The sequence below is a fragment of the Massilia sp. LC238 genome (assembly GCF_000735635.1).
In the GTDB taxonomy this organism is placed as follows: Bacteria; Pseudomonadota; Gammaproteobacteria; order Burkholderiales; family Burkholderiaceae_D; genus Telluria; species Telluria varians.
This window is the reverse complement of record NZ_JNNN01000045.1, coordinates 1-57,671: the sequence shown is the minus strand read 5'-3', so window position 1 is coordinate 57,671 and position 57,671 is coordinate 1. Positions and strand designations below refer to the sequence as shown.

The 57,671-nt window shown below is 65.5% G+C and carries 43 protein-coding genes (1 of these 43 running past the window's edge); 24 read left to right on the top strand and 19 right to left on the bottom strand.

Annotation, left to right across the window (positions count from 1 at the left end; all coding sequences use genetic code 11):
- Nucleotides 1-121: the start of an octaprenyl diphosphate synthase gene (gene ispB, locus FG94_RS12475; RefSeq protein ID WP_036211972.1), read on the bottom strand. 866 nt of this gene lie to the left of the window's left edge; the window shows 121 of its 987 coding nt (coding positions 1-121); it begins with the start codon at nt 119-121; the stop codon falls past the left edge of the window.
- A 280-nt stretch (nt 122-401) separates the two neighbouring features.
- On the opposite strand from ispB, the gene rplU reads away from it, so the two are divergent.
- From rplU to FG94_RS12445, 6 genes are all read left to right on the top strand, one after another.
- Nucleotides 402-713, top strand: coding sequence for a 50S ribosomal protein L21 (gene rplU / locus FG94_RS12470; RefSeq protein ID WP_027865917.1), 312 nt, complete (start codon nt 402-404; stop codon nt 711-713).
- 42 nt (nt 714-755) lie between these two features.
- Entirely contained in the window at nt 756-1,028 is a 273-nt protein-coding gene (gene rpmA, locus FG94_RS12465) for a 50S ribosomal protein L27 (RefSeq protein ID WP_005668438.1), read from the top strand.
- A gap of 106 nt (nt 1,029-1,134) precedes the next feature.
- Nucleotides 1,135-2,247, top strand: coding sequence for an Obg family GTPase CgtA (cgtA, locus tag FG94_RS12460; protein ID WP_036211969.1), 1,113 nt, complete (start codon nt 1,135-1,137; stop codon nt 2,245-2,247).
- A gap of 11 nt (nt 2,248-2,258) precedes the next feature.
- Nucleotides 2,259-2,657, top strand: coding sequence for a hypothetical protein (locus tag FG94_RS12455; protein WP_036211965.1), 399 nt, complete (start codon nt 2,259-2,261; stop codon nt 2,655-2,657).
- The gene (gene proB / locus FG94_RS12450) at nt 2,654-3,784 is read left to right on the top strand and encodes a glutamate 5-kinase (RefSeq protein WP_036211963.1); all 1,131 of its coding nucleotides are present in this window, start codon (nt 2,654-2,656) and stop codon (nt 3,782-3,784) included. Before FG94_RS12455 ends, proB begins: the two co-directional genes overlap by 4 nt.
- Nucleotides 3,785-3,941: 157 nt before the next feature.
- On the top strand, nt 3,942-5,522 hold the full coding sequence (locus FG94_RS12445) for a methyl-accepting chemotaxis protein (RefSeq protein WP_051996585.1): 1,581 nt from the start codon (nt 3,942-3,944) through the stop codon (nt 5,520-5,522).
- A 41-nt stretch (nt 5,523-5,563) separates the two neighbouring features.
- On the opposite strand, the gene nth is transcribed toward FG94_RS12445, so the two are convergent.
- Entirely contained in the window at nt 5,564-6,256 is a 693-nt protein-coding gene (gene nth / locus FG94_RS12440) for an endonuclease III (protein WP_036211960.1), read from the bottom strand.
- A 9-nt stretch (nt 6,257-6,265) separates the two neighbouring features.
- Nucleotides 6,266-6,958 (bottom strand): electron transport complex subunit RsxB, encoded by a 693-nt coding sequence (gene rsxB, locus FG94_RS12435; RefSeq protein WP_036211957.1) that lies wholly within the window; start codon nt 6,956-6,958, stop codon nt 6,266-6,268.
- 129 nt (nt 6,959-7,087) lie between these two features.
- On the opposite strand from rsxB, the gene FG94_RS12430 reads away from it, so the two are divergent.
- Nucleotides 7,088-7,420, top strand: a complete 333-nt coding sequence (locus tag FG94_RS12430) for an RcnB family protein (RefSeq protein WP_036211954.1) — start codon at nt 7,088-7,090, stop codon at nt 7,418-7,420.
- A 197-nt stretch (nt 7,421-7,617) separates the two neighbouring features.
- Here the strand turns inward: FG94_RS12430 and FG94_RS12425 are convergent, their stop codons facing one another.
- From FG94_RS12425 to FG94_RS12405, 5 genes are all read right to left on the bottom strand, one after another.
- A complete protein-coding gene (locus tag FG94_RS12425; protein WP_036211951.1) occupies nt 7,618-8,853 on the bottom strand; it encodes a polyhydroxyalkanoate depolymerase in 1,236 nt (411 codons plus the stop codon).
- Between the two features lie 290 nt (nt 8,854-9,143).
- Complete coding sequence (locus FG94_RS12420) at nt 9,144-10,241, bottom strand: NAD(P)/FAD-dependent oxidoreductase (RefSeq protein WP_036211948.1); 1,098 nt, start codon at nt 10,239-10,241, stop codon at nt 9,144-9,146.
- Nucleotides 10,242-10,362: 121 nt separating this feature from the next.
- Nucleotides 10,363-10,686: a ferredoxin FdxA gene (gene fdxA, locus FG94_RS12415; RefSeq protein WP_027865906.1), complete on the bottom strand. Its 324-nt coding sequence runs from the start codon at nt 10,684-10,686 to the stop codon at nt 10,363-10,365.
- 183 nt (nt 10,687-10,869) lie between these two features.
- Nucleotides 10,870-11,145 carry a protealysin inhibitor emfourin gene (locus FG94_RS12410; RefSeq protein WP_036211944.1) on the bottom strand — a complete coding sequence of 92 codons (276 nt, stop codon included), beginning with the start codon at nt 11,143-11,145 and terminating at the stop codon, nt 10,870-10,872.
- A complete protein-coding gene (locus FG94_RS12405) occupies nt 11,142-12,647 on the bottom strand; it encodes a hypothetical protein (RefSeq protein ID WP_152570959.1) in 1,506 nt (501 codons plus the stop codon). The genes FG94_RS12410 and FG94_RS12405 overlap by 4 nt, the downstream gene beginning before the upstream one ends.
- Nucleotides 12,648-12,830: 183 nt before the next feature.
- Between FG94_RS12405 and FG94_RS12400 the strand changes: the two genes are divergently transcribed.
- Nucleotides 12,831-13,112, top strand: coding sequence for a polyhydroxyalkanoic acid system family protein (locus tag FG94_RS12400; RefSeq protein ID WP_027865904.1), 282 nt, complete (start codon nt 12,831-12,833; stop codon nt 13,110-13,112).
- Between the two features lie 47 nt (nt 13,113-13,159).
- On the opposite strand, the gene FG94_RS12395 is transcribed toward FG94_RS12400, so the two are convergent.
- Nucleotides 13,160-13,414, bottom strand: coding sequence for an acyl-CoA-binding protein (locus tag FG94_RS12395; RefSeq protein ID WP_036211942.1), 255 nt, complete (start codon nt 13,412-13,414; stop codon nt 13,160-13,162).
- Between the two features lie 252 nt (nt 13,415-13,666).
- Entirely contained in the window at nt 13,667-14,023 is a 357-nt protein-coding gene (locus FG94_RS12390) for an FKBP-type peptidyl-prolyl cis-trans isomerase (protein WP_027865902.1), read from the bottom strand.
- A 181-nt stretch (nt 14,024-14,204) separates the two neighbouring features.
- Between FG94_RS12390 and FG94_RS12385 the strand changes: the two genes are divergently transcribed.
- The 5 genes from FG94_RS12385 (at nt 14,205) to FG94_RS12365 (ending at nt 22,781) form a co-directional block, all read left to right on the top strand.
- Complete coding sequence (locus tag FG94_RS12385) at nt 14,205-15,014, top strand: EI24 domain-containing protein (RefSeq protein WP_036211940.1); 810 nt, start codon at nt 14,205-14,207, stop codon at nt 15,012-15,014.
- Nucleotides 15,015-15,030: 16 nt separating this feature from the next.
- Complete coding sequence (locus tag FG94_RS12380; RefSeq protein WP_036211939.1) at nt 15,031-15,816, top strand: molybdopterin-binding protein; 786 nt, start codon at nt 15,031-15,033, stop codon at nt 15,814-15,816.
- Between the two features lie 338 nt (nt 15,817-16,154).
- Entirely contained in the window at nt 16,155-19,346 is a 3,192-nt protein-coding gene (locus tag FG94_RS12375; RefSeq protein WP_200879973.1) for a transglycosylase domain-containing protein, read from the top strand.
- A gap of 53 nt (nt 19,347-19,399) precedes the next feature.
- On the top strand, nt 19,400-20,758 hold the full coding sequence (locus tag FG94_RS12370; RefSeq protein WP_036211936.1) for a TAXI family TRAP transporter solute-binding subunit: 1,359 nt from the start codon (nt 19,400-19,402) through the stop codon (nt 20,756-20,758).
- 67 nt (nt 20,759-20,825) lie between these two features.
- Nucleotides 20,826-22,781: a CocE/NonD family hydrolase gene (locus FG94_RS12365; protein ID WP_036211933.1), complete on the top strand. Its 1,956-nt coding sequence runs from the start codon at nt 20,826-20,828 to the stop codon at nt 22,779-22,781.
- A gap of 123 nt (nt 22,782-22,904) precedes the next feature.
- On the opposite strand, the gene FG94_RS12360 is transcribed toward FG94_RS12365, so the two are convergent.
- On the bottom strand, nt 22,905-23,363 hold the full coding sequence (locus FG94_RS12360; RefSeq protein WP_036211930.1) for a rhodanese-like domain-containing protein: 459 nt from the start codon (nt 23,361-23,363) through the stop codon (nt 22,905-22,907).
- 285 nt (nt 23,364-23,648) lie between these two features.
- On the opposite strand from FG94_RS12360, the gene glnA reads away from it, so the two are divergent.
- The 5 genes from glnA to corA all read left to right on the top strand — a co-directional run bounded on the left by glnA (nt 23,649) and on the right by corA (nt 29,399).
- On the top strand, nt 23,649-25,064 hold the full coding sequence (gene glnA / locus FG94_RS12355) for a type I glutamate--ammonia ligase (RefSeq protein WP_036211927.1): 1,416 nt from the start codon (nt 23,649-23,651) through the stop codon (nt 25,062-25,064).
- A 158-nt stretch (nt 25,065-25,222) separates the two neighbouring features.
- Nucleotides 25,223-25,741 (top strand): DUF4124 domain-containing protein, encoded by a 519-nt coding sequence (locus tag FG94_RS12350; protein ID WP_229445932.1) that lies wholly within the window; start codon nt 25,223-25,225, stop codon nt 25,739-25,741.
- Nucleotides 25,738-26,811, top strand: coding sequence for a nitrogen regulation protein NR(II) (gene glnL, locus FG94_RS12345; protein ID WP_036211921.1), 1,074 nt, complete (start codon nt 25,738-25,740; stop codon nt 26,809-26,811). The genes FG94_RS12350 and glnL overlap by 4 nt, the downstream gene beginning before the upstream one ends.
- Before the next feature lie 84 nt (nt 26,812-26,895).
- Nucleotides 26,896-28,377, top strand: a complete 1,482-nt coding sequence (ntrC, locus tag FG94_RS12340; protein ID WP_036211919.1) for a nitrogen regulation protein NR(I) — start codon at nt 26,896-26,898, stop codon at nt 28,375-28,377.
- A 53-nt stretch (nt 28,378-28,430) separates the two neighbouring features.
- Complete coding sequence (corA, locus tag FG94_RS12335) at nt 28,431-29,399, top strand: magnesium/cobalt transporter CorA (RefSeq protein WP_036211916.1); 969 nt, start codon at nt 28,431-28,433, stop codon at nt 29,397-29,399.
- On the opposite strand, the gene FG94_RS12330 is transcribed toward corA, so the two are convergent.
- Together FG94_RS12330 and FG94_RS12325 are read right to left on the bottom strand one after the other, a co-directional pair.
- Nucleotides 29,396-30,199 carry an EamA family transporter gene (locus tag FG94_RS12330; protein WP_051996603.1) on the bottom strand — a complete coding sequence of 268 codons (804 nt, stop codon included), beginning with the start codon at nt 30,197-30,199 and terminating at the stop codon, nt 29,396-29,398. The genes corA and FG94_RS12330 overlap by 4 nt on opposite strands.
- A 65-nt stretch (nt 30,200-30,264) precedes the next feature.
- A complete protein-coding gene (locus tag FG94_RS12325) occupies nt 30,265-31,881 on the bottom strand; it encodes an NAD(P)/FAD-dependent oxidoreductase (RefSeq protein WP_036211913.1) in 1,617 nt (538 codons plus the stop codon).
- A gap of 999 nt (nt 31,882-32,880) precedes the next feature.
- Between FG94_RS12325 and FG94_RS12320 the strand changes: the two genes are divergently transcribed.
- Entirely contained in the window at nt 32,881-35,874 is a 2,994-nt protein-coding gene (locus FG94_RS12320) for a TonB-dependent receptor (RefSeq protein WP_036211910.1), read from the top strand.
- A 103-nt stretch (nt 35,875-35,977) separates the two neighbouring features.
- Here the strand turns inward: FG94_RS12320 and FG94_RS12315 are convergent, their stop codons facing one another.
- Nucleotides 35,978-36,703: a 16S rRNA (uracil(1498)-N(3))-methyltransferase gene (locus FG94_RS12315; RefSeq protein WP_036211907.1), complete on the bottom strand. Its 726-nt coding sequence runs from the start codon at nt 36,701-36,703 to the stop codon at nt 35,978-35,980.
- A 120-nt stretch (nt 36,704-36,823) separates the two neighbouring features.
- Here FG94_RS12315 and tkt point away from each other — a divergent pair, with 120 nt between their 5' ends.
- Both tkt and gap read left to right on the top strand, forming a co-directional pair.
- Nucleotides 36,824-38,821, top strand: a complete 1,998-nt coding sequence (tkt, locus tag FG94_RS12310; protein WP_036211904.1) for a transketolase — start codon at nt 36,824-36,826, stop codon at nt 38,819-38,821.
- Nucleotides 38,822-38,914: 93 nt separating this feature from the next.
- Nucleotides 38,915-39,925 carry a type I glyceraldehyde-3-phosphate dehydrogenase gene (gene gap / locus FG94_RS12305; RefSeq protein ID WP_027866900.1) on the top strand — a complete coding sequence of 337 codons (1,011 nt, stop codon included), beginning with the start codon at nt 38,915-38,917 and terminating at the stop codon, nt 39,923-39,925.
- Nucleotides 39,926-40,071: 146 nt separating this feature from the next.
- On the opposite strand, the gene map is transcribed toward gap, so the two are convergent.
- From map to glnE, 4 genes are all read right to left on the bottom strand, one after another.
- The gene (map, locus tag FG94_RS12300; RefSeq protein WP_036211901.1) at nt 40,072-40,836 is read right to left on the bottom strand and encodes a type I methionyl aminopeptidase; all 765 of its coding nucleotides are present in this window, start codon (nt 40,834-40,836) and stop codon (nt 40,072-40,074) included.
- A 121-nt stretch (nt 40,837-40,957) separates the two neighbouring features.
- Nucleotides 40,958-43,873 (bottom strand): TonB-dependent receptor domain-containing protein, encoded by a 2,916-nt coding sequence (locus FG94_RS12295; RefSeq protein ID WP_051996583.1) that lies wholly within the window; start codon nt 43,871-43,873, stop codon nt 40,958-40,960.
- Nucleotides 43,874-44,195: 322 nt separating this feature from the next.
- Nucleotides 44,196-47,093, bottom strand: a complete 2,898-nt coding sequence (locus FG94_RS12290; protein WP_036211895.1) for a TonB-dependent receptor domain-containing protein — start codon at nt 47,091-47,093, stop codon at nt 44,196-44,198.
- Between the two features lie 310 nt (nt 47,094-47,403).
- Nucleotides 47,404-49,947: a bifunctional [glutamate--ammonia ligase]-adenylyl-L-tyrosine phosphorylase/[glutamate--ammonia-ligase] adenylyltransferase gene (glnE, locus tag FG94_RS12285; protein ID WP_229445935.1), complete on the bottom strand. Its 2,544-nt coding sequence runs from the start codon at nt 49,945-49,947 to the stop codon at nt 47,404-47,406.
- Nucleotides 49,948-50,290: 343 nt separating this feature from the next.
- On the opposite strand from glnE, the gene FG94_RS12280 reads away from it, so the two are divergent.
- The 3 genes from FG94_RS12280 to tldD all read left to right on the top strand — a co-directional run bounded on the left by FG94_RS12280 (nt 50,291) and on the right by tldD (nt 56,876).
- Complete coding sequence (locus tag FG94_RS12280; RefSeq protein WP_036211892.1) at nt 50,291-54,502, top strand: YhdP family protein; 4,212 nt, start codon at nt 50,291-50,293, stop codon at nt 54,500-54,502.
- A 7-nt stretch (nt 54,503-54,509) separates the two neighbouring features.
- Nucleotides 54,510-55,307: a carbon-nitrogen hydrolase family protein gene (locus tag FG94_RS12275; protein WP_036211889.1), complete on the top strand. Its 798-nt coding sequence runs from the start codon at nt 54,510-54,512 to the stop codon at nt 55,305-55,307.
- 108 nt (nt 55,308-55,415) lie between these two features.
- Entirely contained in the window at nt 55,416-56,876 is a 1,461-nt protein-coding gene (gene tldD, locus FG94_RS12270) for a metalloprotease TldD (protein WP_036211885.1), read from the top strand.
- A 76-nt stretch (nt 56,877-56,952) separates the two neighbouring features.
- Here the strand turns inward: tldD and FG94_RS12265 are convergent, their stop codons facing one another.
- Nucleotides 56,953-57,573, bottom strand: coding sequence for a TonB-dependent receptor domain-containing protein (locus FG94_RS12265; RefSeq protein ID WP_036211883.1), 621 nt, complete (start codon nt 57,571-57,573; stop codon nt 56,953-56,955).
- Nucleotides 57,574-57,671: the final 98 nt, after the last annotated feature.

Sequence of the window (57,671 nt, the reverse complement as noted above, 5' to 3'; positions counted from 1 at the left end):
TCTGGTTCACCAGGCTCACTTCCGACTGCAGTCGCTGTCGGATCACCGCGTTCACGGCCTCCATGTCGGTGGCGATCGATTGGGCGATGGTGTTCTGGGCGTGTTGGGTAGCAGCTGACAAGGCGAACCTGCAATAAACGGTGAGTATTTGGTTAAGTGCCGAGATTATACGTCATGCAAGGGAAGGGCGTCCCACGGATGGCTTATCACTCTCAAGCACGAGCGAAAGTCCGGCTGAAACTTGGCATTGTGCTACGACAGCAACACCATCCGGAGCGAATCGTCAAGGCCTTTTGACGCGCTGCAGCGATTTATGTATAATCCCCTGTTCCCCGGCTTCCGAACAGTCCAGCGTCTCGACGCCGGTGGGATTCTTTTAAACATTTGATGAGGTTTCAATCATGTACGCGGTCATAAAAACCGGTGGCAAGCAATACAAAGTTGTCGCTGGCGAAAAACTCAAAGTAGAACAGATACCTGCTGACATTGGTTCCGAACTCACCATCGATCAAGTTCTCGCGCTCGGCGCGGGCGACAGCATCAAGTTTGGTGCTCCGCTGGTCGAAGGTGCCTCGGTCCTGGTGAAAGTTGTTTCCCACGGTCGCCACGACAAGGTCCGCATCTTCAAGATGCGCCGTCGTAAGCACTACCAGAAGCGTCAGGGCCATCGCCAGAACTTCACCGAAATCCAGGTGGTGTCGATCAACGGCTAATCCCGTTCGATCCACCAAGTTCATTCATCAAGGAGCAAATAAATGGCACACAAAAAAGGTGGCGGTACTACCCGCAACGGCCGTGACTCAGAAAGCAAACGCCTTGGCGTGAAAGTCTACGGCGGCCAGGCGATCAACGCCGGCGGCATCATCATCCGTCAACGCGGCACCCCGGTGCGCGCTGGCGCCAACGTCGGCACCGGCAAGGATCACACCCTGTTCGCGCTGGTCGACGGTACCGTCAAGTTCGTCAAGCAAGGCGTGGGCTCGAAGCAGTTCGTGACCGTCGTTGCCAACGAAGCAGTTGCTGCTTAAGTAGTTACTCGCGCCGCTCGACGCGGCGCTTCTTTGCAAGGCGCAAGCCTTCCATCGAAAGGCTCTGCCCACGGTAGGGCCTTTTTAGTTTTTATCGGTCATCATCATGAAGTTTATCGACGAAGCAAGAATTGAAGTCATCGCCGGCGACGGCGGCAACGGGTGCGCCTCGTTCCGCCGCGAGAAGTTCCGCCCATTCGGCGGCCCGGACGGCGGCGACGGCGGCAAGGGCGGCTCGATCTACGTGGTGGCCGACCGTAACATCAACACCCTGGTGGACTTCCGCTATTCGAAGACCCATCACGCCCGCAACGGCGAACCGGGCCGCGGCTCGGACTGCTACGGCAAGGGCGCCGAAGACGTCTACATGCGCATGCCGGTCGGCACCCTGATCGTGGACGACGTCAACGGCGAGATCGTTGCCGACCTGACCGAGCACGGCCAGACCGAACTGCTGGCCAAGGGCGGCGAGGGCGGCTGGGGCAACATCCACTTCAAGACCTCGACCAACCGCGCCCCGCGCCAGAAGACCGAAGGCAAGGCCGGCGAGCGCCGCACCGTGCGCCTGGAGCTGAAGGTGCTGGCCGACGTGGGCCTGCTGGGCATGCCGAACGCCGGCAAGTCTACTTTTATTACCGCCGTGTCGAACGCCAAGCCGAAGATCGCCGACTACCCGTTCACCACCCTGCACCCGAACCTGGGCGTGGTACGCGTGTCGCACGAGAAGAGCTTCGTCATCGCCGACATCCCCGGCCTGATCGAAGGCGCGGCCGAAGGCGCGGGCCTGGGCCACCAGTTCCTGCGCCACCTGGCGCGTACCGGCCTGCTGCTGCACATCGTCGACCTGTCGGGCTTCGACGAGAAAGTCGATCCGGTCAAGGAAGCCAAGGCCCTGGTCAAGGAGCTGGAAAAGTACGACGAAGAGCTGCTGAACAAGCCGCGCTGGCTGGTTCTGAACAAGCTCGACGTGGTCGATGAAGCCGAGCGCAAGAAGCGCGTCAAGGACTTCGTCAAGCGCATGGCCTGGAAAGGGCCGGTGTTCGAGATCTCGGCACTGAATCGCGAAGGCTGCCAGGAACTGGTCAATGCGATCTACCTGCACCTGGAAGAAAAGCGCACCAGCGATCAACGCGCCGAAGAAACCACCATGACCGAGGAAGCGCGCGGCATCAACTCGATCGACCCGGACGATCCGCGTTTCAAGATTCTCGAGGATTAAGAGACGCTAAGTTGGCCGCGTCGTCCGTCACTCGCAGCCAGCTGCTGCAGCTCGTCGCCACCGCCAGTTCGCTGGCGGCGCTGGCGGCCATGCTCGATCCCGACCGTATCGCGTCGGCGATGGGCATCTTTCTCGTCGGCGTGAACGGCTACAGCCAGTTCTACGCCATCTACGTGGGCATGCGCCTCGCTACCGCGATGCTGGCGCTGCTGGCATCGAGGCAGGGCGACCAGCCCCTCCTCGTCGACCTCACCGCATTGTTCCTCCTGGCCCAGCCGGCCGGGCGTCTCGTCGCCGCTTTCGCGATCGGGCTGCCGAAGGGGGTATTATTAGCAGTCTGCGCGGTCGAGTTGTTGGCAGGACTTTCCCTGCTGGCCTTACGGCCGCGAGGAAAATTCCTGTCACCATGACCTCAGCTTACCACTCAGCCCTCCAGCAAGCCTCCCGCATCATCGTCAAGGTCGGTTCCTCGCTCGTCACGGACGAGGGCAGGGGCCTCGACCACACCGCCATCGCCCGCTGGGCGGCCCAGATCGCCGCGCTGCGTGCCCTCGGCAAGGAAGTCGTGCTCGTGTCCTCGGGCGCGATCGCCGAAGGCATGCTGCGCCTCGGTTTTACCTCACGCCCGACCGATATCCACGAACTGCAGGCCTGCGCCGCCGTGGGCCAGATGGGCCTGGCGCAGATCTACGAAACCAGCTTCCACACCCACGGCGTCAAGACCGCCCAGGTGCTGCTCACCCACGCCGACCTGGCCGACCGCGAACGCTACCTGAACGCGCGCTCGACGCTCACCACCCTGCTGCGCCTGGGCGTGGTCCCGATCATCAACGAGAACGATACGGTCGTCACCGACGAAATCAAGTTCGGCGACAACGACACCCTGGGCGCGCTGGTGGCCAACCTGATCGAGGCCGACGCGCTGGTGATCCTGACCGACCAGCGCGGCCTGTTCTCCGCCGATCCGCGCAAGGACCCGGACGCGCGCCTGATCGGCGAAGCGCAGGCGGGCGACCCGCAACTGGAAGCCATGGCCGGCGGGGCCGGCTCGAGCATCGGGCGCGGCGGCATGCTGACCAAGGTGCTGGCCGCCAGGCGGGCGGCGCGCTCGGGCGCCCACACCATCATCGCCTGGGGTCGCGAGGAAGACGTGCTGGTGCGCCTGGCCGGCGGCGAGATGATCGGCACCCAGCTCACCGCGCCGACCGGCCGCCTGACCGCACGGCGCCAGTGGATGATCGACCACCTGCACACCACCGGCGAAGTCGTGATCGATGCCGGCGCCGCGCAGAAGCTGACCCGGGAAGGCAAGTCGCTGCTGCCGATCGGCGTGGTCGCGGTGCGCGGCGAATTCGGGCGCGGCCAGGTGATCACCTGCATCGACGAAGCGGGCAAGCCCCTGGCGCGCGGGTTGACCAACTACACCAGCAGCGAAGTGCGGCGCATCATGCGCCATTCGTCGGCCGAGATTGAACGCATCCTGGGCTATGTCGAGGGGCCTGAATTGGTGCATCGGGACAATCTCGTCCTGCTTTGATGCAAGCTTGCACCGCGCTGGTGCGCGCGTTGCTGTCAAACTACACATCAGGCGGGTCAAAGAACGGACAGTCGATCGCGGTTTTGCCTGGTAGTTACAAACTACGTAAACTACCGGGCATTCGCAGGTTGTCACCCTGCTCACCCGAGAGCTGTCCATGAAACTCAGTCGTAAACTCCCCCTCGGCTTTGCCGCCGTCACCATGGTCGTCGCCTGCGCCGGCTTCTTCGGCATGAGCCAGCTGAATCATGCGCTGGATACCTATCGGGCCGCGGTGCTGCAATCTACCCAGGCGGAGCGCGTGGAGAGCCTGCTCTCGCATTTCCGCCTGCAGACCCAGGAATGGAAGAACACCTTATTACGCGGCAAGGACGAAGAACAGCGCGCCAGGTACTGGAAGGCCTTCCAGAAGAGTGAAGCCGAGCTCGCCAAGGCAGTGCAAGCGCTGAGCGCCGCCATGCCGGACGGGGAAGTGCGCGCGCTGCTGGGGCAGTTCGGCCAGGCGCATGCAAAGATGGGCGAGGGCTACCGCCGCGGCTTCGCCGACTTCAGCGCTGCCGATTTCGACGCGGCAGCGGGCGACAAGGCCGTCAAGGGCATGGACCGGGCGCCGGCCGAACTCCTGGTCAAGGCGCAGGAAGCGATGAGCAAACTTACCGTCGCCACCGCACTGGAGGCAGAAGCGGTCGGCACGCGCGCGACGCTGGTCGGCTATTCCCTGATGCTGCTGGGCGCGGTCGCCGCGGTCGTGGCCGGCGTCTTCATTTCGCGTTCGATCACGCGTCCGCTCGGCGCAGCGGTCGAGGCGGCGCAGAGCGTCGCCTCGGGCGACCTGCGCACCACGATCGCGGTACGCACCGACGACGAAACCGGCCAGCTGCTACAGGCCCTGAACCACATGACCGGCAGCCTGCAGGCCATCGTGGCGCAGGTGCGCAGTGGCACCGAGACCATCGCCGTCGCTTCCGACCAGATCGCACGCGGCAATCTCGACCTGTCGAGCCGCACCGAGCAGCAGGCCGGCGCGATCGAGGAAACCGCCTCGTCGATGGAAGAAATCACCTCGACCGTCCAGCAGAACGCCGACAACGCGCGTCAGGCCAACCAACTCGCCGTCTCGGCCTGCGAAGTCGCCGCGAGGGGCGGCCAGATGGTGGAGCAGGTGGTCGGCACCATGGCCACGATCAGCGAGTCCTCACGCAAGATCGTCGAGATCATCAGCGTCATCGACGGCATCGCTTTCCAGACCAATATCCTGGCGCTGAACGCGGCGGTGGAAGCGGCGCGCGCCGGCGAGCAGGGCCGCGGTTTCGCGGTGGTCGCGGGCGAGGTGCGCAACCTGGCACAGCGCTCGGCGATGGCGGCCAAGGAAATCAAGGAACTGATCAACGATTCGGTGGCGCGCGTCGATGCCGGCAACCGCCTCGCGGGCGAGACCGGCGCCACCATGATTGATGTCGTCACCAGCGTGCGCCGCGTGATGGACATCATCGCCGAGATCAGCACCGCCAGCGCGGAGCAGGGCGCCGGCATCGCCCAGGTCAACGTCGCCATCGGCGAGATGGATACGGTGACGCAGCAGAACGCGGCGCTGGTGGAAGAGGCCGCGGCGGCTGCGCAGGAGCTGCACGACCAGTCGCAGGCGCTGAACGAGCTGGTTGCGGTGTTCAAGGTAGAGGATACGCGGCAGGTACGCAAGGCGCTCCCTGGCCGCTCGCCTGCAAGGCTGATCGCTTGAAGCCAAGATAACAGACCACGAACTGGGGAAAAACGGCTCGGCTAGCCAAGTTCGGCGGCCTGGCTGGCCAGGTCGGCCGCCGGATCCATCACCCCGGCGGGCGCCGGCGTCTTGTCCTTGAACTCGCACAGGTCATTGATCAGGCAGTTCCAGCACTTGGGCTTACGCGCCACGCAGGTGTAGCGGCCGTGCAGGATCAGCCAGTGGTGGGCGTCAATCAGGAAGTCCTTGGGCACGAACTTGAGCAGCTTCTGTTCGACGATGTCGACGTTCTTGCCCGGTGCGATCCTGGTACGGTTCGACACCCGGAAGATGTGGGTGTCGACCGCCATGGTCGGCTCGCCGAAGGCGGTATTGAGCACCACGTTGGCGGTCTTGCGGCCCACGCCGGGCAGGGCTTCCAGCGCCTCGCGCGCGCGCGGCACCTCGCCGCCATGCTGCTCCACCAGGATCCGGCAGGTCGCCATGACATTCGCGGCCTTGGTGTTGTACAGGCCGATGGTGGAGATATACGACTTGAGTTCGTCCAGGCCCAGGTCGAGGATGGCCTGCGGGGTGTTGGCCACCGGGTAGAGGCGGCGCGTGGCCTTGTTGACGCCGACGTCGGTCGACTGCGCCGACAGCAGTACCGCGATCAGGAGCTCGAAGGGGGTAGTGAATTCGAGCTCGGTGGTCGGCTTGGGGTTGGCTGCGCGGAAGCGCGTGAATATTTCTAATCTTTTCGCGGGATTCATCGGTTTTGCTTACTTTTGTTCCGGTGGCGCATCGGGCACATTCGCGGCTGCCTTCTGGCGCGCGCGTTCCATCGCGGCCGCGATGATGGCGCGCTTGCGTTCCTTTTCCGCCAGTTCTTCCGGCGTATTGGTCACCTCCGCCGTCAGCGCGCGCATTTTTTCCAGGGCCTTGGCGGCCAGGCGCGCATCGTTTTCTTCCTTCTCGCGGCGCAGGCGCTCGCTGCGGAAGTCGTGGCGGGCGCGGGCCGCATCGGCGGCTTCCTGCGACCAGGCGTCCCAGCCGGTGCGCTCCCCGGTCACCGGGACCATCGAAATGCAGTCGACCGGGCAGGGCGCCACGCACAGGTCGCAGCCGGTGCACAGGCTCGGCAGGATGGTGTGCATCTGCTTGGCCGCACCCATGATGGCGTCGACCGGGCAGGCCTGGATGCACAAGGTGCAGCCGATGCAGAGCGATTCGTCGATGAAGGCAACCGGGCGCGGGCGCTCGATGCCGTTGGCGGGATTGATCGGGATGACCGGGCGGCCCGTGACGCTGGAGAGGCGCCGGACGCCCTCGATGCCGCCGGGCGGGCACTGGTTGATCTCGGCTTCGCCGCGCGCGATCGCTTCCGCATACGGACGGCATGCGGGATAGCCGCACTTGGTGCATTGCGTCTGCGGCAAAGCGTCTTCGATCAGGTCGGCGAGGGTCTTGGTCACGGCGCGAAGGTGAGGCGTTCAAAGCCGACATTATCCGCCAAAATCGGAGGGGGTGCTCCGTGCTGGAGCGAACAGACTGCCGGGTTCGTGCATGATGTACTGGAGCCTCGACGCTGAAGAGGAGCTCACATGAACAAACTCATCGTACCGGCGCTCGTCGCCGCGGTGCTGGCCGGTGGCGCCGCGGCCCAGGCGCACCAGCGCGGCGAACAGGAAGCGCGCGCGCAAGCGAAGCAGGCCGCCAGGCCGGGGCCTTGGCGCAGCGTGGAGGCCAGCGGCCAGCTCAAGCGCGGCGAGCAGCTGCCGCCACGCTACCGGACGCATCATTTCGTGGTGGAGAACTGGAAGGCGCACCGCCTCACCGAGCCGCCGCCGGGGCACCAGTGGGTGCAGGCGGGGAATGATTATGCGCTGGTGGCGATCGCCACCGGGGTGGTGCAGGAGGTGCTGGTAGGGCGGTGAACGCAGGCGCTATCGCTATTATCCGAAAATTGGGTTCCCGCCTTCGCGGGAACGACGGGTTAAGGGATGCGGCCAAGAGTCATCGCTATTAATACCCCGAACTTTGAAACCGTCATTCCCGCGCAGGCGGGAATCCAAGTTCGCACTGTAGTCGATAGCCAAAACAACATGCCGGAGCAAGCTCCGGCATTTTCACATCAGGCATGCGCCCGAATGAATTCCCCGATCTTCGGGCAGATGATCTCGCGCCAGCGGCGGCCCGAGAAGATGCCGTAGTGGCCGCACTTGGGCGCCACGAACTCCTGGTGCATGTCCTTCGGGATGCCGGTGCACAGGTCGTGCGCCGCGCGGGTCTGGCCCAGGCCCGAGATGTCGTCCAGCTCGCCCTCGACGGTGAACAGGGCCACCGTCTTGATGTCCTGCGGGCGCACCAGCTGGCCGCCGACTTCCCAGGTGCCCTTCGGCAGGCGGTGTTCCTGGAACACGGTCTTGATGGTCTCGAGGTAGTACTCGGCCGGCATGTCGAGCACGGCATTGTACTCGTCGTAGAACTGGCGGTGCGCCTCGGCCGAGTCGTCGTCGCCGCGCACCAGGTGCTGGTAGAACTCGCGGTGGCTCTGGGCGTGGCGGCCCGGGTTCATCGCGATGAAGCCGGCGTGCTGCAGGAAGCCCGGATAGACCTTGCGGCCGAAGCCCGGGTAGTTGCCCGGCACCGAGTAGATCACGGTGTTCTCGAACCAGGAGAAGGGCTTCTCCACCGCCAGGTCGTTGACCGCGGTCGGCGACTTGCGCGGGTCGATCGGGCCGCCCATCATGGTCATGGTCTTGGGCAGCTTCGGGTCCTTGTTGGTGGCCATCAGCGAGATCGCGGCCAGCACCGGCACGGTCGGCTGGCACACCGAGATCACGTGCACGTTCGGGCCGAGGTGGCGGATGAAGTCCTGGACGTAGTAGATGTAGTCGTCGAGGTGGAAGGGACCGCTCGACAAGGGCACCATGCGCGCGTCGATCCAGTCGGTGATGTAGACGTCATGCTCGACCAGCAGGGCGCGCACGGTGTCGCGCAGCAGGGTGGCGTGGTGACCCGACAGGGGCGCGACGACCAGCACGGTGGGCTGCTCCAGCGCGGCGAATTCCTTGTCGCTCAGGTCTTTCTTGAAATGGATGAGCTTGCAGAACGGCTTCTCGACCACGGTGCGCTCGATGATGCCGACGTCGGCACCCTTGATGGGTACGGTCTTGATGCCGAATGCCGGCTTTTCGTAATCCTTCCCGAGGCGGTACATCAGCTCGTAGCCGGCGGCGATACGCTGCGAGAACGGGGTGTGCGCGAAGGGGGAAACGGGGTTCGAGAACAGTTTGGAGGACGCATCTGCCCACTGCATCAGCGGGGTCAGGAAGGAGCGTTGCATCTCGTGCAGTTGGTAAAGCATAAATAATTCCTTCGGATGGACTAGGCGTCGCAATCGTTTGCGCATGCTCTCGGTCAATTATAGGGGATAGTGATTTACTTGTGGAAACAGTCGTTTTCACATCCCTTGTGCATAGTCCAGTTGTAGCATATTTGCGCAATACTACTCGGTGAAGCGCCCCACATAAGCAGGTAGGCCCTGTCCGACAAGGCCCTTCCGTTGTTTGACCCTAACTGAACGCAGCCTCGAGCGGCAATGAAAAATGCCGCCGGGCTTGCGCCGGGCGGCATTTTTTTACCAGAAGGTAAAGCTTAGTCGAACACTGGGGTCTCGACGCCGAGAATCTTGTGCAGCTTCGGCGAGGTCGTCGTGTACTGCATGTGGATCTTCTTGTCCGGGAAGATGTAGGGCGCGGCGCCGAAGGCGGCCAGCGCGGCTTCGTGGAAGCCCGACAGGATCAGCTTCTTCTTGCCCGGATAGGTGTTGATGTCGCCCACGGCGAAGATGCCCGGCACGTTGGTCTCGAACTTCTCGGTGTCCATGACCTTGAGCTGCTTGCGCTCGATGTCCAGGCCCCATTCGGCGATCGGGCCCAGCTTCGGCGACAGGCCGAAGAACACCAGCAGCATGTCCAGCGGGACGCGGCGGGTGACGCCGTCGGCACCGGTGACCTTCACTTCGCTCAGCTTGCCGTCCGTTTCATCGAAGCCGGTGACCTGGCCGATGATCAGCTGCATTTCGTATTCGTCGCACAGGGCCTTCATCTTGGCCACCGATGCCGGAGCGGCGCGGAAGTCTTCGCGGCGGTGCAGCAGCACGACCGACTCGGCCTTGCCGACGAAGTTCAGGGCCCAGTCCAGCGCGGAGTCGCCGCCGCCGCAGATGACCAGGTTCTTGCCTTCGAACAGAGCCGGATCCTTGACGCGGTAGAACAGCTGGCTGTTCTCGAACTTCTCGATGCCGTCGACCTTCATGGTGCGCGCCTGGAACGAGCCGACGCCGGCAGCGATGAAGATGGTCTTGGTGATGAAGCGGGTGCCGGTCGAGGTCTCGACGTTGAAGCGGCTGTCTTCGCGGCGCTGGACGGTGGTGACTTCCTGGCCCAGGTGGAAGGTCGGCTCGAACGGCTCGATCTGCTTGAGCAGGTTGTCGGTCAGTTCCTGGCCGGTGCACACCGGCACGGCCGGGATGTCGTAGATCGGCTTGTCCGGGTACAGTTCCACGCACTGGCCGCCGACGGCCGGCAGCGAATCGATGACGTGGGCCTTGATTTCGAGGAGGCCGAGTTCGAAGACCTGGAACAGGCCGACCGGACCGGCGCCGATGATCACGGCATCGGCTTCGATCGCGCCGGCGAACGAGCTGTTGGGAGCGATGGCGCCCGCTTCGTGGGAGGCACTGATAGTCATGCTGGAACTTTCTGTGAATTTAGCTGAAATGCGTGGGTGTGGACAGGACGTGGCCGCTAGTGTGCCATGATTGACGAACCGGTGCAGACGGCGGCCCCGGGCGGGGCCGCGTCGGTCATGGTCAGCGGGCCAGCTGGTCCAGCTTGTCCTTGACGTCTTTCCACTCTTCCGCGTCTGGCAGGGCCGGCTTGGTCTTGGTGATCGACGGCCAGAAACGCGCCAGGTCCGCGTTCAGCTTGATGAATTGCTGCTGGTCCGACGGCACGTCTTCTTCCGCGTAGATCGCGTTCACCGGGCACTCGGCCACGCAGACGGCGCAGTCGATGCATTCGTCAGGATCGATGGCGAGGAAATTCGGGCCTTCCCGGAAACAATCTACCGGGCATACATCGACGCAGTCGGTATAGCGACAACGGATGCACGATTCGGTGACAACGTGGGTCATAACAGTCCTATTAGTTGGTCTAGTGTCGCGGCGCCGGGCGCTGAATCGGCCGGCGGGACTTGCAAAGCACTGTATTTTAGGGCAATTCGGGTTTTCCTACAAATTAGGCTTATACACAATATATATAAGCAAATGTAGCCGGTGATGGCGCACCCGAGGACGCCACCACCGGCCGTTCACGCGTCAGGCGCTGGTGCGCAGGCGGTCGAGCAGGGCCTGCCAGTCGCCGCCGCTGCCGTCCTCGCGCAGGAACACGGTATGGCAGCGCGGGCCGTCCTCGACCGTGATCTCCCAGCGCGGCAGGTCGGCCCCGAGCGGGCAGCTCGGCGACGCCGAGAAGAAGTCGAGCCGCTGCAGGAGGTCTTCGAACTCGCCGCCGACCGGGTGGGCAGCGGTGTCGAGGTCGTAGGCTTCGGCCAGCCCGGCGAAGCCGCCGCAGGCGCGCGCGCTGATCTTCATGCCTGGTACGGCATACCGGACACCGGCACTACCGCCGCGTTCGGAACGACGCATTCGCCGAGCCGGCCGTTGGAGGCGCACCAGCGCGCCAGCGCCTGGGCTTCGCTGTCGAGCACCCGGTCCACCCGGTAGTATTCCGGCAGGTTCATGGTGCCGCAGCAGGAACGGCGGTCCTGGCGCGCGCCCGGCTTGTCGCAGACCTTGGGCGCCAGCGGCGTGCACATCGGCTGGACCATGGCGGCTTCGTCGGGCTGCTCGACCACGTCGCGGCGCGCGAACTGGTTGCGGATGAAGCCCGCGTAGGCGGCCGGCTTGCCGTCCTCGTCCACCAGGCGCAGCATCTGGTTGACCACGTCGACATAGGTGGCGGCGCTGTCGGGGGCGGCGATCAGGGCGCGCAGCAGCAGCCCGCGCAGGTAGGCCGCGACCCGGTGCAGCACGGCGGCGCAGTCGTCGTGCGTGGGGTTGCGCTCGTAGGCGAACATGTCGGCCAGTACGTCGTACATGGCGCCGGTGAAGACCTGCGAGATCGCGTGCACCTGGGTGCCGGCCTGCCCCAGCGTCAGGTCGTTGTCGGCATTGCGCAGGCCGGTGCTGCCGCCCAGCGCCATCCCGAACTGTTCGGCGATGTCGGACAGATAGGTCTTGTCGTGCAGGTGGGCCTTGGTCTGGGCCACCACCGCCTCGCACTGGTCGAGCTGGGACAGGGCAAGGAAGATCGCGGTGAGGTCGCCGAAGGCTTCGTGCAGGCCGCCGGTCTGGGGCGGGGCGTCGGCCTGCAGCCATTGCGGCTTGAGGCCGTCGAGCACCGCGTGCGCCGTTTCGTGGGCCACGATGTCGAAGGAGCGGCAGGTGTACACGCGCGCCGCTTCACCGCCTTCGACGCCGTTGGGAATGAAGTCGCCGAACTTCAGGCAGCCCTGGGTGCGGCTGTAGAAGGCGTTCATCACGTTCGGCAGGCCATAGGGATAAACCGTCAGCGGACGCGTGTCCATGCTGGTGTTCCACTGCCAGGGCAGGGGCATGTCGAGGCCGGCGGCGAGCATCGAGCGCTGGTACATGGTCAGGGTCTGGCGCACCACGGCAAAGGTGTGCACGGCGTCGAACTGCGGGGTGTCGGGCTGGGTGACGAAGTCGCCGAAGGCGTTCGGCTCGACCGGGTCGATGCCGGGCGCGCCGGGAGCGATGCGGGCGTCGCGCGGGCCGGCCAGCACCGGGCCGGGCAGGTAGGCGCGGCGGGTGCCGATCTCGCCCACCGAGGGGTCCTGCTTCCACATCAGCACGCGCGCGCCGAAGGCGTGCGGCAGCGGCGGCGCCTCGAGCTCTTCTTCCTCGCGGGAGGACTCCATCTTCGGGTCGCCGGATGGCTCGGCGGGCTGCTCGAGCAGCTTGGCGAGGCGGTGCTGTTGCTGGTAGGGGGCGCTGGGCGTGGGGATGAAGCGGACCGGCGGCTGGTCACGGGGCGTGTCCAGTTCGTCCGGCAAGAGGGCACCTGGTTCCATGACGGCTCCTTGCGAAATGTCGGGCGGCATATCCATGGTCGCGCGCCGGGCGGCGCGGATATTGACAAGAGTCAATTGATTTGGATCGGGGCCCGAAACGCTCGCCAGACTGGCCGACTCGGCCGTCTGCTGGCATCATGGCGGACTTTTCTTGCAACGAATTCAGTAGAAGGATGAACCAGCATGTCGGAAATTAGCATCGTCCAGGAACACAACCTGAGCCCGCAAGAGGCGCGCGAGGCCGCCCAGCAGGTGGCGCAGCGGATCGCCACCGAGTATGGCCTGGCGTGCAAATGGGATGGCGACGTGCTGCGCTTCGAGCGCAGCGGCGTGGAAGGCGCGCTCAGCCTGGAAGGCCAGCGGGCGGCGATGCGGATCCGCCTGGGATTCTTCATGGGCGCATTCGCCCCGGCCATCGAGGCCAAGGTGACGGAAAAGATGCGCAAGGTGTTCGTCCCTGCCTGACCCACGGGGCAGGCAGCGGCCGCCGTCCGGGCGGCCGTGGGGGCTGGTCAGCCCTTCAGTTCTTCGATCAGGTCGATGTACTGCTGCATCGCGTCGTCCTGCGAGGTGCCTTTCAGGGCGGCCCAGGCGTCGTACTTGGCGCGGTTGACGAAATCGGTCATGCCCGGGCGCTCGCCGCTGACGTCGCCGTTCGCGCCCTGCTTGTACAGCGCGTAAATCTTCAGCAAGGTCATGTTGTCCGGGCGTTCCGGCAGATTCTTGGATTCGGCCTGGGCCTGGGCGAACTGTTCCTGCAAGCTCATGAGTACTCCTGTGTTGGTTGCGTTGGCAATGTGGTAAGACAGGAGGGAATCTTAGCGCAGGAGGGGCGCGTTCACCGCGAATCGGGGCGAACTTTAGAGGAGATGCTCGGGGGAACGTAGGGTGGGCGGGTCTTCCCGCCCACGCGGTGATAGCTACAGCGTGCTTCGCGAAAACGCTCCGGCTGGTTGAACGCGTGGGCGGAGTACTTCAGGCCAGTGGCCTGAAGTACAAACCGCCCACCCTACAACAGCTTAGACCGCCAGCAGTTCGACGTCGAAAATCAGCGTCGCATTCGGCGGAATCACGCCGCCGGCGCCGCGCGCGCCGTAGCCCAGGCTGGCCGGGATGGTCAAGCGGCGCTGGCCGCCGACCTTCATGCCCTGCACGCCTTCGTCCCAGCCGCGGATCACGTGGCCGGCGCCCAGCGCGAACTGGAACGGGTCGTTGCGGTCCTTGCTCGAATCGAACTTGGCGCCCTGGCTGCCGTCGTCGTTGCGCAGCCAGCCGGTGTAGTGGACGGTGACGTACTGGCCGGCTTTCGCCTCGTCGCCGCTGCCGACGACGGTGTCTTCGTATTGCAGGCCGGAATCAGTGGTATTGGTGGACATGGTTTTCCCTGTTGTTCAAGTTGAACGGCGATTGTAGTGCATCGTCCCTGGCCGCGCCAAACGCCAGCCCACCGGTCTCCTGCCCGCATTTGCGTAGAATGGCGATATTGAACTCAGAACAAGGAGCCACGATGCCGCTTCGCTGCCCGCCCGTTGTCCATCCAACCCGCAAGGCCCGGCCATGAAGGGCGTCGGCACCGCCTACCGGCGCGCGCTGCGCGCCCAGTTCTCGCGCCGCATGCTGATGCTGTCGGGCGCCCCGCTGGTGCTGTCGCTGCTGTTGTGGGGCGCGCTGCTGTGGACCGGCCTGCAGCCGCTGCTGGACTGGCTGCAGGGGACCTTCGCGGACTACGGCTGGTTCCAGACCAGCGGCAACATGCTGGCCATGCTCGGCCTGGGCATGCTCAAGGTGATGGTGGTGCCGCTGCTGGCGATCGCGCTGCTGCTGCCCCTGATGATCGGATCGGCGCTGCTGTTCATGGGCGTGATCGCGATGCCGGCGATCGAGCGCCACGTCGGCCAGCACCAATACCCCAAGCTGGAACGCAAGGAAGGCGGTTCCTTCGTCGGCAGCATCGCCATCAACGTCGGCAGCACCGCGGTGTTCGCGGTGCTGTGGCTGTTCACGCTGCCGCTGTACGCGGTGCCGCCGCTGGCCTGGCTGGTGCAGGCCTGCCTGTGGGCCTGGGTGACCTCGCGCGTGATGAGCTACGACGCGCTGGCCGCGCATGCCAGCCCCGAGGAACGGCAGGAACTGATGCGGCGCCACCGCGGCGCGCTGTGGGGCATCGGCTTTGCCTCCGGCCTGGCCGGCGCCTTGCCCGGCATCGCCTGGATGGGCGGGGCGCTGCTCTCGATCGTGCTGTTTCCCTTCCTGGCCATGCTGTCGCTATGGCTGTACATCATGATCTTCCTGTTTGCCGGGCTATGGTTCCAGTACTTCTGCTTGGGCGCGCTGGAAGAACTACGCGCTAATGGGCCGCAGGCCTGAACCAGAGGAGAAGCACATGGCATTCGGCCTGATCGTCATCGGTGACGAGATCCTGTCCGGCAGGCGCCAGGACAAGCATTTTTCGAAAGTGGTGGAGCTGCTCGGCGCGCGCGGCCTGCAGCTGGCCTGGGCGCAGTTCGTGGGCGACGACCCAGGCCGCCTGACGGACCTGCTGCGGCGCAGTTTTGCCGGCGGGGACATCGTGTTTTCCTGCGGCGGCATCGGCGCCACGCCCGACGACCACACGCGCCAGTGCGCGGCCGCGGCGCTCGGCCTGCCCCTGGTGCTGCATCCCGAAGGGCGCCTGAACATCGAGGAGCGCATCCGCGAGACCGCGCGCGAGGCGGGCCTGGACGCGGACCTGGGGGCCCCGGAAAACCTGCAGCGCCTGAAGATGGCCGAGTTCCCGCAGGGCGCAGACCTGATTCCGAATCCCTACAACCGCATCGCCGGGTTCAGCGTGCGTGAGCACCACTTCGTCCCCGGCTTCCCGGTCATGGCCTGGCCCATGATCGAATGGGTGCTCGACACCCAATATTCGCATTTATTTCACGCCAGTGTCCACCTGGAACGCTCGCTGATCGTTTATGAACAGGCGGAGGCCTCGCTGACCCCGCTGATGGAGGCGCTGGAACGCGATTATCCCGGGCTGCGGGTGTTCAGCCTGCCGAGCGTGGGCGACGCGCAGACGCGACGTCATATCGAGCTGGGCGTGAAGGGCGCGCCTGCGCAAGTGGAGCCCGCCTTCCTTGCCATGCAGGCCGAACTGCAGAGCCGCGGGGCCGAATTCCAGTGTTTGTAGGACTGCATGCCGTCCTGATAACTCAGCCGTTGTTTTTTTGCGAAAATACATCGCGCGCATCAAAATTGTTAAACGGCGTCTCGCGCGGGTCGTGTTGATGTGGTGGAATGATACCTATGGAGGTGCAATCCTGAGTGAGTTTGCACCGCGCATTTTTGCAGACTGACGAGGACCCAATCACTCGAACACAACAGGGCAAGGATGGCGGGCAGGTTGCAGGGATTGAGCACGAATTGATTCGAACCAGTTGAGCCATCATGGAAAGTATTCGCCGCATCGAGCGGCCCAGTAATGTCATACGCGCGCTAGGCGAGTGGTTGCGGCGAACTGCCCAGGCCATGTCCGGCGGCGCCCCCGTGCTTGCGTCCGCGGGCGGCAACGATGTTCCCCTGTACGAAGCCTATCCGCACCTGGCGGCGGGCGGCGGAGCGCCCGGCAGTGCGCCCTTGCCTCCGCCCGAAGGCCCCGAAGGCGCTCCCGAAGGATCGCCCGAGCCGGCGCCGCGCAAGCGCCGCTGGAAGCCCTGGTTCTACCTTGCCCTCCTGATCCTGCTGGTGCTGCTGGGCGGCTGGGGCGCGCTCGAAATACGCACTTCGCGCCTGCAGGCGAAGATCTTCGCCGAGATGGCCGACGACCTGAGCTTCCGCATGGAGAAGGGGGCCAGCCCCGCGATCCGCTTCCCGGCCGCCAGCCCCTACGACACCCGCCTGGGCTATGCCGGCATGCCGGCCTACCTGGAAAAGCTGCAGTCGCGCGGCTACCACATCGACGCCCAGGCCCGCATGTCGCCCAAGATGGTGGAATTCGCCGACCGCGGCCTGTACGCCACCTACCACGAGAAGACCAAGGTCGGCCTCGAGATCCTCGACTGCCGCGCGCAGCCGCTGTTCGCCTCGCGCTTCCCTGAACGCTTCTACCACAAGTTCGAGGACGCGCCTTCGCTGCTGGTGCAAAGCCTGCTGTTCATCGAGAACCGCGAGCTGCTCGACCCGGCCTACCCGCACCGCAACCCGGCGGTCGAATGGGACCGCTTCTCGAAAGCGGTGTTCGACAAGACCCTGAGCAGCGTCGGCCTGGGCGGCGGCGGGCGCGTCGCCGGCGGCTCCACGCTCGCGACCCAGATCGAGAAGTACCGCCACTCGCCGGAAGGGCGCACCGGTTCGCTGCAGGACAAGATGATCCAGATGGCCTCGGCCACGCTGCGCGCCTACCAGGACGGCGAAGACACCACCAAGGCGCGCCGCCAGATCGTGCTCGACTACCTGAACACCGTGCCGCTGTCGGCCAAGCCGGGCTACGGCGAAGTCAATGGCATCGGCGACGGCATGTGGGTCTGGTACGGACGCGACTTCGACAAGACCAGCGCCATGCTGCGCGGCCCGATGAACAGCCTTGATGCCGTCACCGCCTACAAGGAAGCGCTGTCGCTGATGATCGCGCAGCGCCGCCCGGCCTACTACCTGGGCGCCGGCGAGCATGACCTGGAAACCCTCACCAACAGCCACCTGCGCGTGCTGGCGCAGGCCGGCGTGATCTCGCCGCAGCTGCGCGACGCCGCGCTGAAAGTGGCGCTGCATCCGGCCCAGGGCTCGGGCGTGGCCCCGCCGGGCGCCGACGCCTTCGTCTCGCGCAAGGCCGCCAACGCGGTGCGCAACCACCTCGGCTACCTGGTGGGCGATTCGCGCCTGTACAACCTCGACCGCCTCGACCTGTCGGTGGTCTCCACCCTCGATGCAGGGGTGCAGCAGGCCGTCACCGACGTGCTGCGCAAGCTGTCCGATGCCGAACACGCGAAAGAAGCCGGCCTGACCGGCAAGGGCATGCTCGGCAACGGCGACCCGGCCCAGGTGGTGTACAGCTTCACCCTGATGGAACGCGGCGAGCACGTGAACTACCTGCGGGTCCAGACCGACAACTACGACCAGCCGCTCGACATCAACGAAGGTGCCAAGCTCGACCTCGGCTCCACCGCCAAGCTGCGCACCCTGGTGACCTACCTCGACATCGTCGACCAGCTGCACAAGCGTTTCGAGCCGATGGACGAGATCGGCCTGATGGGCGTGGAAGTCGATGCCAAGGACCGCATGTCGCAATGGGCGCTGGAATACTTCCGCACGCTGCCGCGCGGCGCCGACCGCGGCCTCAAGCCGATGCTGGCGGCGGCGATGGAGCGCAAGTACTCGGCCAATCCGGGCGAAGCCTTCTTCACCGGCGGCGGCCTGCACACCTTCGGCAACTTCAGCAAGCTGGACAACAGCAAGATCATGACGGTCACCGAAGCGCTGCGCAGTTCGACCAACTTGGTCTTCGTGCGCATGATGCGCGACGTGGTGCGCTACTACATGTTCCAGCTGCCGGGCTCCTCGGCCCAGCTGCTGGCCGATGCCGACGACCCGCGCCGCCAGATGTACCTGGCGCGCTTCGCCGACAACGAAGGCAAGGTATTCCTGGCCAAGTTCTGGAACAAGTACAAGGGCAAGACCCCGCAAGAGGTCGAAGCGCTGCTGTTCTCGGGCGTGCGTCCGCTGGCCTCGAAACTGGCCGCGGCCCACCGCACCGTGTTCCCGGGCGCCACGATGGCGCAGTTCGGTAACTTCATCGACAAATCGCTGCCGGATTCGCACGACATGGATCCGGACCGCATTCCGAAGATGTACGAGATGTACGACCCGAAGAACATGACGCTGGCCGACCGCGGCTACGTGGCTTCGGTGCATCCGCTCGAGCTGTGGCTGGCGGGCTACCTGATCACCCATCCTAAGGCCGGCTGGACCGAAGTGACCAACGCCAGCGTCAAGGAACGCCAGGAAGTCTATTCCTGGCTGTTCAAGACCCACCGCAAGCATGCCCAGGACAAGCGCATCGCCGGCCTGATCGAGGTCGAGGCCTTCCTGAAGATCCATGCGCAGTGGAAGAAGATGGGCTACCCGTTCGATTCGCTGGTGCCGTCCTACGCGACCACGCTGGGCGCCTCGGCCGACCGTCCGGCCGCGCTGGCCGAACTGATGGGCATCATCGTCAACGGCGGCGTGCGCAAGCCGGTCGAGCGCATCGACTCGCTGCACTTCGCCAAGGACACTCCGTACGAGACCCTGGTCAAGCGCACCAAGGGCGGCGGCAAGGAGCAGGTGCTGGCGCCGGAAGTGGCGCGCGTGGTCGCGGATGCGATCCAGGGCGTGGTCACCGACGGCACCGCCAAGCGCGTCAAGACTTCCTTCGTCCAGTCCGACGGCAGCGTGATCGCCGTGGGCGGCAAGACCGGCACCGGCGACCAGCGCTTCGAGACCTATGCCAGGGGCGGGCGCGTGATCGAGTCGCGCTTCGTGAACCGCTCGGCGACCTTTGTCTTCAACATCGGCGAGCGCTACTTCGGCAGCATGACCGCCTACGTGCACGGCCCGCAGTCCGGCAACTACGACTTCACCAGCGCGCTGCCGGTACAGCTGCTGTCGAACCTGGCGCCGAGCCTGATGCCGATGATCGAGCCGCCCGCGGGCAGCATCGCCGCGCAGCGCCAGTGCGTTCGTTGAACGGGCAGCCTGGCACATCCGGTGAGGTAAAGCGTGGCGCGCTCAAACGCGCCATGACGCGCGTGCGGCAGTTCAGCATCGTGTCCCTGCGCGACCTGCTGGTCGCCAGCGGGCCGACCCTGCTGGCGGTGATCGCGGTCGCCGTGCTGGCCTATATCTGGGTCGACCCGGCGCCGCCGCGCCAACTCTCAATGGCCACCGGCCAGTTCAACAGCGCCTACCAGGAATTCGGCCGCCAGTACGCCGCCCGGCTGGCGCGCGACGAGATCAAGCTGAGCCTCCAGCCTTCGCTGGGCTCCTACGAGAACCTGCAGCGCCTCATCGAGGGCAAGGTGGACGTGGCCTTCGTGCAGAGCGGCTCCACCGAGAACGGACAGGCCGAGCCTCAGGTGGACACGACGGGCCTGGTGTCGCTGGGCAGCCTGTTCACCGAACCGGTGTGGCTGTTCCTGCGCCAAGGCGCCAAGGTCACCCACCTGACCGACTTGAAGGGAAAACGCATCAACCTCGGGCCGGAAGGCACCGGCGTGCCGCGCCTGTTCCGCCAGGTGCTGGACGCGAACGGCATCGCACCGAGCGAGCTGCAGATCGGCGCGCTGGAGAACACGCCGGCCACGGTGGAGCTGCTGGCCGGGAAGATCGACGGCCTGGTGTTCAGCTCCGCGCCGGAAGCGCCCTTGATCCAGATGCTGCTGCAGACCCCGGGCATCCGGCTGTTCAACTTCAGCCAGGCCGACGCCTACACGCGCCGCCTGCCTTTCCTCACGCACGTGGTGCTGCCGCGCGGGATCGTCGACCTCGGGCGCGACATCCCGGCCCAGGACTACCACCTGATCGCCCCCACCGCCACCCTGGTGGCGAGGGAGGACCTGCACCCGGCCCTGGTGGGCCTGCTGGTGAAGTCGGCCGGCGAGATCCACGGCAAGGCGGGCTGGTTCCAGCAGCAGGGCCAGTTCCCCTCGCCGAAGTACACCGAGATTCCGGTGGCGCGCGAAGCGGAGCGCTACTACCGCGATGGCCCGCCTTTCCTGCAGCGCTACCTGCGCTTCTGGCTCGCCAACCTGTTCGAACGCCTGTGGGTGGTCGCGGTGGCGCTGGCGGCGCTCCTGATCCCGCTGTCGAAGATCGTCCCGCCGATCTACGTGTGGCGCGTGCGTTCGCGCGTGTACCGCTGGTACGGCGAGCTGCGCAAGGTGGAACAGGAGCTGGAAGCGATCGCGCCTGACGACCGGGAGGCCGCGCGCGAAGGCTTGCTGCTGCGCCTCGACGACATCGAGGAGCGCGTCAACCACATCTCGATCCCGCTCGCCTACGCGGAAGAGTTGTACCGCCTGCGCAGCCACATCAACTTCGTGCGCGAGCGGGTGCGCGGCACCATCGACCAGCACGGCATCGCAGTCTCCCGGAACTAGCGGAAATAGCAATTTTTCTCTCGGAAACGGATTACACTGACGCCTTTGTCCGAATTCGAAAGAAGCCATGATCCGTCGTCCCTTGTCCGCCCTCGCATTGGGCGTGATGCTGGCCTGCAGCGCAGGCGCGCAGGCCACCAGCCAGGCCGTAGCACATGCCGATGCACCGGCACAAAAGCGTAACCCGCGCGAGGCCTACACCAAGTACGAATACCGCATCCCGATGCGCGACGGCGTCAAGCTGTTCACCACCGTGTACGTGCCGAAGGACAGCTCGAAACCCTATCCCTTCCTGATGCAGCGCACGCCCTACAGCGCGGGCGTCTACGCGCAGGGCGAGCAGCGCTACGGCGTGGACTGGTTCCCCGAGGCGCTCAGCCCCTCGCGCGAGCTGGAGGACTCCGGCTACATTTTCGTGACCCAGGACGTGCGCGGCCGCTACATGTCTGAAGGCAGCTGGCAGGAGATGACGCCGCATGGCAGGCCCAAGCGCGCCAAAGGGGAGGGCCAGGAAAGCGAGGACATGCACGACACCGTCGAATGGCTGCTCAAGCACGTCCCGAACAACAACGGCCGGGTCGGCATCTGGGGCATCAGCTACCCGGGCTTCTACACGGCGGCCAGCATCATCGACTCGCACCCGGCCATCAAGGCCGCTTCGCCGCAGGCGCCGATCGCCGACCTATACATGGGCGACGACTCCTACCACGGCGGCGCCTTCATGCTGTCGGCGAACTTCGACTTTTATTCGTCCTTCCTGCCGCAGCAGAACCCGACCACGGGCAACAAGGAGCGTTCGCGCTTCGCCTACGGCCAGGCCGATGCCTACGACTTCTTCCTGAAGCGCCTGACGATGGAGAACATCCTGGCCAGCATGAGCGCGGAGCAGCGCGAGCTGCTCGAGCCGACCATCGTGCACGACACCTACGACGAATTCTGGCGCTCGCGCGCCATCACCCCGCACATGAAGAACGTCAAGGCGGCGGTGCTGACGGTGGGCGGCTGGTTCGATGCGGAAGACCCGGCCGGGCCGTTCGCGATCTACAAGGCGGTCGGCAAATACAATCCCGGCACGCCGAACGCACTGGTGATGGGACCCTGGGTGCACGGCGGCTGGGCGCGCAGCGACGGCGCGCGCCTCGGTCATGTCAGCTTCGACGCCAAGACCAGCGAATACTTCCGCCGCGAGATCCAGTTCCCCTTCTTCGAGCAGCACCTGAAGGGCGTGAAGCCGGCGCGCGCCTTGCCCGCCGTGACGGCCTTCGAGACCGGCACCAACGTCTGGCGCAGCTACGCCGCCTGGCCGCCGGCGCCCGCCAGGGCGCGCACCCTGTACTTCGGCCCGAACGGCACGCTGGGCTGGCAGCAGCCGGCCGCTTCAAGCGCCGGCTACGACGAATACGTGGCCGACCCGAAGAAGCCGGTTCCCTTCATCGGCTACCCGGCCACCGGCGTGCCGCGCGAGTACATGGTGTCGGACCAGCGCTTCGCCGCCACCCGTCCCGACGTGCTGGTGTACCAGAGCGAGGTGCTGGAAGAAGACGTGACAGTGGTCGGTTCTGTGGTGCCGAAGCTGTTCGTGTCGACCACCGGGACCGACGCCGACTGGGTGGTCAAGCTGATCGATGTCTACCCGAGCGAGTACCCGACCCCGGCCGTCGAACGCAAGGGCAACGACGTCGCGCCGCCGAGCCTGAACCTGGGTGGCTACCAGCAGCTGGTGCGCGGCAATCCGCTGCGCGGCAAGTTCCGCAACAGCTTCGAGAAGCCCGAGCCTTTCACCCCGGGCAAGCAGGAAGCGATCAGCTTCGACATCGGCGAGGTGAACCACACCTTCCGGCGCGGCCACCGCATCATGGTGCAGGTGCAGAGCTCGTGGTTCCCGCTGGTCGACCTGAACCCGCAGACCTTCACCCACATCCCGAAGGCCAAGCCGGAAGATTTCAAGAAGGCGACCCAGCGCGTGTACCGCGCACCGGGGGCGGCGTCGGGCCTGCAGTTGATGGTGATGCCGGCGCAGTGAGTTTTTCGTAGGGTGGGCAAGTTTCTTGCCCACGCGGTGATAGCTGGCAGCAAGATCATCCGGCACGAGAGCGGAGCCGTAAACGATCACCGCGTGGGCGGGAGACCCGCCCACCCTACATCTTCAAGCCCCGACCCAGGGCAGCCCGGCCTTGCACCAGCCGCCAATCGTCTTGCGGTGCCCCTCCGCATCGCGGTCGCCCTCGAAACCTTCCAGGATGTCGTAGGACTCGGCAAACCCGTGTTCGGTCGCCACGCGCGCGCTGTGGCGCGAGCGCACGCCCGAGCGGCACAGGAACAGCAGCACCTCGTCCTTGCGCGCCACCTGCTCGAGCTGCGCACCGAAGGCGGGATTCGGCGCCCCGCCCGGATAGGTGGCCCATTCCACCGCGACGTGCTGGGTGTCCGGAATCGCCACCCGGCCGACCCAGTCGCGCTCGGCGTTGGTGCGCACGTCGACCAGCTTCACGCGCGGATCGCTGCGCAGGAGCGCGAAGGCCTCTTCGGGCGTGACCGCGCCGGCATAGGGCTGGCCGCCGGCGCGCTGGCGGGCTTGGGCAAGGATGGTCTCGGTAGTCGTCATGATGTGATCCGTTTTGAACAAGAAAAGTCGATGCACCAACTTGGTTCGGTGTATCCTGCGCTGCGATGGTGCATCGCGCCACTCTCGCACCAGGATGGTGCGGAGGTGCACTGCCAGGCGATGCCCCGGTCGGACGATTTTAGGCCGGATACGAGCGATTTCCAACGAAGCATTGTGCATTTGTTCATAACGGCAGCTTGGCACGGTTCATGCTTTGAAGTACGGCAAGTTGCCCCGCTGCGAGGTTTTCCGGCGCGGCACCCCCTTTTCAATCAGGAGATACGAATGGCAAAGACGGCTGCAGACGTAATTCAACTCATCAAAGACAACGAAGTGAAGTTCGTTGACCTGCGCTTTGCAGACACCCGCGGCAAGGAGCACCACGTGACCGTGCCGGTCTCGCACTTCGACGAAGACAAGTTCGAGTCGGGCCACGCCTTCGACGGTTCGTCGATCGCCGGCTGGAAGGGCATCGAAGCGTCCGACATGCTGCTGCTGCCGGACCCGGCCACCGCCAACATCGACCCGTTCATGGAAGAGACCACCCTGTTCCTGCAGTGCGACGTGATCGAACCGTCGGACGGCAAGGGTTACGACCGTGACCCGCGCTCGATCGCCAAGCGCGCCGAAGCCTACCTGAAGTCGTCGGGTATCGGCGATACCGCCTTCTTCGGCCCGGAACCCGAATTCTTCATCTTCGATTCGATCAAATGGCGCGTCGACATGTCGGGCTGCTTCGTCAAGATCGACTCGGACGAAGCATCGTGGTCGACCGACAAGGACATCGAAGGCGGCAATAGCGGCCACCGCCCGACCGTCAAGGGCGGCTACTTCCCGGTCCCGCCGGTCGACAGCTTCCAGGACATGCGCTCGGAAATGTGCCTGATCCTGGAATCGATGGGCATCCCGGTCGAAGTGCACCACCACGAAGTGGCCGGCGCCGGCCAGAACGAAATCGGCACCAAGTTCTCGACCCTGGTTGAGCGCGCCGACTGGACCCAGAACATGAAGTACGTGATCTGGAACGTCGCCCACAGCTACGGCAAGACCGCGACCTTCATGCCGAAGCCGATCAACGGCGACAACGGCTCGGGCATGCACGTGCACCAGTCGATCTGGAAAGACGGCAAGAACCTGTTCGCCGGCGACGGCTATGCCGGCCTGTCGGAAACCGCGCTGTTCTACATCGGCGGCATCATCAAGCATGCGCGCGCCCTGAACGCGATCACCAACCCGGGCACCAACTCGTACAAGCGCCTGGTGCCGGGCTACGAAGCGCCGGTCAAGCTGGCCTACTCGGCCCGCAACCGCTCGGCCTCGATCCGCATCCCGCACGTGGCGAACCCGAAGGGCCGCCGCATCGAGACCCGTTTCCCGGATCCGCTGGCCAACGTCTACCTGTGCTTCGCCGCGCTGCTGATGGCCGGCCTGGACGGCATCCAGAACAAGATCCACCCGGGCGAAGCCGCGACCAAGGACCTGTACCACCTGCCGCCGGAAGAAGACAAGCTGATCCCGACCGTGTGCTCCTCGCTGGAAGAAGCGCTGGAAGCACTGGACAAGGACCGCGAGTTCCTGACCCGCGGCGGCGTGTTCAGCGATGCCATGATCGACGCCTACATCGAACTGAAGATGCAGGAAGTCCAGCGCATGCGCATGACCCCGCACCCGGTCGAATTCGACATGTACTACTCGGCGTAATCGATTGGTCAACAGAACCGTTGCGCTCATGCATCACCGGGCGTAAGGGTCTGTAACAAAGGCGGGGAAAGCGAGGGCTTTCCCCGCCTTTTTTCATCCTTCCTGTACACTCGCCGGGTCTACAATGCGTGCACGTTTATTGTGCAGACTGATTTCTGATGGGAAAGACAATTAGCCTCTTCCGCCTCATGGCGATGGTGCTTGCCGGCCTGGCGCTCCACAACGGGGCGCACGCGCAGGGCACCGTCTACAAGTGCGTGGACGACCAGGGACGCGTGGAATTCACCGATACCGCTCGCCGCGGCTGCAAGGCCCTCGACCTGCCGGGCTATGCGCCGCCGCCGGCGCCGCGCGCCTCCGCCCCGATCCCGGCCGTGCGCCCGATGAGCCCGGGGCCGGCCGCCGCCGTCAGCCCGGCCAGCTTCCCGCGCGTCGACACGGCCCAGCAACGGGCGCGCGACGACGACCGCCGCGAGATCCTCAACGACGAACTGCGCATCGAGCAAAAAAAGCTGGCCGACCTGCGCCGCGACTTCAACAACGGCGAGCCGGAACGCCAGGGCAACGAGCGCAACTACGCCAAGTACCAGGAGCGGGTAGCCTCGATGCGCGCCGAGATCGGCCGCACCGAGCGCAATATCGAAGCGCTGCAGCGCGAGATCAGCAATATCCGATGAGCGAGCCGGCATCCGCGTCGCGTTTCGCCGGCCTCGACCTGCTGGCATCGAGCGTCCTGCTGCTGGGCCCCGTGGGCGAGGTGCGTTACGCCAACCCGGCCGCCGAGAACCTGCTCGAACTCTCGCTGAAGTCGCTGCAGCGCGCGCCGCTGCCCGAACTCTTTACCAATGGCCAGGAGCTGGCCGCGCTGTGCGCGCAGGCGCTGGCGCACCAGTACGCCGACCTGCGCCAGGACCTGGTCTTGCAGCGGAACGGGCGCGAGCCCCTGCACGTCAACAGCATCGTCAGCGCATTGGGCGAAGACGAACTCCTGATCGAGCTGCGCGAGAATGTCCAGCAGCTCAAGCTCGACCGCGAGGAGCGCATCCTCGACCAGAGCCAGGCCAACAAGGAACTGATCCGCAACCTGGCGCACGAGATCAAGAACCCGCTGGGCGGCATCCGCGGCGCGGCCCAGCTGCTCGAGCTCGAGCTGCCGCCGCAGCACCCGGCCGACCTGACCGAGTATACCCAGGTGATCATCAAGGAAGCCGACCGCCTCCAGACCCTGGTCGACCGCCTGCTGGCGCCGCACCGCAAGCCGCACATCGTCGGCGACGTCAACATCCACGAGGTGTGCGAGCGCGTGCGCAGCCTGATCCTGGCCGAGTTCCCCACGGGCCTGAGCATCCGGCGCGACTACGACGCCTCGATCCCCGAATTCAGGGGCGACATGGAGCAGCTGATCCAGGTGGTGCTGAACATCGCCCACAACGCCGCTCAGGCCCTCAAAGGGCGCATCGCGGCGGGCGATGCCGAGATCGTGCTGCGCACCCGGGTGGCGCGCCAGGTCACCCTGGCCAAGGTCCGTTATGGGCTGGCATTAGATTTGCATATCATCGACAATGGACCGGGCATCGCGCCCGAGATCCGCGACCGCATCTTCTATCCGCTCGTCTCCGGGCGCGAAGGCGGCAGCGGCCTCGGGCTGACGCTGGCGCAGACCTTCGTGCAGCAGCACCTGGGTGTGATCGAGTGCGAAAGCCGGCCTGGACTGACGGATTTCCGGATCCTGCTGCCCCTGCCATAAGCGGGGCTGCAAGGGATGGGACAGGAGCGCCGTGCTCCAAGCCGTGAGTCCCCGAATTATCCATATTGCGGGAACCACGAACACATGAAACCAATCTGGATTGTCGACGACGACGCATCGATCCGCTGGGTGCTGGAAAAAGCCCTGGCGCGCGAAAGCCTGGAGACCCGCAGCTTCGCCAACGCGCAGGATGCGCTGGCCGCTTTCGAGACCGATACGCCGCAGGTGCTGGTGTCGGACATCCGCATGCCGGGCGAATCCGGCATCGAACTGCTCGGCGCCGTCAAGGCGCGTCATCCCGGCCTGCCGGTCATCATCATCACCGCCTTCTCCGACCTCGATTCGGCGGTCGCCTCGTTCCAGGGCGGCGCCTTCGATTATCTGGCCAAGCCTTTCGACATCGACAAGGCGGTGGCCCTGATCCGCCGCGCCCTCGAGGAAAGCCTGCGCGAAGCCAGCGTGGAAGCGGCGCCCGCCGAGACCCCCGAGATCCTTGGCCACGCGCCGGCCATGCAGGAAGTGTTCCGCGCCATCGGCCGCCTGTCGCAATCCAACGTGACGGTCCTGATCACGGGGGAGAGCGGCACCGGCAAGGAGCTGGTGGCGCGCGCCCTGCACAAGCACAGTCCGCGCGCCTCGCAGCCCTTCATCGCGCTGAACACCGCCGCGATCCCCAAGGACCTGCTGGAATCGGAACTGTTCGGCCACGAGCGCGGCGCCTTCACCGGCGCCCAGGCGATGCGGCGCGGCCGCTTCGAGCAGGCCGAGAACGGCACCCTGTTCCTGGACGAGATCGGCGACATGCCTTTCGATCTGCAGACCCGCTTGCTCAGGGTGCTGTCGGACGGACACTTCTACCGTGTCGGCGGCCACCAGCCGGTCAAGGCCAATGTGCGCGTGATCGCCGCCACCCACCAGAACCTGGAACAGCGCGTGCGCGACGGCCTGTTCCGCGAAGACCTGTATCACCGCCTCAACGTGATCCGCCTGCGCCTGCCTTCGCTGCGCGAGCGCAGCGAGGACATTCCGATCCTGGCGCGCCACTTCCTGGTGCAGAGTGCACGACAATTGGGCGTCGAGCCGAAGCGCCTGTCCGAACAGGCGATGCGTTTCCTGGCTGGCCTCGAGTTGCCCGGCAACGTGCGCCAGCTGGAAAACCTGTGCAACTGGATCACCGTGATGGCCCCGGGCCAGACCGTCGAGGTCAAGGACCTGCCGCGCGACCTGACGCAAGTGGCGCCGCTCGTGTCGCCGCTGCAGGAGCCGGGGCCGGCCGGAGTTCCGCAAGCGCCGGCGCCGGCCGCGGCGCCAGTTGCTCCGGGCGCGCCGATGTCGCCCGAGGGCTGGATCGCGCTGCTCGAACAGCAGGCCGCCGGCATGCTCAGCGCCGGCCAGACCGACGTGATGGATACGCTCGGGCGCCAGTTCGAATCGGCCCTGATCAAGACCGCCCTCAAGCACACGCACGGGCGCAAGAACGACGCTGCGATGCGGCTCGGGATCGGGCGCAATACCATCACGCGCAAGATCGTCGAGCTTGGGATAGATGGCGCACGTGACGAATGATTGCAATGGTGTAAGCTGGCACATCACCTGTAGATTTGCCGCTTACACCATTCATGCTGATTAACTGTGTCGCCTACCAGGAAGGCAAGAAACTGTCCGATATCCCGGTCGTGGATATCAGTGAACACCTGAAAGAGCCCGGCACCTTCGTCTGGGTCGCCTTGCGCGACCCGGATGCCGCGGAAATCGCCACCATGCAGGAGGAGTTCAACCTGCACGAACTGGCAGTGGAAGACGCCGCCCGTGGCCACCAGCGCCCCAAGATGGAAGAGTATGGCGACAGCCTCTTCATGACCGTGCACATCGTGGAGCTCGACGGCGACGAGATCAGCACCGGCGAGCTGGCCATCTTCGCAGGACCGAACTATGTGCTGTCGGTGCGGCGCGACGCCAACCGCGGCTTCCTGGGCGTGCGCGCCCGAGCCGAGCGCGAGCCGCACCAGCTGAAGAAGGGCGCGGGCTTCGTGCTGTATGCGCTGGTCGACGCAGTCGTGGACCGCTACTTCCCTGTGGTCGACATGCTCGAATCCGAACTCGAATCGATCGAGGACCACATCTTCGGCCAGCAGGGCGGGCAGCGCGGCAACGTCGAGCGCCTGTATGCGCTCAAGCGCAAGTCGCAGATACTGCGCCACGCCGTGGTGCCCTTGATGGATGCAATCGGACGGCTGCACGGCGGCCGGGTGCCGGGGCTGGTGGTCGAGACCCAGGACTACCTGCGCGACGTCCACGACCACCTGCTGCGCATCCTCGGACGGCTGGACGCGGTGCGCGACACCATCAATACCGCGATCCAGGTGACGCTGTCGATGGTGGCGATCGAAGAGAACGACATCAGCAAGAAGCTGGCCTCGTACGCGGCGATCTTCGCCGTGTTCACGGCCTTTGCCGGCATCTGGGGCATGAACTTCGAATTCATGCCGGAGCTGAAGTGGAAGTATGGGTATCCGGCGGCGCTGTGCGTGATGGCCGGAGTGTGCTTCTATCTGTACCGGCGCTTCAAGAAAGCCGGCTGGCTTTAAACCTTTTTGCCCGCCGTGGCCGCCGCGCCGCCGCAGGCCAGGATCACCAGCAGGATCGCCAGCCACTGCATGCCCGTGAGGCGCTCGCCCAGCACCACCCAGCCGGCCAGCGCCGCTAAGGCCGGCCCGGCGCTGACCAGGATGCCGAACACGCGCTGCGGCAGGCGCGCCAGCGCCGCCATCTCGAGGGAATAGGGCAGGGCGCTCGACAGCACCGCCACCGCCAGGCCGCCGGCCAGCACGGTGGGCAGCAGCAGGCTCCCTCCCGCATGGGCGACGCCCACCGGCACCGTGAACAGCGCCGCCGCCAGCATGCCCCAGGCCACCGCCTGTCCTCCATTGAGATGGGAAACGCGCTTGCCGAACACGATGTACATCGCCCAGCAGAAGGCCGCGCCCAGCGCATACGCCACCCCGGCGGGATCGAGCGGGGCGACGCCTTCGTGCACCGGCGCCAGCAGCCACAGGCCGAACGCGGCCAGCAGCACCCAGGCAAAATCGCGCACGCGGCGCGAGGACAGCACCACCACGCCCAGCGGGCCGACCACTTCGATGGCCACTGCGATGCCGATCGGGATGCGTGCAAAGGCGCCGTAGATCAGGAGGTTCATACAGCCCAGCATCAGGCCGTACACGAGCAGGTTGAGCGCGTCGCGGCGCGCGGGCAGGCTGCGCCAGGGGCGCACGATGGCCAGCATGATGAGGGCGGCCAGGCCGACGCGCACCGCAGTCACGCCCTGGCTGCCGACCAGCGGGAACAGGTGCTTGGCCCAGGCGGCGCCGGCGTTCACCGATACCATCGAGGCCAGGATCGCCAGGCCGGGGCCGAGCGTTCCGCCTCCTGCCTGCGCTCCCGCGAGCGGCTTCACGCGGCCATCGCCAGCGCCACGGCTTCCGCCACGCGGATGCCGTCCACCGCCGCCGACATGATGCCGCCGGCATAGCCCGCGCCTTCGCCGGCCGGGAACAGGCCGCGCGTGTTCAGGCTTTGCAGGTCATCGTCGTTGCGCTTGATGCGGATCGGCGACGAGGTGCGGGTCTCGACGCCGGTCAGCACCGCGTCTTCCTTGTAGTAGCCCTTGATCTGCTTGTCGAAGGCGACGAAGGCTTCGCGCAGGGCTTGAATCGCGTACTCCGGCAGCGAAGGCGCCAGGTCGGTCAGGTGCACCGCCGGCCTGAACGAGGGGACCACCGAACCGAATTCCTTCGACGGAACGCCGCGCACGAAGTCGCCCATCAGCTGGCCCGGCGCGTCGTAGTTGCTGCCGCCCAGCACGTAGGCGCGCGATTCCAGCTCGCGCTGGAAGGCGATGCCGGCCAGCGGGTGGCCCGGGTAGTCCTCGGGCGTGATGCCGACCACGATGGCGCTGTTGGCGTTGCGCTCGTTGCGCGAGTACTGGCTCATGCCGTTGGTGACCACGCGCCCTTCTTCGCTCGATGCCGCCACCACCGTGCCGCCCGGGCACATGCAGAAGCTGTAGACGGAACGGCCATTGGAGGCGTGGTGCACGATCTTGTAGTCGGCCGCGCCCAACAGCTTGTTGCCGGCGTTCGGGCCGAAGCGGCAGACGTCGATCAGCGATTGCGGGTGCTCGACGCGGAAACCGATCGAGAAGGGCTTGGCCTCGACGTAGACGCCGCGCTCGTAGAGCAGCTCGAAGGTGTCGCGCGCGCTGTGGCCGATCGCCATCACCAGGTGGCGGGTGGGGATCTCTTCGCCGTTCGACAGGCGCACGCCCTGCACCTGGCGCACGCCGTTCTCTTCGCCGATGTAGATGTCGTCCACGCGCGTTTCGAAGCGGATCTCGCCGCCCAGCCGGGTGATCTCGGCGCGGATCTGCTCGACCATCTTCACCAGGCGGAAGGTGCCGATGTGTGGCTTGCTGACATACATGATCTCTTCCGGCGCGCCGGCCTTGACGAACTCGGTCAGCACCTTGCGGCCGTAATGCTTCGGATCCTTGATCTGGCTGTACAGCTTGCCGTCCGAGAAGGTGCCGGCGCCGCCTTCGCCGAACTGCACGTTCGACTCGGTATTGAGCTTGCGCTTGCGCCAGAAGCCGAAGGTGTCCACGGTGCGCTCGCGCACGACTTTCCCGCGCTCGAGCACCAGCGGGTTCAGGCCCATCTGGGCCAGGATCAGGGCCACGAACATGCCGCAGGGCCCCATCCCGACCACGACCGGGCGCGGCGTGCCGGGCGCGGGCTTGGCGGCAGGGACGAACTTGTAGCCGGTGTCCGGCGAGGGAAAGACCTGCTGGTCCTTGGCGAGGCGCGCCAGCACGGCGGCCTCGTCGCGCACGTCGACGTCGATCTGGTAGATCAGTACGATCGCCGCCTTCTTGCGCGCGTCGTAGCTGCGTTTGAAGACCGTGAAATCGACCAGGTCGGCGGCCTGGATGCCGAGGCGCGCAAGGATGGCTTCGCGCAGGGCGGATTCGGGATGGTTGAGGGGAAGCTTGAGTTCGCTGATTCGGAGCATAGGAGTCGAGAACGTGGTTGCTGGCAATGCAACAATGAAAGGGAAGGGCCGGGGCCAGGCCGGCCGATCCGCTATTTTACCCAAGAGCCGCCCGCATGGAGGGGTGGAGGCACGGTGTTCGATGTTGCATAAAACAAACACTTGAGCTCCCCCAGCGGTGGGGGAAGCGTGATCGCCGGCCGTCGCTCGGGATTCGCCTGGCGAGGCCGCCTAGGCTGGACCAAGGAGCTGGGCCTGCAGCTGGCCTTCGAGCCGAAGGCACCACATCAACGACAAGGCCGTGTCCTGCAATGCAGGCACGGCCTTGTGCTTTTTATTTCCCCAAAAATGCACCATGACGGGGCCCGCTTGCAGGGCATCGAGCTGGAAGTGCTTTCATTATCGCAGTGGGCGGTTTTATTCCCTGTGAATCGAATGCACCATGGCAGAGCATAGATGAATTTTTCGTCAGTAAGCGATTGCCGGAAAAATCCATTTCGGCGTTACGAGCCATAAATCGATCAAGTTTATGAATGTTTCTCATACGCATAATTGCTGCGCTCAAAGTTTATAAAATTCGGCATGCTCGTGTTGTCATGTAGTAAATTCTGTAATGACGCCAAAAGCCGTGTTTTTATCTGGATTTCCATGATTTCGTCGCACATTCTATGCTGCATCGCCGCAAAAACGGCACTTTCATGCGACAGCCATAAGCAGAAAGCCAAGAGTGTTGTAAGTATGCATATTTCCAACAGATATTATTGACGGCACAACTTTGCCTGTGATTCTATGTGGAAGTTGAGCTGGCACAACCAGTGAAACGAGGAATGAATATTCCTCTTTTTGCCAGTCGGGAGAGAGGTTGGATCCCCGGGGCAGGCAAGCGCCGGACCGTGAATGCAATAACGCGGCCGGTGCGTCGGGGCTCTGCGCTTGCAATGCTCTGATCTTAAAAAAATTAGCTTCTAAAGGAATGGGAGAGTTATGTTGCATACGGTAAAACAAACGTCGAAGGCGACCATGCTGCGTCGTTCGGCGATTTCGGTGGCAATCGGCATGTGCTTCATGGGCGCAGCCCTGGCCGCTGAAACCGGTGGCCTGCGTATCGCCATCACCGGCGCAGGGGGCAAGCCGGTCGCTGGCGCAACGGTGCGCGTCAGCTCGCCGAGCAGCCTGGTCACCAAGACCGGCACGACCGAAGCCGACGGTACCGTCCGTATCGCCGGCCTCGACCCGGCTACCGACTACAAGGTCGAAGTGGTCGCGCCTGGCTATTCGAATTTCGCCGCCACCAACGTCGCCGTGGTCTCGAACCAGAACCCGCTGGTCGCCTACTCGATCGGCGGCGACGCCGCCGGCACGCCGGGCGCGCAGCAGGTCGTGGTGACCGGTTCGCGCCTGGTGCAGGTCGACACCACCTCGGCTACCGTGGGCACCATCCTCAACCTGGGCGTGGTGGAATCGCTGCCGACCGGCCGTAACTACCAGAGCTACCTGCAGCTGGTCCCGGGCGTCAAGCCTTCGGCCGGCGGCAACCCATCGTCGAAATCGGGCGTGAACTACTCCGACATCGGCGGCGCCACCGGCTCCTCGTCGGACAACGTCTACATCCTGGACGGCGTCGACGTCACCGACCCGAGCACCGGCACCTTCGGCTCCAACATCAACTCGGAAATCATCCAGGAACAGCAGATCCTGACCGGCGGCATCCCGGCGGAATACGCGGGCGGTTCGGGCCTGGTCTCGAAGGTGATCACCAAGTCGGGCGGTAACGAATACCACGGCTCGATCAACTACTACTTCCAGAACGACAACCTGGTCGCCGACTACAAGAACTCCGTCTCGTCGGGCTTCTCGACCTACGACGCGGCCGTGACCCTGGGCGGTCCGATCATCAAGGACAAGCTGTGGTTCTTCGGTTCCTACCAGAAGAAGGCGCGCGAGACCGACGTGGTCAATTCGGACACCAACGAATTCATGCGTACCGTCAACCGCGACGACCGCCTTGGCTTCCTGAAGGTGACCTGGCAGGCGACCGAGAACGACCGCCTGGTGGCCTCGTTCTTCAACGACCCGACCGAAACCACCGGCACCACCACCGCCACCACCCTGAACAACCGCGACACCCGTCGCAAGCAGGGCGGCAACAACTACAACGTCCAGTATTCGCGCGACATGGATAACCTGCGCGTGACGGCGTATGCGTTCCGCCATGAAGGCGAAGTGTCGGACTTCGCGGCCGACCCGTCGACGCGCAATACCATCCTGTTCCGTACCCCGCCGTCCCCGACGCTGCGCCAGGTGCAGCTGGGCGGCTTCGGTACCGACACGATCACGGAACGTAACCGTGACGAGATCGGCCTGACCGCCGAGTACTTCTGGGAGACCGCCAACTCGGGCACCCATACCATCAAGGGCGGCTTCCTGACCTCGAAGAACGAGTACTTCGAAGACTCGCGCTACACCGGCACCGAGAAGGCGCAGTACCAGTCGATGAATGCGCCGCAGGGCAACGTCTCGTTCGCCGAAGCGGCCGCCGCCAGCTCCAACTGGACCGGCCGTCCGGTCGTCGTTGGCGACATTCCGCGTATCATCGACGCGATCAACGGATCGTCGGCCACCGACCGCGCCTACTTCTACAGCCTGCTCGACGCGAACCGCGATGGCAGCATCAGCGATGCAGAAGTCCGTGCGATGCGCTTCGGCAGCACCGCCGGCAACCCGCACGGCCAGGTCAACCTGTACCGCATCCGCGAAGCGCAATCCTCGCCCTACACCGTGGAAGCGACCGGCAAGGCCGCCTACCTGCAGGACACCTGGACCAAGGGCAACCTGACCATCGGCGCCGGCGTGCGCGCCGAAGAGTGGACCCACAAGGATTCGAAGGGCAACCAGTCGGCCAAGTTCGAGTGGAAGCTGGCTCCGCGCCTGAACGTGGTGTACGACCCGACCGGCGAAGGCCGCAGCAAGATCTGGGGCTTCCTGGGCCGCTACTACGATCCGATCCGCACCAACATGTCGGACTTCGCCGGCAACCTGACCGGTCCGGTGCAGGAAGAGCAGGTCTTCGTGGGCGACCGTTGGGTGACCTTCCGTACCCGCGGCGGCGAGAAGCAGCCGGATGCCGTGTTCGCGCCGACCACCAAGACGCCGTACACCGACGAGTTCATGCTCGGTTACGCGACCAACATCGGCCGCGACTGGACCGCGTCGATCGCCTACACCAAGCGCCGCACCCGCGACATCCTGGAAGACTACGACCTGGAGCTGTACTCGGATCCGGACAACACGGTCGCCAGCCATGCCGGTCCGGGTTCGCCGTTCTACCTGCCGTACTCGTACTTCGGTTACTCCTCGAAGCCGAACTCGAACTACGTGCTGGGCACGCTGGCCGGCGGCAAGCGTGACTACCAGGGCGTCGAGGTCAGCCTGACCAAGGCCAAGCGCAACAACTGGATGGGTTCGGTGTCCTATACCTGGAACGAAGCCAAGGGCAATACCAACTCGGATAGTAACGCTGACTTCCAGGGTGACTGGGTCGCGCTGGATCCGCGTGCGCCGAACGCCTACGGTCCGCAGCCTGGCAACATCAAGCACCAGTTCAAGGGCTACGGTACCTATTACTTCGACAACGGCCTCGAGATCAGCGGCGTGTTCAACTGGAACAGCGGCCTGCTGTACACCCGTTCGCAGCTGGTGTCCGGCCGCTACCTGCCGGAGATGGACGACGAGTACACCTTCGGCGGTGTGACCGATACCTGGATCAAGGCCGGTTCGATCGGCAGCCAGACCGGCCCGTCGTACTACACCTTCGACATGCGCCTGAAGTACACCTACAAGCTGGCCGGCAGCCAGAAGGTCGAATTCTTCGTCGACCTGTTCAACGTGCTGGACAAGCAGTCGGGTACCGCGGCCCAGGCCCTGGTCAACTCGACCGGCAAGTACCAGTTCGGCCAGTCGAACGCCTTCCTCGACCCGCGCCGCCTGTACCTGGGCGCACGCTACTCGTTCTGATCCAACGAGCCTCAGCGCATGAAACCGGCCCCGCGAGGGGCCGGTTTTTTTATATCCGCGGCAAGCCTATATATAGGCAGGATTTTTTACCGGATGGTAAAAATCACATGCCGTTCCAGAGCCCGTTCAGCATCGCCACCGCCGCCAGCGCCGCGGTTTCGGTGCGCAGCACGCGCGGGCCGACCGACAGGGCGATCGCCCCCGCCTCGATGGCCGCATCTTCCTCTTCGGCCGTGAAGCCGCCTTCCGGACCGACCATCAGGCTCACGGCCTGCGGGCCTGCGGCGCGCGCCCACTCGGCCAGCGAGGTGGTCGCGCGCGGGCTGAGCAGGATGCGCGGCGCGGAGGAGGGCGTGGCGATCCAGCGCCCGAAGTCGATGACCGGGGCCAACTGCGCCAGCCGGTTGCGCCCGCATTGCTCGGAAGCGGACACGATCACGCCTTCCCAGTGCAGGTGGCGCTTTTCCGCGCGTTCGCCCGACAGGCGCACCACGCTGCGGCGCGCCGCCAGCGGTGCGATGCGCGCCACGCCCAGCTCCACCGCCTTCTCGATGATCCAGTCCATCTTCGAGCCTTCCGGCAGACCCTGCGCCAGGGTAATCGGGTAGGGCAGTTCCACGTCGAGCGGTTCATGGGCGCCCAGCAGCGCGCTGGCGCGCCGCTTGCCGATGTCGGCCAGGGTGGCGGCATACTGGCCGCCGCTGCCGTCGAACAGGGTGAGGGCGTCGCCCGGCTGCATGCGCAGCACGTGCAGGTGGTGGGCGACGGTCTCGGGCAGGTCGACGGTGGCGCCGCTCACGAGCGGGGCGGGGCAATAAAAGCGGGGCATGCGGCTCTTTATGGAGAGGGAAAACCTGCATTTTAATTCGGCAGCACCTTGGTCTGCTAAAATACCGGGTTACGGCCTAGCTGCACGCCACCGCTTTCCAATCCAGACCACCGTAAGCTCATGAAATCTACGCAAACCACCACCCTGATGGCCAACGCGATCCGCGCGCTGGCGATGGACGCTGTCCAGAAAGCCAACTCGGGCCACCCGGGCATGCCAATGGGCATGGCCGAGATCGGCGTCGCGCTGTGGGACAAGCACTACCGCCACAATCCGGCCAATCCGGGCTGGTTCAACCGCGACCGTTTCCTGCTCTCGAACGGCCACGGCTCGATGCTGCACTACGCGATGCTGCACCTGGCCGGCTACGACCTGACGATGGACGACCTGCGCGATTTCCGCCAGCTGCATTCGAAGACCGCCGGCCACCCGGAAGTGGGCATCACCCCGGGCGTGGAAACCACCACCGGTCCGCTGGGCCAGGGCATCGCCAACTCGGTCGGCATGGCGCTGGCCGAATGGCTGCTGGGCTATGAATTCAACCGCCCGGGCTACGACGTGGTCGACCACTACACCTACGCCTTCCTGGGCGACGGCTGCCTGATGGAAGGCATCTCGCACGAAGTGGCCTCGCTGGCCGGCACCCTGCGCCTGAACAAGCTGATCTGGCTGTACGACGACAACGGCATCTCGATCGACGGCCGCGTGGAAGGCTGGTTCACCGACGACACCCGCAAGCGCTTCGAAGCCTACGGCTGGAACGTGATCGGCCAGATCGACGGCCACAGCGTCGCCGACGTGTCCGCCGCCATCGAGCAGGCCAAGGGCTCGGACCGTCCGACCCTGATCATGTGCAAGACCATCATCGGCAAGGGCGCACCGAACCTGGAAGGCGGCGACAAGGTCCACGGCGCCCCGCTGGGCGACAAGGAAATCGCGGCAGTGCGCCAGCACCTGCTGTGGGATCCGATCCCGTTCGACATCCCGGGCGAGATCTACGAAGCCTGGGACGCGAAAGAGCGCGGCGCGCAGATGGAAGCCGAATGGAACGCCAAGTTCGAACAATACCGCGGCGCACACCCGGAACTGGCCGCCGAATTCGAGCGCCGCATGAAGGGCGAGCTGCCGGGCAACTTCAATGAAGTGCTGGACGCCGCCATCGCTACCTGCGTGGAAAAGAAGGAAACCATCGCCACCCGCAAGGCCTCGCAGAACGCGATCCAGGCCCTGGCGCCAAGCATGCCGGAATTCCTGGGCGGCTCGGCCGACCTGACCGGCTCGAACCTGACCAACTGGAAGGAATCGGTGGCGGTGCGCTCGGGCATCCCGGGCAACCACATCAACTACGGCGTGCGCGAATTCGGCATGGCCGCGATCCAGAACGGCGTCGCCCTGCACGGCGGCTTCATCCCGTTCGGCGCGACCTTCCTGACCTTCTCGGACTACAGCCGCAACGCCCTGCGCATGGCTGCGCTGATGAAGATCCGTTCGCTGTTCGTGTTCACCCACGACTCGATCGGCCTGGGCGAAGACGGCCCGACCCACCAGTCGATCGAGCACGTCTCGTCGCTGCGCCTGATCCCGAACCTGGACAACTGGCGTCCGTGCGACACCGTCGAATCGCAGGTGGCCTGGGGCGCGGCAGTGCAGCGCAAGGACGGCCCGTCGACCCTGATCTTCTCGCGCCAGAACCTGCCGTTCATGGAGCGTGACGCGGCCGCCATCGCCAATGTGGCCAAGGGCGGCTACGTGCTGCGCGACGCCGCCGATGCAAAAGTGGTGCTGATCGCCACCGGTTCGGAAGTCGAGCTGGCCATGAAGGCCGCCGACGCGCTGGCAGGCGAGGGCATCGCAGCGCGCGTGGTCTCGATGCCGTCGACCGACGTGTTCGAGCGCCAGGACGCCGCCTACAAGGCGCAGGTGCTCCCGCGCGGCATCCCGCGCGTGGCGATCGAAGCCGGCGTGACCGACTTCTGGTACAAGTACGTGGGCCTGGAAGGCGCGGTGGTCGGCATCGACACCTTCGGCGAATCGGCGCCGGCGCCGGTGCTGTTCAAGCACTTCGGCTTCACCGTCGAGAACGTCGTGGCCAAGGCCAAGGGCGTCATCGCGGCGTAAAGTGTTTCAGCGGGCTGCCTCAGGGCGGCCCGCTTGCTATCTGCCTTATCTGCGGTACGAAAAGTTTTTTTTTCTATAATCAGGAGCTAAGCAATGACGATCAAAGTTGCAATCAACGGTTATGGCCGCATCGGCCGCAACATCCTGCGCGCCTTCTATGAAGGCGGCAAGAAGCAAGACATCCAGATCGTGGCGATCAACGACCTCGGCAACGCCGAATCGAACGCCCACCTGACCCGCTACGACACCGCGCACGGCAAGTTCCCGGGCACCGTCACCGTCGAAGGCGACAACATGATCGTCAACGGCGACAAGATCCGCGTGTTCGCACAGCGTAACCCGGCCGAGATCCCATGGGGCGAGCTGGGCGTGGACGTGGTGCTCGAGTGCACCGGCTTCTTCACCACCAAGGAAAAGGCCTCGGCCCACCTGAAGGGCGGCGCCAAGAAGGTCATCATTTCGGCGCCGGGCGGCAAGGATGTCGACGCCACCATCGTCTTCGGTGTGAACCAGGACGTGCTGAAGTCGACCGACACCGTGATCTCGAACGCATCCTGCACCACCAACTGCCTGGCCCCGCTGGTCAAGCCGCTGCACGACGCCATCGGCCTGGAAACCGGCCTGATGACCACCGTGCACGCCTACACCAACGACCAGGTGCTGACCGACGTGATGCACGAAGACCTGCGCCGCGCCCGTTCGGCCACCCAGTCGATGATCCCGACCAAGACCGGCGCCGCCGCCGCGGTTGGCCTGGTGCTGCCGGAACTGAACGGCAAGCTGGACGGCTTCGCGATCCGCGTGCCGACCATCAACGTGTCGATCGTCGACCTGTCCTTCATCGCCAAGCGCGACACCACCGTCGATGAAGTCAACCAGATCATGAAGTCGGCGTCGGAAGGTGCCCTGAAAGGCATCCTGACCTACAACACCGACCCGCTGGTCTCGGTGGACTTCAACCACAACCCGGCATCGTCGAACTTCGACGCGACCCTGACCAAGGTGTCGGGCCGCCTGGTGAAGGTCTCGTCCTGGTACGACAACGAGTGGGGCTTCTCGAACCGTATGCTGGACACCACCGTCGCCCTGATGAACGCCAAGTAATTCCTGGCGCAGCAGTATAAAAAAACCGGCCTCGGCCGGTTTTTTTTATGGGGGTCAGGTCTGACATTCGGACACGAACTCATGCGTTACGCGATCGTACTGCTCAGCCCGTGTCCAGATGTCAGACCTGACCCCGGTCGTGGTGTTCAGGCGTCCGGCCAGGGCGTCAGGATCTCGAAGCCGTTCTTCGTGACCGCCACCATGTGTTCCCACTGGGCCGACAGCGAGCCGTCCGCCGTGACCACGGTCCAGCCGTCCTCGAGCTGGTCGACGTCGGCGCCGCCCAGGTTGATCATCGGCTCGACGGTGAAGGTCATGCCTTCCTTGAGCAAGAGGCCGGTGTTCGGGCGCCCATAGTGCAGCACCTGCGGCTCTTCGTGGTAGACGCGGCCGATGCCGTGGCCGCAGTATTCGCGTACCACCGAGAAGCCCGCGCCTTCGGCCAGCTTCTGGATCGCATGGCCGACGTCGCCCAGGCGCGCCCCCGGGGCCACCTTGCGGATGCCGGCCATCATGGCCTGGTAGGTGGTGTCGACCAGCTTCTTCGCCTGCGGGGCGGGCTCCCCCACGAAGTACATGCGGCTGGTGTCGCCGTGCCAGCCGTCCTTGATCACGGTAACGTCGATGTTGACGATGTCGCCGTCCTTCAATACTTCCTTGTCGCTCGGGATGCCGTGGCAGACCACGCCGTTCACCGAGGTGCACAGGGTCTTGGGAAAGCCGTGGTAGCCGACGTTGGCCGGGGTCGCCTTCTGCACCTTGCGGATGTACTCGTGGCAGCGGCGGTCGAGCTCCTCGGTGGAGACGCCGGGCACCACGTATTCCTTGATCATCGCCAGCACCTCGGCGGCGAGGCGGCCGGACACGCGCATCTTGGCGATGTCCTTGTCGTTCTTGAGTTTGATTGCCATTAGGGTCTTCGTTTTCTGCGCAATCCGCCATGATACTCGCGCCCAATGAAAAATGCCCGCCAGGCTAGCCTGGCGGGCATTGTCGTCACGGGAACCCTTGCGGGTTCCGCGCGCTACACCATTAGAAGTTCTGGGTGTAGCGGACGTAGATGAAGCGGTCCAGCAGCTGGTCGACGTCAACCGCGGCGCCGCTAGCCTGGGTGCTGTAGGCGATGCGCGGCTTCTTGTCGAAGATGTTGTTCGCGCCCAGCAGGATGCGGCCGTTCCACGCGGTCTTGTAGCCGACGCTCAGGTCATGGATGGTGACCGAGCCCAGCTTGTTGGCGCCGGTGCCGAACGAAGCGGTTTCGACGTTAGGCATGTTGCACTCGACGGTCGAGGTCCAGCACTGGTCCTTGACCGGGCTGAAGTAACGGAAGCCCCAGGTGGCGCTCCAGTTGCCCATGCTCCAGTCGATCGAGTTGTTCGACTTCACGCGGTTGTAGAAGTAGTCGCCGGCGTATTCGTTCCACTCGTTGGCCGAGCTGCTGCGGGTGCGGAACTTGTCGGTGTACGAGGTTTCGCTGCGCAGGCCGAACTGGCCGTAGGCGCTACGCGGGAAGCGGTAGTTGATCGCCAGGTCCAGGCCTTCGGTTTCCATCTGGCCCAGGTTGGCGTTGCCGCGCGACAGCTGGTTGATCTGGCCGGTGACCGGGTCACGCTGGATCACGCTGCAGAAGTTGGCGTCGCCCTGGATGTAGCACTGGTTGGCCACGTAGGATGCGCCGATCGCGGTGATGCGGTTGGCGATCTTGATGTTGTACCAGTCCAGGCCCACGCTGAAGCCGCTCAGGAACGACGGGCTGTACACGAAGCCGGCGGTCTTGGTGACCGCGGTTTCCGGGGTCAGGAACTGGTTGCCTGCGCCCGAAGAGAACGCCACCAGCGACTGGTCGCCAGAGGTGCTGGTGATCGGGGTGCCTGCCTGGCGCAGCTGGCGGAAGTTCGCTGGGGTGCCACGCACGCCGGCGAAGCCGCTGGCGCAACGCGCTGCCACTGCCGAGTTACGCGAAGCTTCGCCGAAGCTGGTGTCGCACGGGTCCAGGAAGGTGTCGAAGGACTGCGAACCGCCGCCCGAGATGTCGTCCAGGGTCGGTGCACGGAAGCCTTCTGCCCAGGTACCGCGGACCAGCAGGTCCTTGACCGGCTTGTACATGAAGCTGGCCTTGCTGTTGTTGGTCACGCCGAAGTTGCTGTAGTCCGAGTGGCGGGTGGCCAGGTTGAAGCTCAGCAGCTCAGCGAAAGGCTGGGCCTTGAACACCGGGATGTTCACTTCAGCATAGGCTTCGCGCACGGTGTAGCGGCCGTAGGTAGGCAGGCCCGACAGGTTGGTCGAGTAGCCCGACTGCGAGAACTGGTCAGGCACGTCCGAGCCCTTGACTTCGCGGTGCTCGACGCCGACTGCCACGCCCAGGGCGCCGGCCGGCAGCTGCCAGACTTCGCCGCCGATGTTGGCGGTGGCGCTGTTGATGGTCGAGCCGTAGGTCTTGGCGCCCGAGGTGTTGACGTAGGCCAGTGCCTGCGGGGTCGAAGCCGACGGGCCGCCCAGGATGTCCCAAGGGACGCAGTCAGCCAGCGGGACCGGCGAGGTCGGGGTGCCGCACTGGACCACGCCCGAGGCGTTCATGAACGACGGGCCGAGGGCGCGCTTCAGGGTCAGCAGGTTGATGTTGCCGCTGTCGCGCGAGATGCCCGAGACCTTGTTGTGGTTGTAGCCGATGTCCCAGTTCCAGGCGGTGTCGCGGAAGTTGAATTCGCCTTCCAGGGTCGCGTCGATGTGCAGGGTGCGGTTTTCGTTCTCGGTCAGGCGCGGCAGCTCGATCGTGCGGCGGGCGAAGAACAGGTCCTGGCCACGGCCGGCGCCTTGTACCTGGTTGCCGTACGGGTTGTAGTAGCTGTCCTTGTCGATGTAGACCGGGTACTTGGCCTGGCTGGTCGACTGCAGCGGATAGCCGGCGATCTGGCGGGTCGATTCGCGCTGCGAGTACATCGCGGTGGTCTTGAAGCGCATGTCTTTCGGCAGCGCGAGCTCGCCCTTGATGAACAGGGTGTCGAGCTTGTTCGGCGACATCAGGTCCATGTCCTGCGTCGAGTTGTACTTGTCCTCGTTGACGCCGGTGTAGGCGTGGTAGCTGTTCGGGTCGCGCGAGTTGGCGCCGACACCCTTGCCGTCCCAGTTGCCGGTATGGTTCAGGATGCGGTTGAAGCCGCCGTTGGCTGCGCTGGTGTTCGAGCCGCCCGATGCGCTGACCGGGGTGATGCGGCCCCATGGCGAAGCGCCGAAGCCGTCGCCGTAGTGGCCCGGGCCGTAGGAACTCGCGGTGATCTCGCGGGTCATCGGGCTGACGCGGCCCTGCTCGGTGTGCGACAGGCCGAACATCAGCGACGCCTTGTCGTTGCCGGCGCCGTAGGTCAGCGAGAAGTCCTTGTTGCGGCCGTCGCCTTCATCGTAGGCGCCGGTGTACAGGTTCAGCTGGCCGCCTTCCATGTTCTTCTTCAGGATGATGTTCACCACGCCTGCGATCGCGTCCGAGCCGTAGATCGACGAAGCGCCATCCTTCAGGATTTCCATGCGTTCGATCATGGCCGACGGGATGGTCGACAGGTCGGTGTAGCCGGCAACGGTCTGGGTCCAGCGCTTGCCGTCCACCAGCACCAGCAGGCGGTTCGAGCCCAGGTTGCGCAGGCTGACGTACTGGCCGCCCTGTTCCGTGTTCGAGGTCAGCGAGGCGCTGCGGCTGAAGTCAGGCGCGCCGGCCGAAGACAGGTTGTTCAGGATGTCGCCGACGGTGACGAGGCCGGTTTTCTGAATCTGTTCCTGGTTCAGGATCTGGACCGGCTGTGCCGTTTCCAGGTCAACCTGGCGGATGCGGGAACCAGTCACTTCAACGCGCTGCAGCGGCTGCGAAGCTTCCTGTGCGATTGCGGCGGTCATGCCGAGGGTCATGCCGCCCAGGCAGATCACGCGGATCGACTGGGACAAGATTTTTTCCATCATGTTGCCAAACTCCTTGGGTGAAAACGCAGCCATGCCGTTTTGCAGCAAAGCCACCGGGAAGGTCTATCGACCACCTGAAAGTAGTCAATGTTTTAACTGGAATTACTTTCAAGTCAGCAATCAAAGCATTCGGTGCGCATGACTGTCAACGGAATCAGGGTTGTTAATCACTCAATTGTTGCTAAATTGTGTACTTACGCGCACGATTGAATTAACTATTGACACTTGCATATCGCTTGTTCAAATACAAAAAAGCCCGCCCGGCTTGCGCCGGACGGGCTCGCTACGCAATTAAATTGCGCTGGTACCGCTAACTATGCGATCAGAATGCCTGGTTGTAGCGCACGTAGATGAAGCGGTCGATCGGCAGGTCGGCGTCCACGTAGGTCGAGGACGCTGCGCCGAGGACGGTGAAGCGCGGCTTCTTGTCGAAAGCGTTGTTCACGCCGACGCGCACGTTGCCGTTCCAGGCGAACTTGTAGCCAGCGCTGATGTCGTGGTACACCAGCGAACCCAGGCGGTTCGCGCCAGGTGCGGTAGCGCCCGGACGGACGGTGGTCAGCTCGTTGCACTGCCAACGGTTCGGAATGCTCAGGCAGCTGTCGGTGACATCGCTCAGGTAGCGGACACCCCAGGTGGCGCTCCAGTTGCCCAGCGACCAGTCGGTGGTGAAGTTCGACTTCCAGCGATGCAGGTCATAGTCACCCGAGAAGTCGATCCACTGCGCGGTCGCGTTGCTCTTGGTCGAGTACTCGTCCAGGTAGGTGGTTTCGCTGCGCAGGTTGACCTGGCCCCACGAGAAGCGCGGCAGGCGGTAGCGCAGTTCGACGTCCACGCCTTCGGTCTTCACCTGGCCCAGGTTGGCGTTGCCGCGGCGTACGTCGGTGACCATGCCGGTTGCGTCACGGGTGACCAGCGAGCAGAAGTCAGCCAGGCCCTGGTTGTAGCACTCGCCCAGGACGTAGTTCGACGACACCGAAACGATGCGGTTGCTGATCGTGATGCTGTACCAGTCGATCGCCGCCGAGAAGCCCGGAATGAAGGACGGGTTGAACACCGTGCCCAGGGTGCGGGTGACCGCGGTCTCCGGCTGCAGGAATGCATTGCCGGCGTTGACGTTGAACGGCACCGAGGTCTGCACGCTCGAGCTGGAAGTGATGCTGGCGCCGGTCTGGGTCTTCTGGCGGAAGGCCGCCGGGGTGCCGCGGACGCCGCCGATGCCGCTGTTGCAACGGCCCAGCACGGTGGGGTTGCGCGCCGCGTCGCCGTAGACGGTGTCGCACGGATCCAGGTAGGAGTCGAAGGATTGCTGGCCGCCGCCGAAGGAGTCGCCCACGGTCGGGGCGCGGAAGCCTTCCGCCCAGGTGCCGCGGAACATCAGGTCCTTGATCGGGCGGTAGGTGAAGCTGGCCTTGCTGTTGTTGGCCGAACCGAAGTTGCTGTAGTCCGAATAACGGGTCGCCAGGTTGGCCGACAACGATTCGACCAGGGGCAGGCCCTTCAGGATCGGGATGTTCAGCTCGGCGTAGGCTTCACGCACGGTGTAGCGGCCGGTGGTCGGGTTGCCGGCCAGGTCGGTCGAGAAGCCCGAACGGTTGAACTGGCCCGGCAGGTCCCAGCCTTCCACGGTACGGTGTTCGATACCGACTGCGGCGCCAAGGGCGCCGGCCGGCAGCTGGAACAGTTCGCCGCTGACGTCGGCGGTCGCGCTGTCGACCTTGCTGCCGTAGGTGTAGCCGCCGACTGACATGACGTAGTTCAGCGCTTCCGGGGTCGAGGCCGACGGGCCGCCCAGGATGTCCCAGGGGGTGCAGTCCGCCAGCGGGATCGGGGCGCCGGGGGTGCCGCACTGGACCACGCCGGACGCATTGCGGAAGGACGGACCCAGGGCCTTTTTCAGGTTCAGCAGGTTGAGGTTGCCGGTGGCCTGGGTGTCGCCGTCCACCTTGCTGTGGTTGTAGCCCACGCTCCAGTTGAACGGCATCGAGCGCAGTTCGAAGCTGCCTTCGAGGGTGGCGTCGATGTGCAGGGTGCGGTTGGTGTTCTCGGTCACGCGCGGCACCTCGATGGTGCGGCGGTAGAAGAACAAGTCCTGGCCCTGGCCGGCGCCGGCCACCTGGTTGCCGTAGGGGTTGTAGTAGCTGTCCTTGTCGATGTAGACCGGGTACTTGCTCTGCGAGGTCGAGCTCAGCGGATAGCCGGCGGTGGTCGACACGCCCTTGCGAGAGGCGTACATCGCGGTGGTCGTAAAGCGCATGTCGTAGGGCAGCTGCAGTTCGCCCTTGGTGAAAATGGTGTCGAGCTTGGTCGGCATCGCGAACACCATCTGGCGCGTGGTGTTGAAGTTGTCGGCCGCGATCGGGGCGCCGCCCACGACGTTGTGGTAGTTGGCCGGGTTGCGCGAATCCTGGCCGATGCCTTCGCCGAGCTGGTCGCCGGTATGGTTCAGGATGCGGTCGAAGCCGGTCGCACCGCCGGAGGCAGAGACCTGGCGGATACGGCCCCACGGACCGCCGCCCAGGCCTTCGAGCGGGAATTCGTTGGTGCGCGAGTAAGCGGTGAACTCGCGGTCGCGCGACCAGACGGCGCCCGCCTCGGTGTGCGACAGGCCGAACATCAGCGAAGCCTTGTCGTTGCCGGCGCCGTAGCTCAGCGAGAAGTCCTTGTTGCGGCCATCGGCCACGCTTTCGTTGCGGCCGGTATACAGGCTGACCTGGCCCCCTTCCATCGACTTCTTCAGGATGATGTTGACCACGCCCGCGATCGCGTCGGAACCGTAGATCGAGGAAGCGCCGTCCTTCAGGATTTCCATGCGCTCGATCATCGACGACGGGATGGTCGACATGTCGGTCAGGCCGGCCACGGTCTGGGTCCAGCGCTTGCCGTTGACCAGCACCAGCAGGCGCTGGGAACCGAGGTTGCGCAGGTTGGCGTACTGGCCGCCGTTCTCACGGTTCGAGGTCAGCGAGCCGCCCTTGCTGAAGGCCGGCGAACCGGCCGACGACATATTGGCGATGATGTCGCCGACAGTGACCAGGCCGGTCTTCTGGATCTGCTCCTGGGTCATCACCTGGATCGGCTGCGAGGTTTCCAGGTCAACCTGGCGGATGCGCGAGCCAGTGACTTCCACGCGCTGCAGGACCTCTTGAGCCTGAGCGACGGAAACCATGGACTGAAGGGCGACGGCGACTGCCAACGCGATCTTGGTTCGTTGTTGCATGTGTTCTCCATCTTTGCGTCTTGGACGGGACGCGGATTTATGTTTTAAAAATTGCAACTTGTGCGGCCTAGCATGCTGCGGGTAAACAACGATGCCGAAGTGCATACACAACTGTATAAGATCACCGTACATTGACCAGAGTCAATATACGAAGAGGTCAAAACTGTCCTAAAAACAACAGTTACTCGATGTAAATTTCTGACCCAAAAGTCAATAGAAAGACGGCGCACGATGAACGTGCGCCGCAAGGTCGATTTGCATGGAAACGAGGCGCCTGCACCAGTCCGGAGCGGGCATGCCGGATGGGTAATCAGTCGCCCAGACAGGCCTGCCACAGGCGCCGCACCGCATCCGGGTGGCCGCCCAGCAGTTGCGGATCGACACGGGCCTTTTCCTGGCCCTGCAAACGCACTTGGTGCTGCAGGCGCCGCATCGCGCGGTAGGCGCTTGCCGCCTCCGCGGCCAGGCTGGGGTCGATCAGGCCGAGCTCGCCGGAAAGCTTCAGGAGGGCGATGTTGCCGGCATTCGCCGTCAATTGCGGGTAGCTGGCCGCATGGCGCAGCACCAGGTACTGGACGATGAACTCGATGTCGATCATCCCTCCTTCGTCCTGCTTGAGGTCGAACAGGGCGCCGGAATTCACGTTGGCGTCGCGCATGCGCTTGCGCATCGCGCGCACCTCGTCCTTGAGCTGCCGTTCCTGGCTGATGCGGTCCTTGCGCAGTACCGCGTCGCGGATGCGTTCGAAGCGGGCGCCGATGGCGGCGTCGCCGGCGCAGAAGCGGGCCCGGGTCAGGGCCTGGTGTTCCCAGATCCAGGCCGATTCGTGCTGGTAGCGCTCGAAGGCGGCCACGGTGGACACCAGCATGCCGCTGGCGCCGTCCGGGCGCAGCGCGGTGTCGATGTCGAACAGGATGCCGGCCGCCGTATGGGCCGTGTTCCAGGTGATGAAGCGCTGCGCCAGCTTGGCGTAGTTGGACGGCGCCATGTCGTCCTCGTCGTCGAACAGGAAGATGACGTCGAGGTCGGATACGTAGCCGAGCTCCTTGCCGCCCAGCTTGCCGTAGGCGATGACGGCGAAGCGCGGTACCTCGCAGTGGCGGCTGGCGATCGCGCGCCAGGCGTGGCGGATGGTGGCGCCGACGATGGTGTCGGCCAGCAGGGACAGGTGGTCGGCCAGGCGCTCGACCGAGAGCTCGCCGGCCAGGTCCAGGGCCAGCAGCCGGAACAGCTGGGCATGGTGGGCTTCGCGCAGGATGTCGAGCTGGCGCTCGGTGTCGCCGGCGGCGGCGTTCAGCTGCTCGTCGAGGCTGGCCGCCAGCTGGCCCATGTCGCCAGCGCCCTCGTTGCGGTCGTCCAGCAGTTCGTCGAGCAGGATCGGGTGCTGGGTCAGGAAGGTGGCGGCCCAGCCGCTGGCATTCATCATCCGGATCACGCGCTCGAGCGTGTGCGGGTATTCGGTCAGCAGCGCCAGGTAGGCCGAACGGCGTGCGATGGCTTCGAAAAAGTCGAGCAGGCGCCCGAGCGTGGCGGCGTGGTTGCCGACCCCGGCCTCGCGCACCACGGTGGCGATCTGGCCGAGGGCGGCGTCGCCCAGCGCCAGCAGCCTGGCGCGGCTCGCCTCCGGCAGGCTGCTCAGGCGCGGCCCCTGCAGCGTGGCGACCAGGCGCGCCGCCGCACCGGGCGGGTCGTCGTAGCCGAGCTCGAGCAGGCGGGACGCGATCGCGTCGCGGTTTTCCGGGTCGTCGGCGAGAAGCGTGGTCTCGGAATCGGCGGGCTCGGCCTTGTCTGCGAAAATCGCGTCGAACTGGGCGGCCACGTACGTACGCTGTTCCTCCATCCGCGCCAGCAGGGTCGCCACGTCGGGCAGGCCCATCATCTGCGCCACCGTCAGGCGGTCTTCCTCGTTGGCCGGCAGGGTGTGGGTTTGGGCGTCGTCCAGGTACTGCAGGCGGTGCTCCAGGTTGCGCAGAAAAGCATAGGCCTCGAGCAGGCGCGCCACCGTGTCCTGGGACAGCAGCTCGCGCTCGGCCAGCAGGCGCAGGGTAGCGCGCGTGGAGCGCTCGCGCAGCGCCGGGTCGCGCCCGCCGCGGATCAGCTGGAAGACCTGGGCCAGGAACTCGATCTCGCGGATCCCGCCGCGGCCCAGCTTGACGTTGTGGCTGCGCTCGGGGTGCAGGCGCTCCTGGCGCTTGACCTCGGCGCGGATCTGGGCGTGCATGTTGCGGATCGCATCGATCACGCCGAAGTCGAGGTAGCGCCGGAACACGAAGGGACGCACGATTGCGTCCAGCGCCGCGATGTCCTCCGCGTCGCCGGTGACCGCGCGCGCCTTGACCCAGGCATAACGCTCCCATTCCCGGCCCTGCACAATGAGGTATTCCTCGACCATCGCCAGGCTGGCCGCCAGCGGGCCCGAATTGCCGTTGGGCCGCAGCGCCATGTCTACGCGGAAGGTGAAACCGTCCTCGATGATTTCCGACAGGGCGGCAATCAGGCGGCGGCCGAGGCGCACGAAGAATTCGTGGTTGGACAGCTGGCGCTGGCCGGGGCCGGCAGCGGTCTCGCCGTCCTCGGGGTACACAAAGATCAGGTCGATGTCGGAAGACACGTTCAGCTCGCCGCCGCCGCCCTTGCCCATGGACAGCACCATGAGCTGCTGGGGCCGGCCGGATTCCTCCCCTAGCGGCATGCCGTGGGCCGCGACCAGTTCCGCGCCCAAGGCCTCGGTGTGGGTGCGGATGGCGAAGTCGGCGAAGCGGGTCATGGCGGTGACCACCTCGTCCAGGTCGGCCAGGCCATCCAGGTCGCGCCGGATGAGGCCGCATACGAGCAGGTTGCGCAGGCGCCGCATGGCCCGCGGCAGGGGCAGGCCAGCGTCGAGCTCGCGCGCCAACAAGGCGCCGAAGTCGACGCTGGACAGGGATAATCAGCAGGCCCCGTCGAGCAGGGCGGGGCGGGCGGGGTCGGCGCCGAGCCAGCGCTGGAGGAAGCGGGAACGTACGGACGGCGAAGCTGGGTGCATGGTGTCGATCCGGTGTGGGTTTTTGCCGTCCGGCAGGCATTCGTGCGGTAGAATTGCCCGCCGTGCTGCTGGGAGCCTAGAGGTCAGCACGATGGTAAGGTAGACGCCGCGGCTGTTGCAACTATCTGTTATTAGAGAATTACATTTACGGCGAGCCTTTTTGAGTACCTTGATGGACAACCAGGACCCGCAGGCGACGGCCGTTCACCGGCCAGCGATCGAGGGAGCACGCGTGCGCTGGCATCGGCTGCGCGCGTGCTACCGCTATGCGAACCTGGCCTCGCACCATTTCCTCGGGTTTGCCATCAAGCTGGTGCTGCTGCTGTATTTCGGCCTGGCGCTGCTGTTCCTGGTGCTGCGCTACGCCATCCTGCCCAACATCGACCTGTATAAAGGCGACATCGAAACGGCCGCCGGGCGCGCGCTCGGCAACCGCGTCAGCATCGCGCACCTGGAAGCCGGGTGGCAGGGCATCCATCCTGTATTGACGCTTGGCGACGTGCGCCTGAGCGACCGCGGCGGACGCCAGCTGCTGGCCCTGCCGAAGGTCACGGCGGCCCTGTCCTGGTGGAGCCTGGCCGCCCTGGAACCGCGCCTGCATGCGCTCGAAGTGAACGGTCCCCAGCTGGACGTGCGGCGCGGCCGCGACGGCATCATCAGCGTGGCCGGCGTGCGGCTCGACCCCAGCAAGAAGGACGACGGGCGCGGCGCCGACTGGCTGCTGCGCCAGCGCGAGATCGTGATCCGCGGCGGCCGGGTCGACTGGACCGACGAGCTGCGCGGCAGGCCGACCCTGGCCCTCTCCGACGTGACCCTGGCGCTGCTGAACCGCTTCGGCGGCGGCCACCGCTTCGCGCTGCGCGCCACCCCGCCGCGCGCGCTCGGCCAGCCGCTCGACGTGCGGGCGCGCTTCCGCCACCGTTTCGGCGCCCGTCCCTCGGACATCGCGCGCTGGAAGGGCGAGCTGTATGCCGACCTGCGCGGCGCCGACCTGGTGGCCTGGAAGCAGCATATCGACCTGCCGTTCCAGATGGCCAGCGGACGCGGTTCGGTGCGCGCCTGGCTGAACGTCGACCAGGCCAGGGTGGCCGGCTTCACCGCCGACCTGGCCCTGGCCGACGTCAACGCGCGCCTGGGCCCGACCCTGGCGCCGCTCGAGCTGGCGCGCATCTCCGGACGCCTGGCCGCGCGCGAGGAGATGTTGCCGGGAAAGGACGAAGGCAAGCCGACCTTCGGCGCCCACGGCCACACCATCAGCCTGACAGATTTCTCCGTCACCACCCGCGACGGCCACGCGCTGCCGCCCGCCACGCTCGAACAGACCTGGCGCCCGGCCAGAGAGGGCAAGCCGGAATATGGCGAGCTGAGCGCGCGCCAGCTCGACATCGGCGCCCTGGCCGCCCTGGCCGGCTACCTGCCGCTGCCGCCCCAGCAGCGCCAGATGCTGCTCGACTACGCCCCGCGCGGCCGCCTGCTCGACGTGGCGGCCGAATGGGAAGGGCGCTATCCGGCGCTGCGCAGCTATCGCCTGCGCGGCGACGTCGCCGCCCTGGCCATCAATGCGCAGGCGGCGCGCCCGGCCCAGCCGGCACGGGACGGCCAGCCGGCCATGCCGCCGCGTCCGGCCACCCCCGGCTTCCAGAACCTGAGCGGCAGCATCGACGCCAGCCAGAACGGCGGTAGCCTGACGGTCGACTCGACCGCGCTGGTCCTGCACATGCCGGCCTGGTTCGCGCAGAGCGCGATGCCGCTCGACCGGCTCGCCCTGAAGGCGCGCTGGAATTTCGACCCGGGCAAGCAGCTGCTGGTCGAGCTCGAGAACCTGTCCTTCGCCCAGGGGGCGCTGTCCGGCTCGCTGTCCGGACGCCATAGCCTGCCCCTGCTGCCGGACGGCAGCCGGGCAGGGCCGGGCACGGCCGACATCACCGCCACGCTCGACGGCTTCGCGATCGGCTCGGTCGGGCGCTTCCTGCCGCTGGCCACCCCCGAGCACCTGGGCCACTGGCTGAGCGACGCGCTGCAGGGCGGCACCCTGCGCGATGCGCGCCTGCGCCTGCGCGGCGACCTGGCCGGCTTCCCGTTCCGCGCCAATAATGTGCTGGAGCGCGCCCGCGGCGAATTCCACGTCGCCGGCCGCCTCGAGAATGCGCGCCTCGAGTACGCCCCTGGCCACCGCCACCCCGACGGCACCCCGCAGTGGCCGGTGGCCGAGAACATCAACGGCCGCATCGAATTCGACCGCGCGCGCATGGAAATCCGCGGCGACACCCTGCGCACCATGGGCGTGGCGCTGTCCAACGTGAAAGCGGTGATCCCCGACCTGGGCGCGCACGAGAAGATGATGCTCGAAATCGACGGCAACGCCGCCGCGCCGCTGCAGGAATTCCTGCGCTACGTGGCGGCCAGCCCGGTGCCGGAATGGATCGGCCACTTTACCGACGAAACCCGCGCCGGCGGCAACGCGCGCCTGGGCCTGCGGCTGCGCATGCCGCTGGCACATCTGCCCGAGACGAAGGTGCAGGGCAGCCTGCAACTGCTGGGCAACGACATCAGCCTGTTCCCGGAACTGCCGGCATTGCAGGCCGCGGAAGGGAAGATCGAATTCTGGGAGCGCGGTGTCGCCCTGAACGGCGTGGGCGCCAGCTTCCTGGGCGGGCCGCTGGGCCTGTCCGGCGGCACCCAGAAGGACGGCAGCATCGCGATCCGCCTGCACGGCACGCTGAACGCCGAAGGCATGCGCCGCACCGCGCCGGCGCCGGCGCTGGGGCGGCTGGCGCAGCGCCTCGCGGGCAGCACGCCATATACCGGCAGCGTGGTGGTGCGCGAAGGACGACGCACCGTCACCCTCGAATCGAACCTGGCCGGCCTGGGCCTGGAACTGCCGGCGCCGCTCAACAAGCCGGAGGCCGATAGCCTGCCGCTGCGCTTCGTGCTCGCCGGCGAACCGACCGTGGGCGGCGTGGCGCGCGACGAGATCCGCGTCGCGCTGGGCGAGGGCGTGGCTGCGCGCTACCAGCGCGAGAAGACGGGACGCGCGCCCTGGACCGTGCTGCGCGGCGGCATCGGCGTCAACGTGCCGGCGCCGGCGCCGGACAGCGGCATGATGATCCACGTGAACATGCGCGCGCTGAACGCGGACGGCTGGATCGCCGCCGGCAAGGCGATCGCGGACGAGGGCGGGGAGGCCGCCGGAGAAGGAAGCAGCGGCGCCGGGTTTGCCCAGTACGTGATGCCGACCCTGATCGGCGGCCGGGTGGGCGAACTGACCATCGGCGAGCGCCGCATGGCCGACGTGGTGCTGGGCGCCACACACCTGGCCAACACCTGGCAGGCCAACCTGCATTCGCGCCATGCGAGCGGCTACGTGACCTGGGCCGAGACCGGCGGAGGGCAGGGTGTCGGCAAGGTGACCGCGCGCCTGGCCTCGCTGGTGATTCCGGAGTCAAGCGAAGCCGAGGTCAAGCACCTGCTGGAATCGAACCGCGGCGCCAGCGCCACCATTCCCTCACTCGACATCGTGGCCGAACAGTTCCAGCTCGCAAACAAGCGCCTCGGCCGCCTCGAACTGCAGGCCAGCAATGTGCAGGCGCTGGCCGGGCGCGAATGGCGCATCAACCGCCTCAGCCTCGACAACCCGGACGGCCAGCTGAAGGCCAACGGACGCTGGCTGTACAAGGATGGGCGCAGTAACACCAGCCTGAATTTCATGCTCGACATCGACGACGCCGGCAAGCTGCTCGACCGCCTTGGCTTCCCCGAAACCCTGCGCCGCGGCAAGGGCAAGATGTCGGGCGATATCTCCTGGAGCGGACTGCCTTACGACCTGGACATTCCGAGCCTGTCGGGCCAGATCGAGATGAACGTCGAATCGGGCCAGTTCCTGAAGCAGGACCCGGGCGCGGCCAAGCTGCTCGGGGTGCTCAGCCTGCAGGCCCTGCCGCGCCTGCTCAAGCTCGACTTCCACGATGTGTTCTCGGAAGGCCTGGCCTTCGACGGCATCAGCGCCAATGCCCTGATCCAGCGTGGCGTGCTGCGTACCGACAACCTCAAGATGCACGGGGTGGCGGCGACCATCCTGATGGACGGGACTGCCGACATCGCCCACGAGACCACCAACCTGCGGGTCGTCGTGATCCCCGAATTCAACCTCGGCACCGGTCCGCTGGTGTACGGCCTGGCGGTCAACCCGATCGTCGGCATCGGCAGCTACCTGGCGCAGCTGTTCCTGCGCGCGCCGGTGATGAAGGCGCTGACTTACCAGATGCAGATTTCCGGACCGTGGCGGTCCCCGACCATCACCAAGATCGACAATCCCGCGCCGGCGCCAAGCCAGGCCAAGGCCCAGGCCCAGCCTGGCGCGCGCCCCAATCCGAAGAAGGAGTGACAAGGACATGAGCAAGGTAGCCGCAGTGCAGATGGTGTCCACCCCGCGGGTGGAAGACAACCTGGCGACCGCGCGCCGGCTGGTGGCGCAGGCGGCGCTTGACGGCGCCCAGCTGGTGGCGTTGCCGGAATACTGGCCGATCATGGGCATGAGCGACAGCGACAAGGTGGCGCAGGCCGAACCGGAGGGCGCCGGCCCGATCCAGGACTGCATGGCGCAGCTGGCGCGCGAGCACGGCATCTGGCTGGTGGGCGGCACGCTGCCACTGGTATCGAAGGTGGACGGCAAGGTGCTCAACACCACCCTGGTCTACGACCCGCAGGGCAAGCCGGTCAGCCGCTACGACAAGATCCACCTGTTCGGCTTCAACAAGGGCAGCGAGTCCTACGACGAGGCGCGCACCATCGTGCCGGGGGAAAGCGTGGGCAGTTTCCAGGCGCCGTTCGGCCGGGTCGGCCTGTCGGTGTGCTATGACCTGCGCTTTCCGGAACTGTTCCGGGCGATGGGCGAGTGCGCCCTGATCATCGTGCCGGCCGCCTTCACCCACACCACGGGTCTCGCGCACTGGGAAGTGCTGCTGCGCGCGCGGGCGATCGAGAATCAGTGCTACGTGCTAGCCTCGGCGCAAGGAGGCCTGCACGCGAACGGCCGCCGCACCTTCGGGCACAGCATGCTGGTCGACCCCTGGGGCGAAGTGAAGGCGGTGCTGCGCGAGGGCGAGGGCGTGATCAGCGGCACCCTCGACGAGGATTTCCTGACCAGCGTGCGCGAGAGCCTGCCGGCGCTGAAGCACCGCAAGATGTAAACGCCGGTTCGCGTCTGGCGGCCGGCTCAGCCGAACCGTGTCTCGTGTCCGGTACGAAGTGCCCGGATATGGCAAAATGGACTTTCCAAACGAACGACCGACCGCAAAATGAAACCATTCGAACCGAACCTTTCCTCCCTGGCTGTCGCACGCGACGTGCTGCTGACGCCATTCGGCCTCGACGAGGGCAAGCTGCTCAATGCGCTGGGCTCGATGTTCACGCACAAGGTCGACTACGCCGACCTGTATTTCCAGTTCACCAAGAGCGAAGGCTGGAGCCTGGAAGAGGGCATCGTCAAGACCGGCAGCTTCTCGATAGACCAGGGCGTCGGCGTGCGCGCCGTGTCGGGTGACCGGACGGCCTTTTCGTATTCCGACGACATTTCCGAAGCGGCGCTGCTGGACGCGGCGACCGCCACCCGCACCATCGCCCGCGCAGGCGCCGGCAAGGTGAAGATCGCCACCGCGGCGCGCCCGACCGGCGGCCGCTCGCTCTACCTGCCGCACGATCCGCTCGCCTCGCTCGACGCGACGGCGAAAGTGAAACTGCTGGAGCGCGTGGAAAAGATGGCGCGCGCCAAGGATCCGCGCGTGGTGCAGGTGATGGCTGGCCTGGCCGGCGAATACGACGTGGTGCTGGTGGTGCGCAGCGACGGCGTGCTGGCGGCCGACATCCGTCCGCTGGTGCGCGTGTCCGTCACCGTCATTGCCGAGCAGAACGGGCGCCGCGAAGTCGGCTCCTCGGGCGGCGGCGGGCGTTACGACTACGGCTACTTCAGCGACGAGCTGCTCGACAAGTACGCGACCGAAGCGGTGAAGTCGGCCTGCGTCAACCTGGAAGCGCGTCCGGCGCCGGCCGGCCCGATGACCATCGTGCTCGGCCCGGGCTGGCCCGGCGTGCTGCTGCACGAGGCGGTGGGCCACGGCCTGGAAGGCGACTTCAACCGCAAGGGTTCCTCGGCCTACGCCGGCCGCATCGGCGAACGCGTCGCGGCCAAGGGCGTGACCGTGGTCGACGACGGCACCCTGCAGGACCGCCGCGGCTCGCTCAACATGGACGACGAAGGCAACCCGACCCAGTGCACGACCCTGATCGAGGACGGCATCCTGAAGGGCTATATCCAGGACACGATGAATGCGCGCCTGATGAAGATGCCGGTCACCGGCAATGCGCGCCGCGAGTCCTTCGCCCACCTGCCGATGCCGCGCATGACGAACACCTACATGCTGGCGGGCGACAAGGATCCGGAAGAAATCCTGGCCTCGGTGAAGAACGGCCTGTATGCGGTCAATTTCGGCGGCGGCCAGGTCGACATCACCAACGGCAAGTTCGTGTTCTCGGCCAGTGAAGCCTACATGATCGAGAACGGCAAGATCAGCTATCCGGTGAAGGGTGCGACCCTGATCGGCAACGGCCCGGAAGTGATGAACAATATCTCCATGATCGGCAATGACATGCGCCTGGATTCGGGCGTGGGCGTGTGCGGCAAGGAAGGCCAGAGCGTGCCGGTCGGCGTCGGCCAGCCGACCCTGCGCATCGACGGCGTGACCGTGGGCGGCACCGCCTGACGCGCACCTTCCGCAAGAGAAAGCCGACCCGCGCTTGACGCGGGCCGGCTTTTTTTTTTCGTCCCTACAGGTGCCCTCAGAAGCGGTAGGTCACGCGCGCATAGATCGTGAAGCCGAGCGGGTCGGTGTAGCGCGGATCGTAGCCCAGCTGGAAGTTGGTGACCTGGTTGGTGAAAGGCGGTTCTTCGTCGAACAGGTTCCTGATGCCCGCCGTCAGCTCGGCCTTCTTGTTGCCGGTGTAGGTGGCCGAGAGCGACCAGGTCGAGTAATGCCCGACCTTGTTGAAGAATTCCGGCGCCACCGCCGTGTTCTGGTCGGTGTAGTGCGACATGAAGCGGTTGGCCAGGTTGAAGCTCCAGTCGCCGCGGGCCAGGGTGAACAGCAGGTTGTGGCGCCAGCGGAAGACCGGGGTGGCGTCGGCATAGCGCCCGGCGTTCTCGGTAAACGGTCCGCCCGGCTCATTCTGGTAGTCGTACTTGTTGACGTAGGTGCCATCCAAGTTGACGCTGAGGTTGCCGAAGCGCGTGCGCGGCATGCGGTAGGCCACCGACAGGTCGAGGCCGCGGGTCTTCACCTCGCCGAGGTTGTCGGTGATGGCCAGCACGTACAGCAGGGTGGTGCCGGCCGCGTCGTAGACGAACAGGTTGCGGTACTTGTCGAAGTTGCTGAATGATCTTGCCCCGCTTTTCCCGGACACAGCCTGATGCTTAGTTAGCGTCAGTTTCCAGAGCCTGACGGCGTCGCTCTTTCCTAAACATGCGCGGCGATTTGTAGCCGAGCGCCGAATGCGGATGC

Bases quoted from the DNA above. Each gene is read 5' to 3' on its own strand.
- rplU (WP_027865917.1), top strand. From the start codon at position 402: ATGTACGCGGTCATAAAAACCGGTGGCAAGCAATACAAAGTTGTCGCT.
- rpmA (WP_005668438.1), top strand. From the start codon at position 756: ATGGCACACAAAAAAGGTGGCGGTACTACCCGCAACGGCCGTGACTCA.
- cgtA (WP_036211969.1), top strand. From the start codon at position 1,135: ATGAAGTTTATCGACGAAGCAAGAATTGAAGTCATCGCCGGCGACGGC.
- proB (WP_036211963.1), top strand. From the start codon at position 2,654: ATGACCTCAGCTTACCACTCAGCCCTCCAGCAAGCCTCCCGCATCATC.
- FG94_RS12445 (WP_051996585.1), top strand. From the start codon at position 3,942: ATGAAACTCAGTCGTAAACTCCCCCTCGGCTTTGCCGCCGTCACCATG.
- nth (WP_036211960.1), bottom strand. From the start codon at position 6,256: ATGAATCCCGCGAAAAGATTAGAAATATTCACGCGCTTCCGCGCAGCC.
- FG94_RS12430 (WP_036211954.1), top strand. From the start codon at position 7,088: ATGAACAAACTCATCGTACCGGCGCTCGTCGCCGCGGTGCTGGCCGGT.
- FG94_RS12425 (WP_036211951.1), bottom strand. From the start codon at position 8,853: ATGCTTTACCAACTGCACGAGATGCAACGCTCCTTCCTGACCCCGCTG.
- FG94_RS12420 (WP_036211948.1), bottom strand. From the start codon at position 10,241: ATGACTATCAGTGCCTCCCACGAAGCGGGCGCCATCGCTCCCAACAGC.
- fdxA (WP_027865906.1), bottom strand. From the start codon at position 10,686: ATGACCCACGTTGTCACCGAATCGTGCATCCGTTGTCGCTATACCGAC.
- FG94_RS12410 (WP_036211944.1), bottom strand. From the start codon at position 11,145: ATGAAGATCAGCGCGCGCGCCTGCGGCGGCTTCGCCGGGCTGGCCGAA.
- FG94_RS12405 (WP_152570959.1), bottom strand. From the start codon at position 12,647: ATGGAACCAGGTGCCCTCTTGCCGGACGAACTGGACACGCCCCGTGAC.
- FG94_RS12400 (WP_027865904.1), top strand. From the start codon at position 12,831: ATGTCGGAAATTAGCATCGTCCAGGAACACAACCTGAGCCCGCAAGAG.
- FG94_RS12395 (WP_036211942.1), bottom strand. From the start codon at position 13,414: ATGAGCTTGCAGGAACAGTTCGCCCAGGCCCAGGCCGAATCCAAGAAT.
- FG94_RS12390 (WP_027865902.1), bottom strand. From the start codon at position 14,023: ATGTCCACCAATACCACTGATTCCGGCCTGCAATACGAAGACACCGTC.
- FG94_RS12385 (WP_036211940.1), top strand. From the start codon at position 14,205: ATGAAGGGCGTCGGCACCGCCTACCGGCGCGCGCTGCGCGCCCAGTTC.
- FG94_RS12380 (WP_036211939.1), top strand. From the start codon at position 15,031: ATGGCATTCGGCCTGATCGTCATCGGTGACGAGATCCTGTCCGGCAGG.
- FG94_RS12375 (WP_200879973.1), top strand. From the start codon at position 16,155: ATGTCCGGCGGCGCCCCCGTGCTTGCGTCCGCGGGCGGCAACGATGTT.
- FG94_RS12370 (WP_036211936.1), top strand. From the start codon at position 19,400: ATGACGCGCGTGCGGCAGTTCAGCATCGTGTCCCTGCGCGACCTGCTG.
- FG94_RS12365 (WP_036211933.1), top strand. From the start codon at position 20,826: ATGATCCGTCGTCCCTTGTCCGCCCTCGCATTGGGCGTGATGCTGGCC.
- FG94_RS12360 (WP_036211930.1), bottom strand. From the start codon at position 23,363: ATGACGACTACCGAGACCATCCTTGCCCAAGCCCGCCAGCGCGCCGGC.
- glnA (WP_036211927.1), top strand. From the start codon at position 23,649: ATGGCAAAGACGGCTGCAGACGTAATTCAACTCATCAAAGACAACGAA.
- FG94_RS12350 (WP_229445932.1), top strand. From the start codon at position 25,223: ATGGGAAAGACAATTAGCCTCTTCCGCCTCATGGCGATGGTGCTTGCC.
- glnL (WP_036211921.1), top strand. From the start codon at position 25,738: ATGAGCGAGCCGGCATCCGCGTCGCGTTTCGCCGGCCTCGACCTGCTG.
- ntrC (WP_036211919.1), top strand. From the start codon at position 26,896: ATGAAACCAATCTGGATTGTCGACGACGACGCATCGATCCGCTGGGTG.
- corA (WP_036211916.1), top strand. From the start codon at position 28,431: ATGCTGATTAACTGTGTCGCCTACCAGGAAGGCAAGAAACTGTCCGAT.
- FG94_RS12330 (WP_051996603.1), bottom strand. From the start codon at position 30,199: ATGGTATCGGTGAACGCCGGCGCCGCCTGGGCCAAGCACCTGTTCCCG.
- FG94_RS12325 (WP_036211913.1), bottom strand. From the start codon at position 31,881: ATGCTCCGAATCAGCGAACTCAAGCTTCCCCTCAACCATCCCGAATCC.
- FG94_RS12320 (WP_036211910.1), top strand. From the start codon at position 32,881: ATGCTGCGTCGTTCGGCGATTTCGGTGGCAATCGGCATGTGCTTCATG.
- FG94_RS12315 (WP_036211907.1), bottom strand. From the start codon at position 36,703: ATGCCCCGCTTTTATTGCCCCGCCCCGCTCGTGAGCGGCGCCACCGTC.
- tkt (WP_036211904.1), top strand. From the start codon at position 36,824: ATGAAATCTACGCAAACCACCACCCTGATGGCCAACGCGATCCGCGCG.
- gap (WP_027866900.1), top strand. From the start codon at position 38,915: ATGACGATCAAAGTTGCAATCAACGGTTATGGCCGCATCGGCCGCAAC.
- map (WP_036211901.1), bottom strand. From the start codon at position 40,836: ATGGCAATCAAACTCAAGAACGACAAGGACATCGCCAAGATGCGCGTG.
- FG94_RS12295 (WP_051996583.1), bottom strand. From the start codon at position 43,873: ATGATGGAAAAAATCTTGTCCCAGTCGATCCGCGTGATCTGCCTGGGC.
- FG94_RS12290 (WP_036211895.1), bottom strand. From the start codon at position 47,093: ATGCAACAACGAACCAAGATCGCGTTGGCAGTCGCCGTCGCCCTTCAG.
- glnE (WP_229445935.1), bottom strand. From the start codon at position 49,947: ATGCGGCGCCTGCGCAACCTGCTCGTATGCGGCCTCATCCGGCGCGAC.
- FG94_RS12280 (WP_036211892.1), top strand. From the start codon at position 50,291: ATGGACAACCAGGACCCGCAGGCGACGGCCGTTCACCGGCCAGCGATC.
- FG94_RS12275 (WP_036211889.1), top strand. From the start codon at position 54,510: ATGAGCAAGGTAGCCGCAGTGCAGATGGTGTCCACCCCGCGGGTGGAA.
- tldD (WP_036211885.1), top strand. From the start codon at position 55,416: ATGAAACCATTCGAACCGAACCTTTCCTCCCTGGCTGTCGCACGCGAC.